Raw genomic sequence first — 46,652 nt, 5'->3', positions numbered from 1 at the left:
TGCACAGTCGTCATCACCGACGGCGACTCCTACCGCATGAAAAACCGCACCAAGCGAGGTGAACGCCCCTGACCTAACACCCCACCCCCTGCAAGAGGGTGGGGACTTCACCCGGCCACCAGCGGCGACCCACAAATGGCCATTGACACGGGCTCGTGGCGTACGGCTCGAGCATCAGTTGCTGCCCAGCTGGCGAGGAGTCTCAGCCGTTCATCGGAGGCGGATCCGGGAACAGCGGTATAGGCGAACATGGTCAATCCCGGATCTGCGGGAAGCTCCATCGCTTCGTAGGCGAGCTCGAGATCGCCCACCACAGGATGATGGAGTCGTTTGCGACCCGTGCGATGGAACCGGACATTGTGCGCGGCCCACTTGGTGCGGAATGTTTCGCTGCGGGTCGCCAGTTCCCCGATGAGGTCGGTGAGGCCTCGGTCGTGCGGGTTACGACCGGCGTAGCTGCGCAAGATCGCGACGATGTCGTTGGCTCCGGTCTCCCAGTCGAGGTAGAACTCGCGTGAGCGTGGATCGAGAAAGACGAACCTGGCGTTGTTCGCCGGTCGGACGGGGTTGGTGAACAGCTCCGAATAGAGGGCGTACCCGAGCTGGTTCGCCGCGAGAAAATCCATCCGCTCGTTGCGCACCCAGGCCGGCGCACCGGTTATCGCGTCGAGCAACCGCTGCAGGCTCGGTCGGACATGTTGTGCGGAGGTGCCGCGCCGTGGACTCGGCTTCGCCTGTGCTGCCCGGGCCAGGTCGAACAGGTGCACGGCCTCTGCCTCGTCGAGCTGCAGGGCGCGGGCCAGCGCATCGAGTACCTCGTCGGAGGCTCCGTTGAGATTGCCGCGTTCGAGGCGGGTGTAATAGTCGACGCTGACACCGGCGAGCATGGCCACCTCTTCGCGGCGCAGACCGGGTACCCGCCGGTTGCGGCCGTAGCTGGCCAGGTTCGCCTGTTCCGGGGTGATCTTGTCCCGCCGAGAACGCAAGAACTCGCGGATCTCCGAGCGTCTGTCCATAGCGTCACGCTACGACGCTCGCCGCGGGAGTGGGAGGTTCTGCCAGTACCTGGCACAGCAGGGTCTCCCACCCCAGATCGTTCCGGGGTTTCCTGGGCGAGACGGCCGAACCAGGCCGCTCGAACCTCGATCCGGATCACCCTTGAAGGGGAACGCAATGGCAGCTTGGACGGCTGACGAATTACACACGATCGGTCATCGCGAAGAGCTGCAAATCGCATCACGGCGAAGCGATGGCACTCTACGTCCCTACATGACCATCTGGGTCGTGTGCACGGGCGACAACCTGTACGTGCGCTCCGCCTACGGCCCCGCCAACCCGTGGTTCCGGCGGGCCCGGTCCAGCGGCGTCGGCCGCATCAGCGCCGACGGCCTGGAGCGCGACGTGACCTTCACCGAGGCCGCATCGGATGCTCACCGCGCCATCGACGCGGCCTACCACGCCAAATATGAGCGCTACGGTCCTGCGATCGTCGGCAGTGTCGTCGTCGAACAAGCAGCGGCCCAAACCATCCGACTGACACCCCGGCCATAACCGTCCTGACAAGAGGAAGAAAATATGCGAGCAACCGTGATGTACGGCGCGGGCGACGTTCGAGTGGAGAACGTCCCCGACCCGAAATTGCACGAGCGAACGGACGCCGTCGTGCGGGTGCTGCGGTCCTGCATCTGCGGCAGCGACCTGTGGCCCTACGGCTCCATGCCCGCCGCGCCGCAGGGCAGGCGAATGGGACACGAGTTCCTCGGTGTAGTCGAGGACATCGGCTCGGAGGTGTCCGGACTGAAGCGCGGGGACGTCGTGGTTGCGCCATTCGTGTGGGCGGACAACACCTGCGATTTCTGCGCCGAGGGCCTACAGACCTCCTGCCGCCACGGCGGCCGGTGGGGTGGGCCGGGCGTGGACGCGGGTCAGGGTGAGGCGGTGCGGGTGCCGCAGGCGCAGGGCACGCTGGTCAAGCTGCCCGTCGGCGAGGACTCGGCACTGCTGCCGTCGCTGCTGACGCTGTCGGACGTGTTCTGTACCGGCCACCACGGCGCTGTGACATCCCGGGTCGCACCGGGCAAGTCGGTGACCGTGATCGGCGACGGCGCGGTCGGACTCTCGGCGGTCTTGGCCGCCAAACGTCTTGGCGCCGAGCGGATCCTGCTGATGGGCCGCCACAAGGACCGGACCGAACTAGGCCGCGAGTTCGGTGCCTCCGACGTGGTGGCCGAGCGTGGCGAGGAAGGCGTCGAGCGAGTGCGGGAGCTGATGAGCGGGGACGGCACCCACGCCGTCATCGAGTGCGTCGGCACACGACAGTCGCTGGAGACAGCGCTCGGCGTCGTCCGCGACGGTGGCGTGGTCAGCAGGCTCGGCGTGTCCCAGTACACCGACGTCCCCATGGGCTTCGACACGCTCATGCGCAACATCACTCTCACCGGCGGTGCGGCACCGGCCCGCGCCTACATCGAAGAACTGCTGCCCGACGTGCTCGACGGCGTGCTCGAGCCCGGCAAGGTGTTCGACCGCACCATCGGCCTCGCCGGCGTACCCGACGGCTACCGAGCCATGGCCGATCGCAGCGCACTGAAAGTCCTCATCCAGCCCTGAATCCGGCGGGCGGCAACTACGGCCACTCGGCCCCGTACCGACGCCGCCCACATCCACGACAAGGAGAAATGAGCGATGAAGCACATCCGACTGAGGGATCTCGACGTCGCGCGCATCGGCTTGGGCGCGATGGGCATGTCGTTCGCCTACACCGGAGCGGGCACCGACGACGCCGAATCGATCCGCACCATCCACCGCGCCCTCGATCTGGGCGTCACCCTCATCGACACTGCCGAGATCTACGGGCCCTTCACCAACGAGGAACTCGTCGGGCGAGCCATCAAAGGCCGCCGCGACGAGGTTGTGCTCGCCACCAAGTTCGGCATGGTCGCACACGCTGGTGGCGGTCCCGGCACCCTCGACAGCAGCCCGGACAACATTCGCACCGCGGTCGAAGGCTCCCTACGGCGGCTGGGCACCGACCACATCGACCTCTACTACCAGCACCGGGTCGACCGTGAAACCCCCATCGAAGACACCGTGGGCACCCTGGCCGACCTGGTCACCGAGGGGAAGATCCGCCATATCGGTCTGTCCGAGGCCGGTGTGAACACGATCCGCCGCGCCCACGCCGTGCACCCGATCACGGCCCTGCAGTCGGAATATTCCCTGTGGACACGGGACCCTGAGCCCGAGGTGTTGCCGCTGTTGCGCGAGCTGCGCATCGGCTTCGTGCCCTACTCGCCGCTGGGCCACGGCTTTCTCACCGGGACGATCCGCTCGACCGAACAGTTCGACCCCACCGACTTCCGCGCCACCAATCCACGTTTCACCGGCGAGAACTTCCAGCAGAACCTGCGCATCGCCGACCAAGTCGCAGCCATCGCCGCCGAAGTGGGCGCCACACCAGCGCAGGTGGCGCTGGCCTGGCTGCTGGCCCAAGGCGACGATATCGCCCCGATTCCCGGCACCAAACGAGTCGCCCGCGTCGAGGAGAACACCGCCGCCGACCGCTTCGAGCTGACCGGCGAACAGATCGAGAAGCTCAACAACCTCACACCGCCTGCGGGCGATCACCACAACGAGCAACAGATGCGGATGATCGACCGCTGATAGTCGAGGTTGTCCGTCTGCGCGACAACGCGGGTGGCGCCGCACCGAAGTGGATCTGCGCGTGCGAGCGCGGACCGGACGCTCGAGTCCCTTCGCCCACAGAGGTAGTCGCAGAAAGCCGCAATCGAGCCGCCGCAGAGCGTACGGTAGGCAACATGTGCCGCCTGTTCGGCTTGCACGCGGGGCGCGCCGTGGTGACGGCGACGTTCTGGCTGCTGGACGCGCCCGACAACCTGTCCGTCCAAAGCACCCGGAATCCGGACGGCACAGGCCTGGGTGTGTTCAACGGTGACGGCAAGCCGGTGGTGAGCAAGCAGCCGATCGCGGCGTGGGAGGACACCGCATTCGCCTGCGAAGCCCATGAGATGACGGGGACGACGTTCATCGCCCACGTCCGGTACGCGTCCACCGGTGCGCTCGATGTACGCAACACACACCCGTTCTTGCAGGACGACCGGATCTTCGCGCACAACGGCGTAGTCAGCGGGCTGGATGTGCTCGACGCACGGCTCGCGGAGCTGCGCGCCGCCGATCTCGTGCTGGGGCAGACCGACAGCGAGCGGGTATTCGCGTTGGTCACTTCGGCGATCAGGGCGAGCGGGGGCGATGTCGAGGCGGGGCTGCTGGACGCAATGAACTGGCTGGCGGCGAACGTGCCGATCTATGCCGTCAACCTGTTGCTGAGCACTGCGACGGACATGTGGGCGCTGCGGTATCCCGAGCCCCACGAGCTGTACTTGCTCGATCGCCGCAAGCCGGTCGAGTCGGCGGACTTCGATCTGCAGTCGTGGCGCATCCACGCGCGGTCGAAGCATCTCGATGGGCAGCCGTCCATCGTGTTCGCGAGCGAGCCGATAGACGATGATCCGGCGTGGCGACTCCTCGTTCCGGGCACACTGGTGCACGTCGACGCGGACCTGACGCTCACCGAGCGTGTGGTGTTGCCCGAGCCGCCACAACACCAGCTCACGCGCGCTGACCTCAGCCCGACCGCTGCGGCGTCCCAGCACCCGGCGTCGACTCGGTAATCGCGGGCTCGAGGCAGGTACACACGCTCGGACCGGGCCCGGCGTCCAGGTCGACTTGCCGGGAGGATCAGCCGAGGCCGATCGGCCGCCATGCCACCGCGGCTGATCAACGTCACGCGGTATGCCTGCGGCCGACCCCGGCAGCCGCCGGCACGAGCTGGGCCGCGGTATTGCGCAGCGCGATGCCGGGCCGGGTACCCGGTAGCAGCATGGCGCGGGCGAAACGAAATCCCTGCCGTTTCGCGTCGACCATCGGCCGGTGGCGGGTCTCATACCGGCCGAAGGCCGTCGCGACGTCGGTCGGGGACTGGCTCAACTCTTCGGCGAGCCGGTAGGCGCCCGCAATGGCCAGAGTGGAGCCGTCCCCGAACAGCGAAACCGCTGCCGCCGCGTCCCCGACCAGCCCGATGCGCCCGGTGGACCAGCGCGGCAGGCGGACCCGGCTGATGGTGTCGAAATACAGATCGTCGGCGGCGTGTACCTGGTCGAGCAGTTCGGGTAGCCGCCACGAGCGGTCGGCGAACGCCTCGTCCACGAGCCGCTTGTGCTGGTCGAGATCGCGATGGTCGTAACCGGGCACGGCGTTATGTCGGAAGATGAATGCCGCGACCGCACGGCCCTTGGTCGGGTGCACCGACACCGCCCGGCCCGGGGTGTTGTAGATGACCACCTCGGTGTCGTCGCCGAACGGCGCGTCGATCGGCAGTGTCGCCACGTACATGCCTGCGTGGCGGAGGAATTCGTGTTCCGGCCCGAAGACCAGTCGCCGCACCGTCGAGTGCAACCCGTCCGCGCCGATCACCACGTCGAACCGTGCGGGCCGCGCCTTGGCGAACGTCACGTCCACGCCCGCCTCGTCCTGGGCCAGGTCGGTAATCGTGTCACCCCACAGGAATTCCGCCTGCTCGCGTCCCGCCTCCAGCAGGATCGACGCGAGATCGGCGCGTGGGACCTCCACCTCCCGCTTCCCTGCCTCGCCCTGGAACATGGTCAGCGGGACACCTGCTGCCCGACGGCCGGTGGCGTCGACGAAGCTCATCCGGTTCACCGGTGAGGCCACCTCCCGCAGCCGCGGCATGATGCCCATCTTCTCGGCTACCTCGATCGCGGGCCGCCTCACATCGATGGGGTTGCCGCTGGAACGCCCGCCCGCGGCCCGCTCGACGACGGTGACGTCGAATCCCGCGTGCGCCAACCAGTATGCGAGCGTCGCCCCACCCACACCCGCGCCGGAGATCAGTGCCTTCTTGCCCATGTCACACCTCTCAATTAAGTGGACGATTTTCGTCCACTTCGAATAAGGTAGCATAAGTGGAAGAATTTCGTCCAGTTACTGCGGAGGAGATGTCAATGGCGGCCGAGACCCTCCGGGCTGACGCTCGTGGCAACCGGGACCAGATCGTCGCGGCAGCCTTGGTTCTGTTCCGGGACAAGGGCATCGACGTATCGATGAAGGAGGTCGCCGACCGCGCCGGTGTGGGCGTCGGCACGCTGTATCGCCGCTTCCCCGACCGCGACGCGTTGATCTCCGCTGCAGCGCACGCCTATCTGACCGGCCTGGCCGACCGGGCCGCGACGGCGGTACGCGAGGAAGCCGACGCCTGGTCGGCGCTGTCCCGCTTCCTGCGCGAATGCGTCCTGGCAGGTGTCGGCGCGTTCGCGTCCTCCGTCGAGCCCGCGCTACACGCACGGATTCAGGCGGATCCCAGCCTGACTCAGGCACGCACGGCGGTCTCCGAACTCATCGCACGTCTCACGGCGCAAGCTCACGCCGATGGCGCACTCCGTCCGGACATCACCCCTGCCGATCTCGCGCGCATGATGACGTTGCAGATCTACACCCGGCCCGACGAGGATCACCCTGCGGCGGTGCATCGCGTCATGGACCTACTCATGGACGGGGTCAGGGTGGTGCGCTATTCCTGAACATGCGGACTCGCCCGTCGGTGACATTCATCCCCTGGTCGTCTCAAAAACATCTCATAATGAGGCGGACCGATCGGTAGCCGGCATCAGATACCGGTATACGGTGGCACGCGATACACCTAGTTCGGTAGCGATCTCTTCGATGGTGTACTTGCCGGAATCCCGCATGCGCCGGGCGGCTTCCACCATCGCCGCCGTCATCGCACCCGGGCGGCCACGGCCCGGGCGGCGGGAGGGGGTGCCGGCTGCCTGTTCGGTACGGGGTGCCCCGCGTCGAGGTCGGGCCGAACCCAGCAGACGTTGCGCGCCATCGAGTATCGCTGCCCGCAACTCCGCTGCAGGTCGATCCGCGAAGATGACCACAGGATCGCTGAGTGACGCATAGATCTGAGCGGCCCGCACGCGGGCGGTGAAGTCGGCATCGGGTCCGGCGAGCAGCCCCTGGGCGGACAAGGCGATGTCACGTAGTCGCGCGTACGTCGCACCGTCGGCGGACAGCGCCTGGTCCTGCATCTGCATCCGGAGCAACTGCCGATGGGTGAGCCACGTATCCACCAACCCTTCCGTCACCGCCCAGCGCCTCGCCTCCGGGTCGGGCGTGTGTCGAGTGGATGCGAGTACTGCCTCCGTATCGACCAGCAGTGGCTCCGTCAAGGCGGCGATGATGTCGCTTTTGCTCGGGAAGTGATAGAGCACAGCGGTTTTCGTCAGACCGACCTGCTCGGCGATCTCTCGTACGGAGACGGCGTAGTACCCGCGCTCGGCAAACAGGTCGAGCGCGGCCTGCAGGATTCGGACGCGCGAGTCATCGGTCACGGTGCATCATCCTACCCCTTGACTGACCGTCGGTCAGTGCATTACGGTTCCGTTTGACCAACGGTCAGTAGTTTTGAGACAAGGGATGTGTCGTGAAGAACGAGCGGATTCTGATCTCGGGGGCGGGTATCGCAGGGCAGGCGCTGGGGTATTGGCTTGCGCGGTACGGGTTCCGGCCGACCGTGATCGAGCGGGCCTCGCGGCTACGGACCGGTGGCCAAGGCGTGGACGTTCGGGACCAGGCGATCGAGGTGGCCGAGCGAATGGGCATCATGTCGCGGGTGCGGGATTCGGCGGCCGACGTCGCCGGCATGCGGTTCGCGCGCGCGGACGGTCATGGTATCGCCCATATCGACATGCAAGGCATCAAGGACAAATACGGCAGCGCCGAGGTGGAGATCATGCGTGGCGATCTCCTTCGGATCCTGCAGGACATCACCACCGACACGGTCGAATACGTCTTCGGGAACGGCATTCAGACCCTCGAGCAGGATGACGACGGTGTCACCGTCTCCTTCGAACACGGACCAGCGCGGCGGTTCGACTTGGTGATCGGTGCCGATGGCCTGCATTCGACGGTCCGGCGGCTGGTCTTCGGCCCAGAGTCCGACTTCGTGCACCACATGGACCACTACTTCGCCTTCGGTAACGCCGACTCGGCCCTGGGCCTCGACCGGTGGGTGACGGTGTTCAATACCCCCGGCCGCATGGCCGGTATCTACCGCTCGGGCAATCACGCACAGGCCAAGGCGTATTTCATGTTCCGTAGCCCGCGAATCGATGTCGATCCGCGCGACCAGGTGGCGGTGCGACAACTGTTGGCCGCTGAGTTCGCCGACGAAAGCGCTTGGCACGTACCGCAACTGCTCGAGGGTGTACTCGCAGACCCGGAACTGTATGTCGATACCCTCGGACAGGTTCGGATGGACTCGTGGTCGGCGGGCAGGGTTGCCCTGGTCGGCGATGCCGCGTACTGCGCGTCCCCGGCCTCGGGCGCCGGTGCCGAACTGGCATTGATCGGTGCCTACCGCCTCGCCGGCGAGCTCGCGGCCGCTGGCGGCGACCACCACATCGGATTCCGCCGCTACGAACAGGCCAACCGCACCCTCGTCGGCCGCAAACAACAGGTCGGCCCCAACCTGCGGCTGATGGTGCCGAAGTCGAGAATCGGCATGGCGGTGCGCAACACGATCACCCGCCTACCACTGCTGGAATCCATGGCGGGAATGGAACGCATGATGGCGCCCAAAACCACGGACAAGCTGCCCGACTATCGGTGATGCGCTGGGAGATGTCGACGACACCGCCGACAAGATGCGGAAGTCGACGGTTCAGGATGCCGAATATTGACTGGTCGATCTGATCCGCGTCAGGGAAGCCGGGACGGCGGAAGGGGCGTATGCCCAAATCGGGGTACGAGCGCTGGTCGGCGCACCCAGCACCGACCGGTTGGATGTTTTACGATCGCGGTACCTGCTAGTAGCTCGGGACGAACTATGCTGTGCACATCCATCGAAACGCGCCAGGTCGAAGCCGTTGACGCGATCAGCGCGATCGAATGGGATGGCCTTGTTCCACCGGGCGATCTGTTCTGCAGCCATGCCTGGCTGCGCCACCTCGATGAGGCGGCAGGCCCGCGTCCGGTGTTGACGATCAGCATCGGTAACCGGATCACTGGCGCGACGGCCCTCTGGGATGGCGAGCAAGTACCCGGGCTGTTCCATCTGCCGGAATTCTTCCCGGAGCTTCCGGGCCCTTGGCAGCGCCCGTTCGTCTGGCTCGGCGCCCGTCGGTCGGTGCGCAACGGCCTGATCTGCACGTCCGGGCCGCAACGGTCGGCGACGTTGTCTCACCTGCTCGCCGGTTCACTCGATTACGCCCGCGACAACGGGCATGCCGGGGTGGTGATGCCGTATCTCCCGGTAAGTGCCGCGAGAGAACTCGGGCGCGCGCATCCCGCTGCTCACGTGCTGCTGCATTCTGCCGAGGCTACGGTCGCGGTGCCCCCACACGGAACCGCGGACTTCGTTGCGCATGCGGGCGGACACAACCGCAAGCGACGACGCCGAGAGCTCCGGGACTTCACCGCAGCCGGCTTCACCCTGGAATGGGTCGATCTCACACTCGAGATCGAGGCCGCGATCGCCCCGCTGATCGCAGCCACCCGTCGCAGATACGGCAATGGCCAAGGTGTCGCGTGGATATTGCGTGTCTTTGCCGCCCAGCGCCGAGTAGGCCTGCTCGACCACGCAAAAGTCTTGCTGTGCCGTCGAAATGGCAGGCTGGCCACCGTTGCCGTATGTTACCGGCATGGCGACAGCCTGCACGGCCGGTATTTCGGCTCGGACGAGGCGGCGAGCAGGGACGGCTACCCGTATTTCGTCACAACCTGTTATGCGCCCATCGATTACGCCGCACACAATGGGTTACCTCGGCTTTTCCTGTCGACGTCGGCACTGGAAGCGAAGATTCGGCGTGGTGCGACGGTGGAACCGCTCGCGGCCGTGGTGCTACTCGACGATGACGAGCTCGACGTCGAACGCGTGCGTACGCACAACAGGGACCTAGCGCGCGGTTATCGTGACCGATTTCCCAAGTACTTGTCCTCGTTGAGCCGTGACTGGCTCGATTTTCTGTCCTGATCCGAACGAAAGGCCCGCCGAATGCTGCACCTGGTCTACCGGTTTCGACCGACCGTCAAGGCCCGAGCAGATCTGGCAGCGTTCTGGCAGTGGATCGCAGACCGCCAGCTCTGGTTCTATGCCGACCTGGATATGGTGCTCGGCACCCGGTGGTACACGGTGACCATCGGTGACGATGTGCACTGCCTCGAGCATCACGTCACTTTCGCCGACGAAGCCGAATGGGGCCGCTATCGTCGCGAAATCAGCGCTCGGTCCCGTGATCCGGAATGGGAGAAACGGCGGACCGGTCAGGACGAGTGGTATGAGATCCTCGACGCCCGAATCCTCACCGACCCGATGATTCCCATCCCGCTACCCACACCTGAGCAACCCGGACCGGGATCGGACGCGGCGGCTCTCGCGCTGCGCAGCCGTGCCCTGCTCGATCGGGCGCGGTTCGTCACTCTCGCCACCAGTGGGCCTGCCGGTCCTTGGTCGTCCACCGTCAACTACGTCGTGCTGCACCAGCCGTTGCGGCTGCTGTGGTATTCGCTGCGTGATGCACGGCATTCGATGAATATCGCCAACTCGCCGCAGGTCGCGGGCTCGATTTTCTTGACCGGGCTGACCGGCTCCGATGCACCGTCGGGAATACCGATCGACGGCGCCCAGTTCACCGGCGAGTGCCGCGAAGTCGCCGCCGACGAAGTGCCCGCCTACTACGACCGCTACTACGAATCGAACTTCCCCGATCCCGCGGTCCGTGCCGAGTGGATGCTGCCGCTCGACGAATTCCGCGCCGACGGCCCCCGCCGGTTTTATCGCCTCGATATCGACCGGTGGTGGCTCTACGACGCACAACGTTGGACCGAGGACAAGCACGACACCAGAATCGAAGTCTCCGTCGCCGCCATCGACCGGTGACGGCTTCGGCAACACGGTGACCGCGCCGGTGGTGAACCACCCGAACCTCACCCCCGCGGCCTTGCCCGGCCGCGCCGCGCGGAACCCATGGTTTGGACAAATCGGGTGAGCTGGACGAAGGTCTGAGCCCGGACTCGGTTCGACACGGAGGAACGCATGTCATTGCCGCGCAAGGCTGCCCTCGGCGTCGTGGTGGCGTCCGCAGCCACCTGCGCAATGGCGGGTGGCGTCGCGGGCGAAGCGTGCGCGGCCGGGAATTACTGTGGCGCTCTTGCTCTTTCGTCAAGCATCGGAGCCGTCGCTGCTGCGGTGGACTATCCGGACGCCGCGGCGGCGGAAACCGCGGCGCGCGCCCAGTGTGGTAGCCGCGACTGCCGGGCGGTCGTGCAATTCTGGAACGCCTGCGGGTCGGTGGCCCGCGGCGCCGACGGCCGCTTCGGCTGGGCCTGGGCCGCTACCCGCGCCGAAGCCGAACGCCGCGCCATCGAGGTCCTCGGTCCCAGCGCCCCGCCCTTCCCGGATCTGGGCAGCGCGGTGCCCAGATCCGCCAGTGTCCGGCTGACGGCCTGTACGGCGACCGCCGGGTAGATCCGAGCATTGCGGAAGTCTATGGCCGGGGCTGCCGCTGCGGCGATGAGCTACCCAGTCATTCAGCGGCGCAATACTTTTCGGGCCAGCCAATTGCCGAAGAACTGGATGCCCTGCACGCCCGCGATGATGATGAGCGTCGCGACGAGCGTGACCTGCCAGTCGAAGCGCTGGTAGCCGTAGACCAGGGCGAAGTCACCGAGTCCGCCGCCGCCCACGGTTCCCGCCATCGCGGACATGTCGACGATCGCGATCACCACGAAGGTGTACCCGAGAACCAACGGCCCGAGCGCTTCGGGAATCAGCAGCGTCAGGATGATCCGCAGCGGGCCGGCGCCTACCGCGCGCGCTGCCTCGATCACGCCGGGGTCGACGGTCACCAAGTTCTGCTCCACGATCCGCGCGATGCCGAACGACGCCGCGACGATCATCACGAACGCCGCCGCCTCGGTGCCGATGGTCGTACCGACCACCTCGAGCGTCACCGGCCCGAGCGCCGCGAGCAGGATGATGAAAGGGATCGGCCGCACCACGTTGACGATCACGTTGAGCAGCAGATTGATCGGCGCGTTCGCCAGCAGCCCGCCCTTGCGGGTGGTGTAGAGCGCGGTGCCGAGCAGCAGCCCGATCAGGCCGCCGACTACGAAGGTGAGCGCCACCAGATAGAACGTAGTGCCGATGGCCTCGTTCAGCACCGGCCGCAGTTTGTCCCAATCCGTATGCATCGGTACTCCTTTCAGGCCGTTCGGCGATCGAGTTCGGCGATCACCTTGTCGACGGCATCGTCGGGGCCGTGCAGCGCCAGCGTGAGACTGCCGAAGGTCTTGTCCTGCAAACTGCTCACCCCGCCGTAGACCACCTCGAACCGGACGTCGGCGAACGCCGCCGCGGACAGCGCCGCGCCGATGCCGCGCCCATCGTCGATGTCGACGGTGACCAGGCGTCCGCCGTGGCGGTCGGCGAGCCTGCGCAGCTCGTCCTCGGACGGGCGGTTGTGCAGTACTGTCTCGACGAACGACCGGGTGGGCAGCGCCTGCGGGGTCGCGAAGACCTCGAAGGTGCCGGCGAGTTCCACGATCCGTCCCTCGGCGAGCACCGCGACCCGATCGGCGACCGCCCGGATGACGTCCATCTCGTGGGTGATGACCACGATGGTCACGCCGAGCTCGCGGTTGATCTTCGTCAGCAGCCGCAGTACTTCTCCGGTGGTCTCCGGGTCCAGCGCCGAGGTCGACTCGTCGGCCAGCAGCAGCGACGGCGAGGTCGCCAGCGCTCGCGCGATGCCGACCCGCTGTTTCTGGCCGCCGGAGAGCTGATCCGGATAGCTGCGCGCCTTGTCCGACAGACCGACGAATTCGAGCAGCTCGGCGACCCGCGCCTTACGCTCGGCACGCTTCCAGCCCGCGACCTTCAGCGGATACTCGATGTTCCCCGCGGCCGTGCGGGATCGAAACAGGTTGAATTGCTGGAACACCATCCCGATGTCGCGGCGCAGTCGGCGCACCTGAGCCTCCGGCACCCCCGTGATGGGCGTGCCGGAGATTTCGATCGTGCCGCTGGTGGGCTTCTCCAGCGCGTTGATCAATCGGACCAGCGTGCTCTTGCCCGCGCCGGAATAGCCGATCACGCCGAAGATCTCGCCGTGCGCGATGCGCAGGTCGATGTCGTCGAGCGCGACTTGACGCTGCGGCCCCGTGCCGAAAATCTTGGTGACCGACCGAAATTCGACCGCGGGAACGGTCGTGTCGCTCACTTGCCGTCGCGGATGGTCTGCTGCACCCGCTGCAGGATCGGCTCCAGTTCGGGGCCGCTGCGCCGGACTTCGACCGCCGTACCCTTGGTCACGTCGCTGAGCGCCTTCTGCACCTCCGGGTCGTGCCAGAGTTCGACCAGTTGCAGATACTTCGGGTTGTTCTTGTCCTCGGCGCGGGCGACCAGGGCGTTGATGTACGGCTCCGCGGCCGGGTTCTTCGGATCATCCTTGTACAGCGCCGAATTCGGGTCGATGCCGGAGCGCTCCAGGAAGGTGTTGTTGATGACCGCTCCGTCCACCGACGCCAGCGACAGCGCGGTCTGGGCGGCGTCCACCGGGGTCACTCGAACCTTCGACGCGCCCTTGTCGATGTCGGCGGGGGAGGGCGCCTTGGTGTCGGACGACAATCTCAGCAGACCGGCGGCTTGCAGGACGAACAGGGCGCGTGCCTGGTTGGTCGGGTCGTTCGGGATCGCGATCTCTGCGTTCGGCGGGATCTCGCCGAGCGACTTGTGCTTCTTCGAGTACAGGCCGAGCGGCACGATATAGGTGGCGCCGATCGGCGTCAGCGTGTCGTTGTTCGCGACGTTGTAGGCGCCGAGGAACTGCAGGTGCTGGAACAGATTCACGTCGATCTGCTTCTGTGACAGCGCGAGATTCGGCTGTTTGTAGTCGGAGAAGTTGGTGATCCGCAGCGTGATGCCCTTGTCCTTGGCCCGCTGCTCGAAGACGTCCCAGCTGTGATCCTTGTCGGTGGTGCCGATTCGCACTACCGTGTCCGAGGAGCCGTCGTCGGTGCCGCAGGCCGTCAGGGTCAGGGCCGCGGCGGTGGCTACCAGGACCGGGATCGCCAGTACCCGATGGAATTTCACTCGTGCTCCCGAATGCTCGTCGCGATATGAACCCGGTAATCCAAGCGACCGAGAAGTTCGAGCGACAACGGTTTCAATTGTGGTGAATGAAATCCTTCACAAAAACTGGACGGTTGTCTAATTTGCTCGAAATGCGCCTGATCCACCGACTTCTGCCGATCCCGCTCCTGTCCGCCCTGGCAATCGCCTCGGTCGCCTGCGGCGGTGCGGATCGCTCCGACGTGATCCGCGTCGGTGTGAACGATCTGTCGCTCCCGCATTGGGCGGTTTACCGGAAGAAGGCCGCCGAGCAGGGCATAACGGTGGAATTCACCAACTTCACTGATTACAACCAGCCCAATCCCGCGCTGGCGCAGGGGCGGATCGATCTCAACAAGTTCCAGCACGTGCGGTACCTGGCCAACTACAACGTCCGCAACAACGACACCCTGGTGCCGATCGGTGCCACCGAGATCTTCCCGCTGACGCTGTACTCGCGGAAGCACACGTCGGTGGCCGACATCCCCAAGGGTGGCCAGATCACGCTGAGCAACAACCCGGCCAACCAGGTGCGGCCGTTGCTGAGCCTCGCCGCGGCCGGGCTCATCGTGCTGAAGAATGGGGCGAGCTGGGACTCGAAGATCGAGGACGTGGACATCGACGCCTCCCGGGTGAAGCTCACAGCCATCGACCCGACGCTCACCGCGCAGTCGCTGGGCAGCGTCGACGCCGCCTTCGTCGACGACACCTTCGCCCGCCCGGCCGGCCTGACGGCCGACGAGGTCATCCACGCCGACGACCCCGAGCGGCCGGAACTGAAGCAGTACATCAACGTGTTCGCAGCCCGCGCCGCCGACAAGGACAATCCGACCCTGCTGAAGCTCGCGCAGCTCTACCACGATCCGGAGGTGGCGGCCGCGATCCGCGCGGAAACCGGCTACCAGGGGATTTTCAAGACCAATCCCCCCGCCGACCTACAAGCGACGCTGGCCGAGCTGGAGGCGCGGTTCCGCGAGTAGCCCCGGCCGACCTCGAGGTCCATTTCACCCGCGGCCGGCCAGGTGGGTCGCAGTTCGGCAGAGGCGAGATAGCGCCGGACTCGTTCGATGGGGCCGGTCTGGCCGTCGCAGAACCGAACAGCCGTCGGAACGCGCCGCTTGTGCTGTCGGCGCCAGGATCGTGAAGTGGACGGATTTCCTGGGCTTCGTGGCGTCTCACGGCGGGATGGCGATTCCCAGGCCCCTTACCCACGGATCCAGGATCTCGATCGCGTGCAGGTCTGGTCGAGTGAGAGGCGTGCCGGAAAGCGCGGTTCCCGCAGCTCTCGGCACAATAGCGTCCAGGCCTCGAACCTCAGTTGACTCGGCGTGCCCTCTCACGCAGACTGTGCTCAAACCGGACAGTATTGTCCGGTTAGGTGGCCCGGACGATGTAACCGGATACCCGAATCGAAGGGATCGCCATGAGCAACTCGGACAGCGACCGTCGGGTCGTAGTGATCACCGGGGCGGGGTCCGGCATCGGCCGCGCGATGGCCTTGGCATTCGCGGCGACCGGAGCGCGCGTGGTGGCCGCCGACATAGCACTGGGCAACGCCGAGAAAACGGCCGCCGAGATCGGCGACGCGGCCATAGCCGTCGGCGTCGACATCTCGGACCAGGCATCCGTCGACGACCTGGTGCAGCGTGCGCTCGACATCTTCGGCCGCATCGACGTACTGTGCAACAACGCGGGTGTGCTCGACACCATGGCGCTGCCTGCCGATACCCCGATCGAGGTGTGGGACCGGGTGTTGCGCATCAATCTGACCGGAACGTTCCTGGTCACCCATGCGGTCGTGCCGCATATGCTCGCCAAGGGCAGCGGCGTGATCGTCAATACCGCCTCCGAGGCCGGTATCCGTGGCGGCGCGGCAGGGATCGCCTACACCGCTTCCAAACATGGCGTCGTCGGCATCACCAAGAATGTGGCGTGGGCCTATGCCAACGACGGCATCCGCTGCAACGCCATCCTGCCCGGCCCCACCCTGACCGGCGTGGCCGCCGAGGCGGCGAATTTCGACCCGACGGGCGTAGCCCGCCTGCAGCCGATCATCTCGCTCAACCAGAGCATCGCCCAGCCCGAACAGATGGCTGCCGTCGCCGTCTTCCTGGCCTCCGACGCCGCGTCCTCTGTGAACGGCGCGATCGTCCCGGTCGACGGCGGCTGGTCGGCGGGCTGAGCCGAGGCCGCGGTCCCTCGGCTGTGGCGATGAGCACGCGGTACACCACTGAATGCCGGTGCCACCTCCTGGCCGCCGGTAGGCACTGGTGACTTCGGCGGTCGACGGCGGCTGGTCGGCGGGCCGACATGAGCGTCGCAGGATTCGATACCGGCTTCGCTCCGTCCAATACAAGTGGCACGACAGTTTCCGAGGGCCGCCCTTGCCCCACGACTGGGGCGGCCGGCTCGACGCCTTGCGTAAGCACACTCGACGATTGGAGATGTGGCTGCTCGGACGTTAGCGGTGCATTCACCAGGCGCGCCATTTCTTGATGCGATCTTGCGGATCATCGCCCGATTCTTTACAGAATCTCTACGGCACGGGGTAGGCCGAATTCCGCGAGTCGACCTTAGGCTGGCTGATCGTGGGTTCACCGGTCGATGTGGTCAAGCGTCTAGTTCTCGGGCGCCCGTTTCGCAGCGATCGGCTCGGTGAGACGTTGCTGCCCAAACGGCTGGCGCTGCCGATCTTCGCCAGTGATCCGCTGTCATCGGTGGCTTATGCGACGCAGGAGATTCTGCTCATCCTTACTTTGGGTGGGCTCGCCTACATACACCTTGCGCCCTGGGTTGCCGGCGCGGTCGTCGTCCTGCTCGCCGTTGTCGTGTTGTCCTACCGCCAGGTCGTGCAGGCATACCCGTCCGGCGGCGGCTCGTACGAGGTGGTCGCGAAGAACCTCGGACCGGTTCCGGGGCTGGTGGTCGCTGCAGCATTGCTCGTCGACTATGTGATGACGGTGGCGGTGTCCGTCGCTGCCGGCGTGGACAACATCATTTCCGCGGTTCCCGATCTGAATGCGCACCGAGTCGCGATCAATATCGGATTCATCGCGTTTCTGACCGCGATGAACCTGCGTGGTGTGCGGGAATCGGGACGGGCGTTCGCCGCGCCGACCTATGCCTTCGTCGCCGGCATCATGGTGATGATTGTGGTCGGCCTGACCGAGTCGCTGTTCGGGCAGGCGCCGGTCGCCGAGAGCGCTCACTATGAGATCCATGCCGAGCACATCGGTCTGAGCGCGGCGGCTCTGGCTTTCCTGGTGTTGCGCGCGTTCTCCTCCGGATGTACCGCATTGACCGGTGCGGAAGCGATCTCGAATGGTGTACCGGCGTTCCGGAAACCCAAGGCGCTCAACGCAGCCCGCACAATGGCGGCAATGGGCATCATCTCCGTCGTGATGTTCTCCGGCGTGACCGTGCTCGCCATGATCTCCAAGACGCGCGTTACCGAGAACACCTGCGACTTGATCGGCTTCCCCGGCGATTGCCGGACCGACCCGCAACGCACCGTGCTCGCCCAGCTTGCGGCGGCCGTGTTCGGAGGCCACAACGTGGCCTTCTACTACCTCATGGTGACGACGGCGCTGATCTTGATCCTCGCGGCGAACACCGCCTACAACGGTTTCCCGCTGCTGAATTCGATTCTGGCGCAGGATCGGTACATGCCGCGCCAACTACACACGCGTGGTGACCGGCTGGCCTTCTCCAACGGGATCATCCTGCTCGCGGTCGTGGCAGGCACACTGATCTACGCTTTCGACGGTTCGGCCACGCGCCTGATCCAGTTGTACATCGTCGGTGTGTTCACGTCCTTCACGCTGTGTCAGGCGGGCATGGTCCGGCACTGGAACCGCGACCTGGCCACGGCCGGCACGCCTGCCGAGCGTATGCGCATCCATCGGGCCAGGGCGATCAACGCGTTCGGCGCCTGCTTCACGGGCGTGGTTCTGGTGGTCGTGATGGTGACCAAGTTCACCCACGGCGCATACCTGGTCGTCTTCGCGATCCCGCTGCTCGTCGTGCTGATGTACCTGATCCACCGCCACTACACGGCGGTTCGCGCCGAACTCGACATCGATGATGGCGAGGGAGAGACACTGCCGAGCCGGGTACACGCGATCGTGTTGGTGTCGGGCTGGACCAAGGCGACCCAGCGCGCGGTACAGTTCGCCCGCGCCACCCGCCCGGACACCCTCACCGCGATCACCGCCAACGTCGACGACACCGAAACCCGCCTACTGAGCCAGGATTGGGAACGGCACAACGTGAGCATCACGCTGAAGGTGGTCGAGTCCCCGTATCGGGAGATCACCCGCCCTGTCCTCGACTACATCAAACGCCTGCGCCAGGCTGGACCCCGGGATGTCATCAGTGTCTTCATCCCGGAATATGTCGTCGGCCGATGGTGGGAGAACCTGCTGCACAACCAGAGCTCGCTGCGGTTGAAGGCGCGCCTGCTGTTCGAACCCAGGGTGATGGTGACCAGCGTTCCGTGGCAGCTGCAGTCGTCGAAGAGGCGCGACCTGTCGCGAGTCGAGCACAGTCCCGGCGAAGTACGCAGAGGAATTACCGGTTCACACCCCGCACCGAAGTAGCGGACGGTCGTAGGACTACCGCGCCGCACGGTGCGCAACATGGCCATCGGTCGCCTCTGGCACTGCCGCCGGAAGGGGCTGAGCTCGCTCCGTTCGGCGCGCTGCGTCCGCGCGACGAGGTGAACACCGTGGCCGCACTGCTGCAGTTCTTCGAGGAGCGCCGGGTCGCGCGGTGGTGGGCTGCGGTGCCGACGGCCCCGATGGACGGCTACCCGGGCGCTGCTGTGGACGTGTCGTGCGCCAAAGCATGCAGATAGTCGGACGTCGATCGGTCCGCAGGAAAATACGCTTCGACGGCGATCTCATCGAGTGTCACGTCGAACGCCGCACCGAATGTTGTGATGGTGTTGAAGAAGCACAGGTGCGCGTCTTCGTGCCGAATGTGGATCGTCAGTGCGATGTCGGCGCGGTCGAGGAAAACGGACTCGGTGGGCGAGTACACGCTCAATTCGTCGTATAGCGCGCTGAGCTCGAGGTCTCCGGTCTGCGCCGCCTGGCGGGCCAGCCGAGGGAGCAGAAAGGCGCGCACCTGGTCGAGATTGCCAAGGCGTGCCGCGAAACCCTTGGGGTGCAGGCCGATCCGCATAAGGTTCACCCGCGGCTCGCACAGTGCGGGATCGACGCCGTCCAGGAAGATCCGGGCGGCCGCGTTGGCAAACAACAAATTCCAGCGGCGGTCGACCGCCAGCGCCGGATACGGCTCATGGCCCGAGAGCACCCGGCGCACGGCCGCGCGCGCGTCGGCGAGATCCGGGTCGTCCAGCGGCGTGTGCCGGTAGGCAGGCGCATGCCCGGCCGCGACCAGCAGCTGATTACGTTCACGCAGCGGAATGTGCAGTTGTTCGGACAGCCGCTCCAGCATCGGCGGACTCGGGATGGTGCGGCCGGTCTCGACGAAGCTGACATGCCGGGCCGAGGTGCCCGCGCGCAACGACAGTTCGAGCTGGCTGAGCCCGCGCCGCCTTCGCCATTCGCGCAACTGTTCGCCGACCGGGCGATGGTGGTTCACTGCGCCAGTATCGCCGCATGGGCGACCGAGCCGCCATTACATGCCTGGTAATCGACAGTGCGCGCCCCGGCTGCGACGGTGACCGCATGACACACGACACCCCCGCCATGCGAAACAAGAACCTCGTCCTGCACGTACTCGCGCAGTTCGCCGAGGGCAACCTCGAGGCCCTGCGCGCCGCGCTGCACGAGGACTTCCGTGAGCACAGCCCCGGAAACCCCTCCGGCCGAGACGCGTTCGTCGAGTTCGTGGCCGGCTCCCCGGTCGCGAAAGCTCGGATCGACGTGAAACGCGTCATCACCGATGACGAGTACGCCGTCGTGCACTACCACATGATTCCGGAGGACGACCCGCGCGGCGTCGCCGTCGTCGACGTCTGGCGACTGGTCGACGGAAAGATAACCGAGCACTGGGACGTGCTGCAGCCGGTGCCGGATCCGGACCTGATCCCGCACGGCATGTTCTGACATAGTGCGCTGGTGGCTGTCGGCCGCGGCGGATCAGCGTGCGCATAGTGCGGCACGAACTCCGCGTCCGGCTCCGGTGTCAACGGGATTCGGCCCGCAAGGTCATGCGCCTTTGCGGGCCGCGGACTTCTTGGCGGTCTTCTTCGCGGGCGCCTTCTTCGCCGTGCTCTTGGCGGCGGTGCTTTTGGACGTGGAGCTTCTGGACGCGGTCTTCTTCGCCGTCTTCTTCGGCTCGCCCTTCTCGGAGGTCTTGTCGCCCGCCGAACGGCGTCCGCTCGCCTCGAGGCTGCGCTGCAACGCGGCGACGAGGTCGACCACCTCGGCGTCCATCGCGCTGGGCGCGGCCTCGGGCTGCTCGGGCACCTTGCCGGTGCCGCTGGCGATCGCCTCGTCGAGCAGGCGCGTCAGCTCGATCTGGTACTCGTCGGTGAACTGGTCCGGGTCGAAGTCGTCGGACATGGTCTCGACCAGCGTCTCGGCCATCTTGATCTCTTGCGGCCGCGGTTCGGCGACGCCGTCCAAGGATTCGAAGTCGACCGCGCGGACCTCGTCCGGCCACAGCAGCGTCTGCAGCACCAGGATGCCGTCACGGACGCGTAACGCCCCGAGCCTGGTCTTCTGGCGGAGCGTGAAGTGCACTAGGGCTGTGCGGTCGATCTGCTCCAACGTCTTGGCCAGCAGCACGTAAGCCTTCGGCGTGCTGGAATCCGGCTCCAGGTAGTAGCTCTTGTCGAACAGGATCGGGTCGATCTGCTCCGACGCCACGAACTGCAGCACCGGGATCTCGTGCTTTTCCGCCGCGGGCAGTTTCGCGAAATCCTCGTCGGTCAGAATGATCTTGGCGCCGTCGGGCGACTCGTAGGCCTTGTCGATATCGGCGTACTGGACGGACTTGCCGCACACGGTGCAGACGCGGTCGTATTTGATCCGACCTCCATCTTCGGAGTGCACCTGATGGAATCGGATGTCGTGGTCCTCGGTGGCCGTGTACACCTTCACGGGGACGTTCACCAGCCCGAATGCGATCGAGCCCTTCCAGATCGATCTCATGCACTCCATCATCGCCGAACCGCTACCACCTGCGCGAGTGAACCGGAATTCCGAGTGTCGCGGCGGCGACGCGCCGTCGCAGCCGCCAGGGCAGAGCCGTGAACAGCGAGCGCATCGCCGCGACGGTGCCGTTCAGGTCGGTGCGACCCGAGAGATAAGCGCGTTGCGCGGCGGGAGACAGCGTGAAGAACGAATCGAAGAACAGCGGGATGTCTTCGGGCGGCAGGGCCAGCAGCGCCCGTAGTCCGGCGGCGCGCAGATGGTGGACCGCTCGCGCGGACGTCGGCCACACGCCCTGACCCGCCGCCACCGCGTCGACCGTGGCCAGCGCGGCGCCGACGCTGTATCCGGTGGCGGGATGCAGGAAGCCACCCGCCGCCCCGAACGCGTCGCGGCTGGGCCGTCCGCCCTGCACCGGGAACCGAACCCGCTCGACCGGCTCGGTGCCGGTGAGCCGGATGCCGCGGGAGCGCAGTCGATGATGCAGGCGCTCACGCAGCTCGGCGCTCGCGAGCGCCGGGCGCCCGGCCAGACAGGTCTCCTCCAGCAGCATCCGACCGCCGCCCAGCGGCACCGCGTAGAGGAACGAGTGCGGCGCGTCGGGCGGTGCGCCGTGGTCGGCGCGCCAGTCCATGAACAGTGGCTCGAGGCCCGCGCAATGTTCCGCGTCCAGGATCAGTCCGTAGGCGGTCTGCTCTGCACGCGCGGGGGACCGGGCGAGGCCGCGCGCGTCGATCACCCGGCCGGCCGTAAGCGGCGTGCCCGACGCGAGGGTCACGCTGTCGCGCGCGATGTCTACCGCCCGGTCCGTGATTACCTGTGCACCGGTCAGACGCAAAGAGTCGTGCAACCGCGCGGTGTCCAGCACGACATATGCGCGGTCGAGGTGGTGCGCGCGAGTTCCCCACGCCATCGGCCGACGAACCGTCGCGGCGACGACCTCCGGGGCAAGCCAGTCCGGCAGCTCGTCGGCCCACGCCGCGTAGGTGGCCGCCCACGCGCGGTACGGCACGGGATCGACGACGGTGACCGTGAGTCCGCGCGCCAAGCCGCGGTGGGCGAGGGCACGACCGGCCGGGCCGAGCCCGCAGACGACGAGGTCCGGTGTCACGCCGTGCCCTGGCACGGTCGCGCCGTGCGGGGCGCGCCTCGGTGCATCGTCTGGTCCGCCCTTTCGCTCGCTCGGTGGTCGGAGCCTAGCCGCCGCGTTCGCTCCGCCGGGCGCTCTTGTCCCGAAGGTATGCCGTTCGCCCGTCGGCATCACGCGGAATGTGTTCTCGCTCACTGGGATTTCGCCCGCGTTGCTAGGATTCCTGGGCGCTGGCGCACGCATCCGGCCCCCGGTGTCGAGGGGTCGGAGGTGTTCGGCGTACCGGTGTGCTGTCGTGGTGTGCCGGACAGGTTGGCCGAACCGGCGACACCGCGGGAGTCCGAGGACGGTGCGGCGGAACGAGTTAGGGGAAACGCAGTGTTCGAGCTGACCAGGCGGCGCAGCCGGTGGATCCTTGGCGCCTTCGCGGTGCTCGCGCTGGTGATGGGCACGCTCAGCGCGACATTGTTCGACAAAGTGCAGGGCGGGGGCTACATCGACTCCGATAGCGAATCCAGCCAGGCGGCAAAGGTCCTCCGCGAAACCTTCGGCCAGGCCACCCCGAACCTCGTGCTGCTGGTGCAGACGCGCGCGTCGGTGGACGACGACGCCTCGGCCGCCGCCGCGACGAAGCTGGTCACCGAGCTGACGTCCGCCGCAGGCGTCGCAGGCGTCACCTCGTACTGGACCGAAAAATCACCCGCGCTGCGCAGCACCGACGGCACCAAGGGCCTGATCATGGCCGGCATCCGCGGCGATGAAGCCGAAGTCGAGAAGCGTGTCGGCGATCTCGCCGACCGTTTCGGCGGCACGCACGGCCCGCTCGAGGTACGGGTCGGCGGCTACGCGATGCTGCTGCACGAGACGGTGCAACAGAGCGAGAAGGACGTGGTCCTGGGCGAATCCATCGCTCTCCCGATCATGCTGGTCGCGTTGCTGCTTGTCTTCGGCGGTCTGGTCGCGGCCAGCCTGCCGCTGGTCGTCGCCATGGTCACCGTGCTGATCACGATGGGCGCGTTGTGGCTGATCGCGAGTGTCACCGACCTCGCGGCGACCGCGACCGACGTCGCCGCCCTGCTCGGGCTCGGCCTCGCGATCGACTACAGCCTCCTGATCATCAGCCGCTACCGCGACGAACTGGTCGCCGGGCAGCAACCCGCGGCCGCAGTGGTCGCGACGATGCGCTCGGCGGGCCGCACCGTCGCGTTCTCGGCCGTCACCGTCGCGGTCGCGCTGTCGGGTCTGCTGTTCTTCCCACCGCTTGCCGTGCGGTCCATGGGGTACGCGGGGCTCGCGGTCGCGGTGATCGCGGCGATAGTCGCGTTGACCGTGCTGCCCGCGATCCTCTTCCTGCTCGGCACCAGAATCGACAGCGGAAGGCTGTGGTGGTTCCTGCGCGCCGCGCGGCCCGCCCCGGGCGAGGGTGCCTGGCATCGCCTCGCCCGGTTCGTGATGATGCGGCCGGTGCCCATCGGCATCGCGATCACCGGGCTGCTGCTCGTGCTCGGCGCGCCGTTCCTCGGCGTGCATCTCGGCTTCCCCGACGAACGTTCGCTGCCGGAGTCGATGAACAGCCGCCAGGTCACCGAGACGATCCAGCGCGATTTCGCCGCCACCGAGCAGAACGGGCTGTTCGCCGTGCTGCCCGAGAGCGCTTACAGTGCAGCAGGGTTGGACGCCTACGCCAGGAAGCTGTCGAAGATCGAGAACGTCCGCCGGGTCGACACCTCCACCGGCAGCTACAGCCACGGTGGCCTGCTCGCCGCACCCACCCCGGCCGATGATCGCTTCCGCGCGGTGAACGCCGCCTACCTCGCGGTGGTTCCGGACACCACCGATCCCGTTGTGCTGGACCGGATCGCGGGCGACGTTCGCGCCGTACCCGCCGCCACGCCGGTCTTGGTCGGCGGCGTGGCCGCGGCGAACGCGGACGCGATCGACTCGGTGATATCGGCGCTGCCGTATGCGCTCGCCTTCGTTGTGCTGATCCTGCTCGTCGTGCTGTTCTTGCTCACCGGAAGTGTGGTGCTGCCGCTGCTCGCGATGCTGCTCAGCGTGCTGAGCTTGACCGCGACCTTCGGCGCGCTGGTCTGGGTCTTCCAGGACGGGCACCTGTCCGGGTTCCTCGGCTTCACCGTCACCGGTGACCTGCCGCCGACGGTGCCGGTCATGTTGTTCGGCGTGGCGTTCGGCCTCGCCATGGACTACCAGGTGTTCTTGCTGGCCCGCATCCGCGAGGAGTATCGGCGCACCGGATCCAACGCGCTGGCCGTCACCTCGGGACTGGAACGGATCGGCCGGATCGTTACGGCGGCGGCGGTGCTGATCTCGCTGGTGTTCCTCGGCTTCCTCGCCTCCGACATCACCTTCATGAAGGCGTTCGGCATCGGCTTGCCGCTCGCGGTGCTGATGGACGCGACCCTGGTGTGCGGATTCCTGTTGCCCGCGGCCATGGAGTTGCTGGGCGACTGGAACTGGTACGTGCCGGAACCGTTCCGCAAGCTGTATCGACGATTCGGGATCGAGGAGGGGCCGTCCGCGCTCGTGCCGCCCGATCGAGCGGAGTGGCGCCAGCCCGTCCGGCTCTGATCTGCGGTCTCCGGTCGGGTAAGGCCGGGCGCGGAGCCTGCGGAGCCCGCACGGGTGGGTCGACCGCCCGGGAGCGACAGCGATGAAGGAGGTTGTGGTGGTGACACGGTAACCGCCACCGACGAGGTCGACGCGAAGGCGGTGGAGAAATAGCTGCCCTACCGGCACGCCGACACGTTCGGCGCGCCGGCGTGTCGATAGGGCGGTTTGCCTGCGTGCGGGCGGATCGTCACAGTCCGCCGGTGGACAGCAGCCCGCCGTCCACCCGCACCGTCTCGCCGGTGATCCACGCGGCCTCGTCCGAAACCAGGAACCCGATCAGCCGCGCCACGTCCTCCGGCGATCCGAGCCGCTTCATCGGGTAGACGCTCGCGGCCTGCTCCTCGTCGGCCGAGTACAGCGCGTCGGCGAACTTCGTCTTGATCACACCCGGAGCGACCGCGTTCACCCGGATTTTCGGCCCGAGCTGCCAGGCGAGTTCGTCGGTAAGTCGGATCAGTGCGGCTTTGGACGCGCCGTAGGCCGCGATCACGCCGGTGGAGCGGATGCCAGCCACGCTGGCCACGTTGACCACGGCGCCGCCGTGGTCGCGCATCCACGCCTGGTATGCCTCCTGGATATAACCGAGTGCCGCGACCACATTGACGTCGAAGATCTTGCGCACCGCGTCCAAGTCGGCCTCCATCAGGGAGCCGAACACGGGGTTGATGCCGGTGTTGTTGATCAGGACGTCCAGCGAACCGAACTCCGCGACCGCGCGCTCGACCGCGGTCGAGCGATCCTCTGCGACGCCTGAGTTGCCTACCAGCGCGATGACCTGGCCTTGGTAGCCCAAACCGCGCAACTCGGTGGCCGCCTCCTCCAGCGGTTCCTTCTTGCGTGCGGTGATCAACACGTTTGCGCCGCGGCTCAGCAGCTCCGCCGCAACCGCCTTGCCGATGCCCCGGCTGGCCGCCGTGACCAGAGCGCTCTTGCCCAATAGATCGGTACTCATGCCATGGCACGCTAGCGCAGCCGTCGGTCCATTCCGTTACCGCAGTCACATGCGCGAGGCTGGATGGCGGGGCGGCCGTTCGTCCCGGGTAAAATCGGTGGTTCTTGTGCGCGTCGGGTCGCACAATCGAGCAGCAACCGTCCAGCACCACCAATCCGCGAGGAGAAGTTTGTGATCACCGCGACCGACCTGGAGGTCCGGGCCGGCGTCCGTACCCTGCTGTCGTCCCCAGGACCGGCGCTGCGGGTGCAGGCAGGCGACCGGATCGGACTGGTCGGGCGCAACGGTGCGGGCAAGACCACCACGCTGCGTATTTTGGCGGGTGAGGGCGAGCCGTACGCGGGAAAGATCCTGCGTTCCAGCGATATCGGCTATCTGCCGCAGGACCCGCGTGAGGGCAACCTCGACGTGCTGGCCCGTGACCGGGTGCTGTCCGCGCGCGGCCTGGACACGCTGATCCGCGACATGGAGAAGCAACAGGCGCTGATGGCCGAGGTCGCCGACGAGAAGGAGCGGGAGAAGGCGGTCCGCAAGTACGGCAGGCTGGAGGAGCGGTTCTCCGCGCTCGGCGGCTACGTCGCCGAGAGCGAGGCGGCGCGAATCTGCCACAGCCTCGGTCTACCCGACCGGGTGCTCGGCCAGGCGTTGCGCACTCTGTCCGGCGGTCAGCGCCGCCGAATCGAATTGGCGCGCATCCTGTTCGCGGCCTCCGACGGTAGTGGCGGTCGCTCGGACACCATCCTGCTGCTGGACGAACCCACCAACCATCTGGACGCCGACTCGATCACGTGGCTGCGCGGATTCCTGCAGAACCACGACGGCGGGCTGATCGTGATCAGCCACGACGTCGAGCTGCTCGCCGACGTGGTGAACAAGGTGTGGTTCTTGGACGCGGTGCGCGGCGAGGCCGATGTCTACAACATGGGCTGGAAGAAGTACCTGGACGCCCGTGCCACCGACGAACAGCGCCGTCGGCGCGAACGCGTGAACGCCGAGAAGAAGGCGAGCGCGTTGCGCGCGCAGGCGGCCAAGCTCGGCGCGAAGGCCACTAAAGCTACTGCGGCACAGAACATGGCCAAGCGCGCCGACCGCCTGATGGCCGAACTCGACGATGTGCGCGTCGCGGACAAGGTCGCCAGGATCAAGTTCCCCGAACCCGCGCCCTGCGGCAAGACACCGCTGATGGCCGAGAACCTGACCAAGGTCTACGGCTCGCTGGAGATCTTCACCGGTGTCGACTTGGCGATCGACCGGGGTAGCCGGGTCGTGGTGCTCGGGCTCAACGGCGCGGGCAAGACCACGCTGCTTCGCCTGCTCGCCGGGGCGGAGCAGCCGACCGCAGGCGCATTGCTGCCCGGGCACGGCCTGAAGGTGGGGTACTTCGCCCAGGAGCACGACACCCTGGACGACAACGCCACCGTGTGGGAGAACATCCGCCACGCCGCCCCGGACGCTGGTGAGCAGGATCTGCGCGGACTGCTCGGTGCTTTCATGTTCTCCGGTCCGCAGCTGGAGCAGCCTGCGGGCACTTTGTCGGGCGGTGAGAAGACCCGTCTTGCGCTGGCCGGTCTGGTCTCCTCGGCGGCGAACGTGCTGCTGCTGGACGAGCCGACGAACAACCTCGATCCGGTGTCGCGGGAGCAGGTGCTGGACGCGCTGCGCACCTACGCGGGCGCGGTCGTGCTGGTGACGCACGACCCGGGCGCAGCGGAGGCGCTGTCTCCGGAACGGGTGATTCTGCTTCCGGACGGGACGGAAGACCATTGGTCGGCTGAATACCTGGAACTTATTCAGCTCGCGTGAGTTTCATCACACGAACCCGTTGATCATGGCCTGCTGAGTGCTTAGCCTGGAAAGACGCTGCTCGGCGACTCGGAGGAAGCCATGAGCGACAGGCCCACGCAAGGCAAGGCCACATTGGGAAAGGGCACACGTGTCACCGGGAAGTCACGCGACCGCCTACAGACCCAGCTGAAGAAGCAATACGAGGCGGGTGCGAGCATCCGGTCACTGGCGCGGTCCACCGGCCGTTCCTATGGCTTCGTCCATAACGTGCTGGTGGAATCGCATGTGCAGCTCCGCAGTCGTGGCGGAGCCAATCGCCGCAAGAGACAGTAGGTGTCCCAGTAGATGCCGAACCGGCGTCGGTGGTGAGGATTTTCGCCGGTCCTGCGACGAATTCGCGTCCGGCGGGCCGGCCCGACCCGACCTGCCGAGACAGCCCACCCGCCGGATCGGCGCCGATCTGCCCGGCGAGGTCGCGGACCTGAAGAACAGCCCAGGCAAGCCGGTGGTGGTGTTTGCCAGTGTGCGCACGGCACGGGGTTTCCTGCGCCTCGACGCGGCGGATGAGCTTCGGCTGCTGGTTTTTCCGATACTGCTCCGCGCGGGCCGTCGGGTGTTCGATGAGGTCGCGCCGCGGCAACTGCGGCTCGTGGCTGCCGTTTCGTTCCCGAAGTCGGGTGTGGTGCGGCAGAGCTATCGCCGGGATCAGTAGCCCGCCACCATGCCGTCGCCGTCGACCAGGAGGTTGGCCAGGCTGCGGAAGATCGGCAGGCCGGTCTTGATCTCCAGGTAGGCGAACTGGCCCTGCGGGTTGACCTCGAGGAAGTAGTACTCGCCGTCGCGGCCGAGGCGAATGTCGAGGACGCCGAAGGACAGTCCGAGTGCGCCCATCAGCGTCGCGAGCGACTTGCTCACCGCGGCGGGCAGGTGGTCGGGCACGAAATCGACCGAGGTGTCCAGGCGGGAGTCGACCTTGCCGACACCGGCTTGCGAGTCGATGCGCACAGTCCATTCGACGCCGTCCACCCAGACCACACGCAGGTCGCAGGAGGCATCGACATAGTCCTGGAAGGTGGTCGGCGCCGAACGGATCGCGGCGAGCCTGCCGAAATCGTCTCTGGTGATGATCCTGGTCTCGGCGAACTCGGCCCGGCTGGTGCCGGTTCGCTTGTAAACCACCGGGCCCGGCCGGGATTCGATGAAGGCACGAGCCTCCTCCGGGTCGTTGGTGATCAGCGTCTCCGGCACGGTGAACCCAGCCCGCAGCGCCGTCTCCAGCTGTACGATCTTGCGGCCCGCGGTACGGTCGGCGCCGGGATCGTTGACCCAGTAGGCCGGGATCGACCAGAGCAGACCCTGAATGAACCCGTCGCATTCGGACTGGCGAAAGTCGTTGTCCGAGGCGCGTACCCCGGCGGGCACCCGAGTGGGATGCGGGCGCCGCCACCACACCGATTGGACGTCGTCGAGTCCCATCAGGTGTGAAAGCGAGCGCGCGGTACCGAGCCGGTCCAGCCGGAAACTGCCGGCCTCGCGCGGAAAATCGCGTAGATCGAGCTGAATCGGGCTGAGCCCGTGGTGTTCTCGTAACGTCGCCGCCATCGCGGAGCCGTGCAGATCATCGGATTCGGACACGATCAGGACCGAACCCTTCCGGCGTGCCGCCATGTGCCGGCCGTTCAGTCGAGGCTGTCGCAGTTGATGCCGTCGTCGCTGCCGTCGAACGATTTGGTCTGGCAGTAGGTGAACGTCGTGCCATTCGACCCGGGGCAGTCGACGAGTTGCATACGGTCGGCCCAGATTTCGGTGAGCTGGCGGAGTTGGTCGTCGCCCAGCGCCTCGGACGGCGACTCCGGGATGGTCATCGGCCGATCCACCAGGTCGATGCGCAGTCGCCGGGTGAAGTCGGCGGTGGCGCCGGCGCGGATGTCCACAAGCACCGGACGGCCGTCTTGATCGGGGTGTGGCGCCGCGGAATCCACCACCCGCAGCACGTCGGACCGACAGAACGTCCACGTTCCCTCGGCGACGCGCACGGTGATCTCGCGTTCCGATTCCGCGACCAGCAGACCCTGGAGCGGAGGAACGCGATCACCCTTCGGCGCGCTCCCGGGAAGGCGAATTCCGTCGGTCATAGCCGTTTCTCCGATCTGCTCACGATTTGCCACGACCCCCTGGCCTGTGCGCGATCATATCGCGGGAAGAGCGACGATCGGTTGGGATCGAGAGATTTCACGGCCGGTGGCGAACCGAATTCCGGTGTGAGAGGCGCTAGAGCCGAAAGTTTTTCGGCAGGCCCGGAATTGTTTCGGAGCAATCTTATAGCTATCTCAATGTGGTGCGAGATCGGTGCTCATAGCGCGGGATTGGCCGCCGCGCTTCCGTGCGTACCGTCGTCGGACGCCGAGTGGGTCCGGGCGATCGGCGAGTTCGGTGCGCCGTTCGTCCGGTGACGCCAGAAGTTTGCGGGCGGACGGATCGAGCGGTCCGAGGGCGATGGCATCCGGGTTGTGAATATCCGCCCGCGGCGCCGTTGTTCCGAGTGGCTCCGGCGGATCTGTCATCGTTGCGGTGGCCGGCCGCTCAGCGTCGGTTCGCGTTTCGTTCGGCCCACCAAGCTGGGGCGTCGACGAAGTGGTTGTCGAACTCTTCCTGGGACGCCGCGAGATCGGCGAGCGTGGATTCGCCCTTGGCAATCCGGTCCAGTAGCCGGAAGTACTCGAAGCGCTGTACGCCGGGCGTGAGCGCGATCATGATGCGCGCCGAGCTGTCCGGCGTGGCGCCGAAGGCGTGCGGCATGAACTTCGGCACGACGATCGAGCCGCCTGCCTCGACCGTCACGATCCGATCGCCCGCCAGTAGCTGCAGTTCACCGTCGGCGACGTAGAACAGCTCGTCGGACTGAGTGTGGTAGTGCGGCGTCGCGCCGTCGGCGCCGCGGGCCATGGTGACTTCGAGGGTGCTCAGCGCGCCTCCTGCCTCCTCGGCGTCGATCAGCAGGCGCATGGTGACCGACTCGGTGCCCAGTGTCTCGGCGTCCTGTGCCTGGCGGATCGCGACGTCTTTACGCGGGGTGGTGATCATCTCGGACTCCAGTTGGTTCGGTGATTAATAATTCGCTATCGAACTATATACCGGCGAATAGAATCTTGTCCATGACCGAGCAGATATCAGATCCGATCGACGAGATCGTGGCGCAGTGGCGATGCGAACGACCGGATCTCAACCTGGAGGCCATGGCCGTGATCGGCCGTCTCGGAAGGCTGATGGTGGTGGCGCAGCGCGAGATCGAGGCGGTGTTCGGCAAGCACGGTCTGCAGCGTGGCGAGTTCGATGTGCTTGCGGCCCTGCGCCGTTCGGGCGAGCCGTTCGAACTGAACCCATCGGTGCTCGCCGCTACGCTCATGCTCTCGCGCGCGGGCATGACCGGGCGGCTGGACCGCCTGGAGGCGGCCGGTTTGGTGCGTCGCATCGCGGACGCCGCAGACCGCCGCGCGATCCGGGTCGCCCTCACCAGCGCCGGGCGGGAATTGGTCGACATCGTCGTCACCGAGCACACCGCGAACGAAACCAGGTTGCTGTCCGTGCTCCCCCCGGGGGATCGGCGCGAACTGGACCGGATCGTGCGGGTGCTGCTCGGCAACATGGAGTCGGGCGAGTAGCCACCCGGGCGTTCTCCCGTCGGATCTCGCTTCCGCGTGGCGAAACGCGTGTCGCGATGAGGTTGCCCGTTACTCGGGACGCGCTGTGCCGCAGGGATCTACCTTGGAATTCCGTACCGAAGGTCGGTGCGGTGCGCGAGGAGGTCACGATGATCGACATCATCACGTTCCGTGGCACCGGTGAGCCTCGGAACCCTGACGGCGCGCCTGCGGGCATGTTGCACTACGTCACCACATTGCTCGACACCGACCGGTTCAGCTCTTTCGAACCGGACTGGCCCGCCTCGGTGGGCCCTGTGCCGAACGGAGGGGGCCCCTCGCTGGACACTTCGGTGCGGCTGGGCATCGCCGCGGGGGTGCGGGCGATCCAGGAGTCACCGAATGTCTGTGGTCTGCTGAGCTATTCGCTCGGCGGGATCTGCGCGAGCCGGATCCTGGAAGGCGTCCGATCGGGAAAGTACAAGAACACCGATGGCACGCCGCTGGAAATCGCGTTCGTGGTGAACATCGCCAACCCGCTGCGCCGTGCGGGAGAGTCGGTCGGAAACCTCTGTGCACCATCGACTTTCGGCTTGCATGGTCAGCATGGCTCCTGGCCCGCTTCCGTGGCGGTCCGCGAGTACGCGAACCCTGGCGACATCATCACCGCGTCTCCGGCGGACTCGCCCCTGCGCATCATCGACGCGGGTGTCTCGCCGTTCTCCTTCGTCGAGGGCGCCCGCATCGGCGACGTCGCGCCGTTGATCTTCGCCGAACTGCTCGAAGTGCTGATGCGGGACCCGATCGCCAACCTCGACCGCTACGCCACCGCGGTCCGCGGCGTCGTCGGCTACCTGACCCCGCCGCCCGACGGCCAGCATGTGCTCTACGCGGCGCACACCATGCCAGGCACGAGTGCTCTCTGGACCACGCACGCCGCGGAGTACATCAACACGACGTACTGAAGACTCCCTCCGCTACCACTGACGCTCCCCGCTTCTCGCCCAGATCTACAACGGGACGACTGATTTCGCACGCACATGGGTAACTCCATGTACTCGCATCGAACTAGTGGGTCGCTTCCGAAGTAGTTGGGCGATGGTTTCTGGTTGAATGCGGTGTGCGAGCTGCTCGTCTGGTGTTGCGTGACGGTGATCGGGAGATCCTGCAGGGCTGGATTCGGTCGAGGTCGATGAAGTCCGGGCTGGTGTTGCGGGCCCGGATCATCGTGCTGGCTGCTGATGGGGTGGCTCATGCCGAGATCGCGCGACGGTTTTCGATCTCGCGGCAGACGGTGATCAATTGGCGGACTCGTTACCAGGCGCATGGCTTGGTCGGATTGAACGACGAGGACCGTTCGGGCCGGCCGCGGACGTTGGATCGGGACAAGCTGATCACGACCACGCTGACGCCGCCGCCGCGTAAATATGGTGTGACGCATTGGAGTTCGCGTCTGCTGGCCGATCACCTGGGTATCGCTCACGGCACGGTGTCGAAGGTGTGGCGTGAGTACGGGGTGCAGCCGTGGCGGGCCGAAACGTTCAAGTTCTCCACCGACCCGCAACTGGCGGGCAAGGTCACCGACATCGTCGGGCTGTACATGAACCCACCCGAGAACGCGATCGTGTTGTGCGTGGACGAGAAGTCCCAGATCCAGGCGTTGGACCGGACGGCGCCGATGCTACCGATGCAGATCGGGATGCCTGAACGCCGAACCCATGACTACGTCCGTCACGGCACCACCACCTTGTTCGCCGCTCTCGAGATCGCGACCGGCAAGGTCACCGGTGTCTGCAAACCGCGCCACCGCCACCAAGAATTCCTGGCCTTCCTCAAACATGTCGCCCGCGCCTACCCGAGCCGCGAGCTGCATCTGGTGATGGACAACTACGCCGCCCAYAAGAAGGCCGAGGTCCGTGACTGGCTGGCCGAAAACCCACGCATACGAGTGCATTTCACACCGACCTCGGCGTCCTGGATGAACTTGGTGGAGGTGTGGTTCGGCATCATCGAACGCCAAGCCATCCACCGCGGCACCTTCCGCAACGTCCGCGAACTGACCATCAAGATCCGCGCGTTCATCAACGGCTGGAACCCCCGCGCTCACCCCTTCGTGTGGACCAAGACCGCCGAGCAGATCCTCACCAAGGCCCACCGTCCAGCAACTTCAAATACGGCCCACTAGGGAGCGATGGGTGTCGTTGTCAAGAGTTGGCAGCGTTGGGTGTCGCTGGTTCAGAGAGCTTCTGAGCTGCGGATACATTCAAATCCTGCCCCGTTCTGGCTGTGATGTCGATTACGAGCGTTGGCGTGCGTGGGTGTCGTTGGTTGACGTCAGCCATTAAATGGCGGGTTTGATGACAAGCCACGACGGCTGGCCAGCAACCATGCCGGACATGAGCGATCGGACGAGAGTGCAGTTTTGCCATCGCATGGGCGTCGATCGCCTGCAGTTGGCCCCTGTCGTAGGTTCGTGCCCTGGGCACGGCACGCAAAACATGGGCAACTGAAAAGCGCCTGGTCATCGTGGGTACGTATCCCGTCTGAGAGATCGTGATGCCCTGCGTGGTGGTCCCAACTGGTCCTGCGGGCCTGCTTGATTCGCGTAGGAGCGTGACGAGTCCGGGTGTTCGCTGCGGGTTCTCAAAGGCCGCAGCGGTATTCGGTACATCTCCCGGGCATCTGGAATGAGGCGTTTTGGAGTGGACCAATTCGATGCTCAAATGAATGAACATTGACCCCTCTACCACTGGGATGCAACCGTCGGCGGTCACGGTATTTCGGCGTTGCTGGATATCAGGCGAATGCACCCGTCGCGTGACGGCTGGCCGGCGACAACTCCGGCAGCATCCCGAGACTCCATGTCTATTCTTCGGGCTGCTGGACTCGGTGATGCGGTGACCTTTGTCTCTGCTCAGTGACGGCGCGGAGCGAGATGTTCGAACCAGGAGTCGACCACGAGTTCACCAAGGTGGCGACGCGGTCGAGAAGAGGTGGTCTGGGTGTCGGAGCGCCCGTCGCGGTCCGTGTGTTGCGGGCGCGACCGTGGGCTACGAACCTGCTGATGCGCGTGTCGGACCGGTTCGAGGGCTGGTGCGGATGGCTATGTCAACCTGAAGTGGCCCCGCCGTGACGGGTTGAACTGGCCCCGGCTCGGGTGGTGTGGGTGAGATTCAGCTGAGAGCTATGGCATCGCCGACAGGGGGAAGTCGGCCTGTCCTGTGAGATGGCGCTGGGCGATAGTGTTGGTGATCGTGATGTCAGGACGAACAGACTGGGATCGGCCACACGCGTTCGCGGCGACGAGCACGGCGGACGGCCGAGATCGCGCAACGCCTATCGTCCTTGCCGCTATCTACGTCGTGGTCTCGGTCTTCTTCGGGCCGCTCCTGTTCGCGGGCGGTGGTGACTTATGTGATGGTTCCTATGGACTATTCGATTCCGGCACACCTGGGGCACAACTCACCCCAGAGGTCAGGCATGTTCTGATCTTTCAAGTCGCTGGCGCGACCGCCATGCTCACCACAGGGTGCTTCCTGCTGGCGTATCTCTGGATGCGCCGCCACCACATGAGCCGACTCGCGCTCACGCTGAGCAGCCTCGGAATTGTCGCGATGATGATCGGGTTCAGCGTGATATTCACGTCCCTGGCCCCAGGGGGCCAGGTGTGCCAACTGCCCAATTAGTGCTACGTTCCTCAAACGTAATCGATGACGACCGCTTCATCGCCCGCGGCTCCGGCAATCCTCCCGACCAACCCCGCCCGATAGTCATTTCCCCTTTCCAGCGTTTTCGGTGCTCACCCCACCTCGTGAGCGACGGGTCGTGGTCGAGGAGCTCTGGCCCGGTCGTGTTGCGGCGTGTTGTGTTTTGGAGTGGGCGAGTCGGTAGCTGTCGGTGCCGGTGTGGATGATGGTTCCGCCGTAGGTGAGTCTGTCGACGATTGCGGCGCAGAGGCGTGGATCGGTGAAGGTTTTCGTCCATCCGGAAAAGGCTTCGTTTGATGCGATAGCGACGCTGTTCTTTTCCTCACCTTCGGTCAATACTTGGAAAAAGAGTTCGGCTCCGCGTTTATCCAGTTCCATGTAGCCGAGTTCATCGATGCATTAAAGGTCCACTCGCCCCTAACGGTTGATGGTTTTGGCGAGTTGTTTCTCGTCGGCGGCTTCGACGAGTTCGTTGACCAGTTTCGTGGCGAGGGTGTAGCGGACCCGGTAGCCTTTTTCGGCTGCGGCGGTGCCCAGGGCGGGGACTGTCTGAGATCTGGCTCTGTCGCATTTTCGGTGGTGATTCGTTGATCTTGACGGCACGATGTTGCGGTGTTCGAGGTGAATGTTCCTGCTGCCGTGGTGTTTTCGGGGTTGTCGCCGATGGTGGTGGAGGATGCGGTCGACGATGGGCATCGGGTCGTGGTGTGGGCGCGGACGCCCGATGCTCCGGCGGCGTGTCCAAGGTGCGGTGCCGGGTCCACACGGGTGCACGGCTATCATTGGCGCAGGCTCACCGATGTGCCGCTCGACGGGCGTCCGGTGATCGTGAACGTACAGGTCCGCCGACTGGTCTGTCCGACAACGTACTGCTGCAACACCTTTCGTGAACAGGTGGCCGGTGTTCTGGAACGCTACCAGCGCCGCACGACACGCCTGACCTGGCAGGTGCAGTCGGTGGTGCGGGAACTCGCCGGACGAGCCGGCGCCCGATTGCTGGAGCGGTTGTCGGTCCGGTTGTCCCGACATACCGCGGTGCGGGTGCTGCTGGGAATCCGCTTGCCGCAGCGGTCGATCCCGGAGGTAGTGAGTGTCGATGATTTCGCGTTGCTGCGCCGACACCGGTATGCCACCGTCGTGATCGACCCGGTGTCCCACGACCGCATTGATGTCCTGTCCGACCGCAAGTCCGACACGCTCGCCGCCTGGCTGAGCGACCATCCCGAGGTCACGACCGTGGTGCGGGACGGTTCCACCACCTACGCCGAGGCGGTGCGCCGCGCACGCCCCGGTGCGACCCAAGTGTCGGACCGCTGGCAGTGCGCCATGAGGCGCCTGTGCGCCGTGAGGCGCTGGATATCGAGGGAGGTGAGAGACCTTCTCGCCGGGTTGTCGCAGCAGCCCGGTTGGAGCGGAGCGCAGTCCGACCCGGGAGGTGCCGGGTAGGGCGGGAAGCAGCGCTGACAAAGCCGGGACTGTCCGGGACTACCAGACGGGCAGGGTCCGGCAAGCGAGATCGGACGGCATACGAACAGGAACCAGTAGAACGCTTCGTAAGCGAGGCACCGGCTCAAATCTGGTGGATATGGGCCGGGATGCAGTGCACGACAACCCGTGTGGGTGGTCGACTCCGAAGCCGGCTTGGCGTGCCGGTGGGGAGGCCACGGTGAAAGTCTGCGGCGTAACCGTGGCGATACTGCCGGAGCAAGGCTGGGTGCCAACCCGATCGATCGATGTCCAGTGAACACGGGAACTGCCCGGAAACCGTTCCCGCGGTGCGGAACCCATCCGCAGTGTGGGATAGGCCCGTCGTCGGCTGAGGGTGCCGGGCAGGGCGGAGGCTCCGTAGTAGTCCGAGCGCGCGAGAGGCGCGTACATGGCAAAGGGAGCCAGCAAGTCGGCAGGGAGGAAATTGGAATGTCAGGAGGCCGTTGGTGAATACCGACGAGCTGGCGTTCGAGCTCGCCAGAGCCGAGCGCCGGGTACTGGAGATCCAGACCAAGCTGCACCGTTGGGCCGGTGATGACCCTCGCGAGGCCGGACTACCCGAGCTCGAGCCGTTCCTACGGGGTCTGGACCAGGACCACGACGCTGCGGTCGCCGGCCTGACCCTGCCCTACAGCAACGGGCCTTGCGAGGGCGTCAACACGAAAACGAAGCTGCTCGAGAGGCAAATGTACGGCCGGGCCGGGTTCCGACTCCTTCGACATCGAATCCTGCTGGGATAGAACCGGATCCGTTACCACCGAAAATGCGACAGAGCCAAAATTCCGACACTCCCTGCGGATGCTGGCGACTGTCGCGATGCTGGTTGCGCTGGATCGCGGGGGTGGCGGGCTATAGCGTGGCGGCGGCGCGGATCAGCGCGGACAATGCGTCGAAAATCGTTGTCACGCGTACCGCCGAACGGGTGATCTGCACGGTCTGAAGGCCACCTCTTCTGCCATGGCAGGTCTCGAGATCCCACTCCGCCCGCGATGCCTGTGATATTCGTTACGGCCACAGGGACGCGATTCGACGACCGAGGGGCTCGATGAAACCGCATTACGTGTATCGGTGGGTGAACAATCACGGGTTGATTCGCCTGTTCAAGAAGATACCGCTCCGCCGTGGTGATCTGTTCGCTCAGTTGATCGGCAGCGCGAAGGGTATCGAGAATCCGTACGCTCTGATCGAATGATGGGCGCTCACCCGATACCCGGCGGACTGTGCTGCGGCCGTGTTTTCCTCGGTGGTTCGCAGCGGGTAGGAGTTGGCCCAGAAGGCTCGTGTAGGTGCTGCTGGAGTGCCGGTGGATCACTCGATCTCGGTGACGACCAAAACACCGTCGGGGATCAGCAGTCGACGCCATGCCCGCAGGGCGATGTCGAAGCCGATGTTGTAGACCGCGCCCTCGGCCCAGATCATGTCGAAGCTGTGGTCGGGGAACGGGAGCTGGTCCATCGAGCAGTTGACCGTCGAGATTCGTTCGCTCAGGTCCTGCTTGTGCTGCGGTGCCTGCGAGCTCGTCAAGGAACGGCTGATGCAGGTCCACGGCAACGACGTGCGCATCGGCTTCGCCGGCGAGTAGCAGCGCGGCCCGCCCTGGCCCGCAACCCACGTCGAGCACCCGCGGGCGGGACCCGCCGCGCCCGGCCAGGCGAAGCAGATGGCGGGTGGTCTCGTCGGATCCGGGACCTTGCCGGGGCAGGTTGTGGTGCAGGGCGAAGAAGGCGTCGGTGACGGGGTTGGAGGGAGGTGTATGGTGCGGGATCCTTCAGGGATATCGGCGCGTCCTGGGCTGGCTGCCTGTATGTCTGCAGGCCGGCCCAGGACAACGGGATAGGGCGGAGCGGAGTGTTTCGGCTCGGTTAGATGCCGAAGGGTGGTGCGTAGCGGACGGTGCCGCTGGGCAGCTGTTCGGAGTCGAGGCTCAGTGCCATCAATGCCCCGTCGGGGACATCGATACTGAGCCGGATGCGGTACTCCGATGCGCGGGTGAACCCGAACAGCGCGGGAGGGGCTGCCCGGTGCTGATCGCGACGCTCAACTGCGATTGCCGGCTGGGTGTGGTTACTCGAACCGCCTGGCACACCCCGCCCGTGCCCGCTGGTAGCAGCGCCCCCAGCGGCCGGTCGAGGGTCAAGCCGTCGAGCGTAATCTGCGCCAGCACCGCGTCCCATCGGTGGGCCTGGGCCTGATCGATCACAGCGGAGGATTCCGAGCCGATATGGCAGGACTCGGGCGGGCTCGGCGTTCCGGGTGGAACAGGCGCGCTGACGCGGAGTCCGGGGGCGGTGACGAGCACGACGAGATCATCGTTGGTCAAGGGGACGGCGCGGGCGCGGCCGGTTCCGTCGGTGGCATCATCGGTGGCGTTCGCGTGGGCGACGGATCCGTCGGGCAGATAACCGGTGGCGGTGCGCGAAAGGTACGAACCCCATTCGTCTCGTACCAGGTGTCATCGGTATCGACGATCGTGCCGTCGGGGAAGTGTCGCCTTTCGTCGAGGTTGCCTGCGACGCACGGCGGGATCGGCGTGGTGGACTTCCGAACGGTCACCGACAAGAAGACCGAGGAACGCCCACAGCAGAGGTGAGCACGGCTCGCCGCGCTCGACCCAAGTGCAGGCGATTTACCGTGTGAGAGCGCTGTTCGGTGGTGGACTTTTAAATTTAATAAATATCTGGTATCGGAAGAACTTTAGGAGTGAGATCAGCAGCGGGTTGCAGGTGGTGGAGAACTGGAACTCCGCCAACGGCGGCGTCTTCTACGGCAAGGACTCGCAGCAGGAGTGCTTGCTCGCCCTGAATCCTGCGGGCCGCGTCGTGGAAGAAAAGGTCGGCCGCCCGGGCCGCAGCAGACCCGGACTTGACGGCTAACGCTGTTAGCCCTACGGTGAGCTAACAGCGTTAGCCGCGAGTTCCCGAGGAGTTGTCATGAGCAGCACGCTCGCCCCGAAGGTTCCCTCCGCCCGCACCGGCGTCCGGCGCCGCGCCGTCGTCCGCCGAGCCGGCTGGGGTGTGTGGACCGTGTTCCTCCTCGGGTTCGCCGTCCTGGAGGGCATCAACCACGGCGCCGGCTCCTGGGGCGCCCTCGTCGCCGGCCTCATCGCCCCCGACCTGACGTTCTTCGCCGCGGCCGGCAATCGGGAGCCCGTCCGGCAGGGGCAGCTGCCGTCCTGCGCTGTCCCCTGGTACAACACCGCGCACCGGACGTGGATCCCGCTCGCACTGGCTGTCGCCTACTCCGTTGGCCCGCTGAACGCCCCCGCTCTCTTCACCTTCCTGCTGGCCTGGATGCTGCACATCGCGGGCGACCGGCTGGCCGGCTACAACCTCCGCACTAAGGAAGGGTTCGTCCGTGCCTGACACCCCCACGCGCCGCGAGCAGATCACCCGCGAGGCCCGCCGCCTCCTCGAGGAGGAGGGCCTCGAGGCCCTGACGATGCGCCGGGTCGCGGACGCGGTCGGCATCCGCGCCCCGTCCCTCTACAAGCACGTGCCCGACAAGACCGCCCTCGAGGCGCTGGTCGTGGCGGACGGCTTCGCCGAGCTGGCGGAGGCGCTGGAGAAGGCCGCATCCGGTGCGGCGGCCTCCCGGGGCGCGGCGCTGGCCGCGATCTGCGCCGCCTACCGCCGCTGGGCCCCCCGCCACCCGCACCTCTACCGGCTCATGAACTACCGTCCGCTCCGCCGCGACCTGCTCCCCGACGGTTTGGAGGACCGCCCGGCCCGCCCACTGCTGGAGGCGGTTGGCGGCGACGCCTCCCGCGCCCGGGCGCTGTGGGCGTTCACCCACGGAATGGTCTCGCTGGAGATCGACGAGCGGTTTCCCGAGGGCGCCGAGCTGGACGGCGCCTGGCGCGCCGGTCTCGCCGCGTTCGCGTGACACGGTAACGTCCGACGGGTGATCATTGGTGCGCATGTGGTGCTGTAATCTGCCGATGCGGACGCGAACGGGATCTTGGGGTAGGGGCCCGTCGTCGTCAGCCTGATCCGGGCCCGCCGACGTGGTGTCGACGGGGGAACGTCCGGCCGCCTAGCCGCCTCCAATGAGGGTTCCGGTAGTAATCGCTGTAGAGCCTGCGCGGCGCAGTTTCCTCACGTGGGTTCCAGTGGCGCGAACGACCGCGCCCGACACGGACCCGGAATCCGGCCATTCCGACGTGAGTCTGCCGCTGGCTGCGGCGTCTTCCCGGCATTCCCGACACCAGCGGACCCGTACCATCGGGCTCGACACCATGACCTGCAGGCAGGGTAAGGAAGAGAGTAAGGATCGGCGATGAGTGCGGCAACCGATGTTGATGCCCTGCTGCGGCGGATGCCGCCCCCGCACGACGGCGGCACGGCCGTCGACTGGGAAGCGATGGCTCGGTCGTGGGATCGCCCATTCCCGCCCGACTACCAGCGGTTCATCCAGGAGTACGCCGGCGGAACCATCGAAGACTTCCTGGTCATCGTCGCGCCGCAGCTCAACGTATCGCTGGAAGAAGCCGGATGGGACGGGATGGTTCAGGAGACGCTTACCGCCGAGATTACGTGGGACAGCGCGGACAAGTCTGCCGAGCTGGAAGGGACTTCCCCGCGCCTGATCACCTGGGGAGTCGACTCCTCCGCCGACCTGATGTGCTGGGACGCCTCCGGGAGGATCCGGCAGCGTGGCCGGTGCTCGTGTTCAATCGCGGTTTATCTCGACACCTGGAACCAGGTGATGATGCGGACCTGCTCGGGTCAGATTGGAGTGCTGGTTTGGCGAGGCAGGTCAGCGCATCGAATCACCTTCGTGCGCAACTGCCGACCCTCTCAGGCCTGTTGGCCTTCGTCACTTCAGGCTAGCGGTTTCGTCACCGGCTAGTACCCTGCTCCGATGGGGTGGTCGGGCACTACAACCCCCGCGCTGTTGAAACAGAACCAATACCAGTCGCCGCTGAGGTGATGGGATGCGCCTTTCGCGGGCCGGTGGCCAGAAAGATTGGCAAAGCCACTTCCCATCGAGCAATAGGACCCCATAGGGCCAGTCCTGAAGTAGATGCCGTCGCTGAGGCGTTGCACACCGCGAATGCGATAAAAGCCGAGGCGGTCACCTTCGAACGTCCGTGGATCGACCCCGGCACTCACCTGCTGTGCCGCATCGTCGAAGGCATGCGCCGAGAGGTGCCAGCGCACAGCCATTGGCAGGTCTGCGCTCCATAAAATGGGCGTGAGCGCGATTATCAGTGCGGGAGCAGCCAGGGGTCCGAGCTCAGGTACCCGAAGCCGCCGGGATCGGACTGCCAGGATGGGGTAGACGATGACCACGGTCCACACCACAACCACCACGAATGTTCCCCAGAGGATCAACAACGGTGACAACGACTTCAGCTCGGCGCTGGCCGGCGTGCTCGCCGAGACGAGTATCCCAAGGCAGGCCACGATGGTGCAGACGAGCAGAAGATGTCTGCGAAGCAGTGACCGGTATCGTCTGTTGCCCGGTCAGCTGTTCTCGGTTTGGGCCGTGCTCATGCCGGGAGCCTAGACTCCAGCCTGGGATCGTGGGTGTCGGTGTGTCGCCGCCGGTGAAAGGCTGGCACCGCGCCGGTCTCGCTTATCCAGTCACCGCGGCGGTCCCGGACCGCCCGAACGAACTCCACCGCCTCGGCCACGCTGCGCTCAGTGGTGACCGGCTCCAGCTCGATCGAGTCGACCAGGGTGAACAGCGCCTTGCGGTGCGAGCGGTAGAACCGCTCCAGCAACGGCAGATAATTGTTGCCGTGATGCGCCGCCACCGCCTCGTGCGCCGCGGTCAACTGCTCGACCCCGCCACCGGCCTCGAGCGCAACATCAACTGCCCCGCCCGCTCGAACACACCAGCGCCCGAGGAGGCCGGCGGACCGGCACCGTCATCCGGCACGTCGGCGGGGCCGACGACCTCACGGGCGGCCCCCAGCACGTCACCGAACACCCCGAGCAGCCGCTCGGACTCGGCGCGGTGGACCTCCCGCAGTTCCTCGAGGCGTTCGCGTCCGCGCTTGTGGATCGCCGAGATCCGTTTGCAGAACATGTCACACACCTCGTCGCGGGCCTCGGTCCGCAACACGTGAATCATGCTCACCAGCAACGTCGACCGCTTGTCCTCGCCATACTTGCGCAGATCAGCGACATCGGTCACCCGCGCCTCACCGGCGAAATGCCCGGCCTTTCCCGGCGGCACCCCCTCCAACCACACCTGGGTCGCGCCGAGCGCGTCCAGGGCGGCCAGATGATCCAGACGCTGTCGGAACTTGCCCAGCGACGCCGCCTTCGCCGGTGTCTTCAACCGGTCGAATTCGCTGCGCCGCGCCACCGGATCCACCATCAACAGCCGCGCCAGCCGAGCCCGGTCCGGCACCGGAATCCGGCCTGCGATCGTCGAAAAAAGCCGGAGTTCACCTCCGTCCGGATGCTGGTGGTCATCGCGTCCAGGGTGGTGTAGCCGGGCAGTTCGCACGACTGCCGGACCAACTCCTCCAACGCCACGTTGATCAGATCCGCCGGGTTGTCCTTCGTCAGCGCCGCCGACCGGATCGCCTTCTCCGCCACCGCCCGCACCCGCGCCGGCTCGTACACCACCCCCAGCCGGGTGCGGACGAACTCGCGGTGCCGCCACACCGCCCGCTCCGACTCGTGGCCAGCCACAACCGATTCCGCCACCCCGACAGTGCTGCGCACATAACTCACCACGGCGTCCGGCACCTCGGCCAGCTTCGGGAAATACCCCAACCGCTGATAACACTTCAGCAGCACGACCAACGCCAGCAGATGACCGTCCGACGTGGTCTTCGACCGCGCCCACCCGGTCTCGTCCTCGGACGCAGTGAACGACTCCGCGATCTCCCGCGCCGACACCACACGCTTGAACCGCGGATACGCGGTGCGATCGATCGAAGCCACGAACCCACCCGGAACAAGAACATCAGCAGAGCACCCGAACCCTAATCGGCACCACCCGCCACACCGACACCGGGTCTCCCACCGGCCACTACAGCCTCAACGGCAGGTTTCTGCCGTATTCCGGCCGAACCTCCGATCCGGACGTCGCGCCCAGACACCGCGACGCGACGTCCGAGCTGCGGGCCTGCGTGGCCTAGCATCCCGGCGTCGAGTCCGCGGGCGCGAATCTGCTCGTCGGACCATTCGCAGCGATGATGGACCGCGCCAAAGACGCCATCAGCATACCCACACACTGCTGCCCGGCGCCTGTGCCGGGCGCTCAGTACGGTTGAGCGTTCAGGTCTCGAGGGCTTCGCTGGGGTCTGGCCGGGTCGCGAAGCGGGTGATGGCCACGAGTCCGGGTTGGTAGCCGTGCGTGGTGTCCATGGTCAGCGTGGGCAGTTCACCGACGGCAGGGTCGAATACTGCTTCGGATGTGCTGTCGGTGTCGACCGACCCCAGGAGCTCGTCGCTTCGGGCGCGCCGGTTCGGATTGGTTTCTATACGCTGTTTGATCCGCTCTCGGATGATCGAAGTCGGTGCCGTGCAGCGCAATACGCGAACCTCGGCGACCTCCATGATCGCCTCGAGGCGGGGGTGCCACAGCTCGCCCGGCAGCACCGCCTCGGCCACGGCGGTGACTTCAGCTTGCGCTAAGACGGTGATGATGTCGAAAAAGTGGTCAATGCGGGCCGTTCGAAGGCTGAGCCGAGGCCTGCGGTCCGGGTGGGCGAGTCGGCAAGGGCCATGCCCTGGGTGACTTCGTCGTGGATGATCGCCGGGCAGCCGAGCTCGCGTGCGAGGCTGTGCGCCAGGGTCGTTTTCCCGGTGCCCGGTCGACCGGTCACGACAGTCACGACTGGCGGGGCCATTCCTCAATTGTCCCCCTAGGGCGCGGAAGCATACCCCACCAATGGAACGTCGGGCGGCAGGTCGCGAACTGCGCACCTACCCGTTCGGCCACTTCGACGCCCATATCGGGAAGGGGTTCGAGGCCATAGCCGACGACGAGATCGCCCTCCTCCGGAAGCACCTCGTAGCGATTTGCGCCGGTGACCGGGGATCGAATTGTCCGCGGTGACCGCGAAGGGCGATGCGAGTACATGGCGGCCTCCTGAATTCCAGGCCCGCCTGCAGATTCTTCCGAACCAATTCTACTCGCGTTGCACTCCCAGCATGTCCACGTCGAACCTGTGCCTGGGACTCTGCAACTGCTACTCCCTCGCGACGGCCTCGATTTCGCGCTGTCGCGGTTCACAGAGCCTGGGTCGCGAGCAGTTCGCGGGCCAGGGCAGCGCTCCACCAGCGCTCGATTCGATCCGGTCCCCAGCCGCGCTCCTCGGTCAGCACGGTGAACACGTCGATATTGCACAGCGCGGCATAGATATCCACGGCCTCCTGCGCCGATAGTCCCGGGCGGAGCACGCCGTCTGCCCACCCGGTGAACACCGCGATCCGGGTATCGTCGGCGCGCCGACGGCCGGCCCGGTACTCGGCGGCCAATTCGGGTTCGGTACGACCTGCCTCGCGCAGCAACGCGATCACGTCACCGGCCCGTTCGAACAACCGCCGGTCGTATCCGGCCATGGCCGCCAGTTGACCGGCCGGGCCCTCAGCGGCGTCCAGTTCGGTGATCATCCGCGGCAGATCACCGGAGAGGTCCGCGGCATCGGTGAGCGCCCGGGTCAGCCCGGTCTTGTTGCCATAGGCCGCGTACACCGTCGGCACCGAGACCCCGGCGGCCCGGGCAACCTCGCGCACGGTGGTGCTCGCCCAGCCCCGCTTGACGAAGAGTTCGCGGGCGCAGCGGGCGATCTGTGCACTCGTTTCTTGGGCTTGTGCGGTTCTGCGTAGCGATTCGTATCGGCGCCGTTCCGGTTCACCGTTCATTCTTCCCCTTTTGATTAACGAGACTTATATTCAATATATGCCCAGTAAACCGCTCGACGCCACCTCGCTCCGGATCGCCGGAGCGGCGGGGATCGGCTTCGCACTCCTCATCGTTTCCGCCAATCTGGTCCTCGTACCCGCCGGAATGCCCTCGCCTGGTTCACCACCGGACGAGGCGATCGAATTCTTCCTGTCCCCGAACCAGCCCACCGGTGCGGTTTCGATACTCCTGCCCGCAGTCTGGGCGCTGGCGACCCTGTTCGCTGCGGGCGCCCTCGCCGCGGTGCTGCGCGCCGGCGGGCAGGCCGCATGGGCCTACGCAGGTTTCGCTGGAGTCCTCCTGCAGAACGCCACATTCACAGCAGTGGTCGCAGTGCGCCTGGCCATGTCGACGGTCGACGAAGCGGCGAGCGTGCGCACGCTCTGGGCGTTGCACGAGACGCTGTTCGGGTTCAACGGCACTTTCCTGGCGCTGGCGATGGCCGGTCTGGGCATGGCCGGCTTCGCCGCCGGTCTGCTCCCGCGATGGCTGTTCGCACTCGGATCGGTCGCGGCCCTTCTCCAGTTCGCCGCGGCCTCGTTCACTCCCTTGGTAGTCACCGGACATGACGGCCTCGCCCTGCTCGGCCTCACGGGTTGGTTGCTGTGGGCGGTCTGGCTGTGCGGGTATGGGGTCTGCCTAATCCGCCACTCCCGGAAGACCAACGACAGCACCGGAGCCTGACCTGTCGGTCGCGACGCCTGGCTTTGGGCAAGCGGATTGGCTGGGCGGCTTGCCTGCGTTGGGCCGCCGCCCGCCCTCGCTTGTTCGAGGCGGCGATGCGCGCGGCCCTGGACAGCGAACTCGGGAATGTCCGCACCACCGGTCGAGTACGAAGCCGACTACTGTGCGCATCACACCGAACAACCGGTGAGTGACAGATAACCGGGTGCACGGAACCTGGGGGATTCACACCAACCCAGCCCATTCGTCTGGCGCAAGACAGCCGAGGAAATCCTCGACTCCCTCGCACGATATCTGCAACGCATTTCAGGCGCGGACACTAGTGTGTCGGTCCCGAAATTGCAGCTCTAATTATCTATGGTGTTGGGGTGGCGGGTTTCGGGCGTAGTGATGTCGAGTTCGTACTGGCCGGTGACGAGCGGGACCAGCTTGTCGCATGGTCGCGGGCGGAGTCGTCGCGGTTGGCG

Annotated in this window: 51 protein-coding genes and 2 pseudogenes; 30 read left to right on the top strand and 23 right to left on the bottom strand. The window is 66.2% G+C overall.

The window, feature by feature from the left end:
* Window positions 1-107 precede the first annotated feature (107 nt).
* On the bottom strand, window positions 108-1,016 hold the full coding sequence (locus tag AB4Z47_RS26465; protein WP_441954661.1) for a helix-turn-helix domain-containing protein: 909 nt from the start codon (window positions 1,014-1,016) through the stop codon (window positions 108-110).
* Window positions 1,017-1,173: 157 nt separating this feature from the next.
* Between AB4Z47_RS26465 and AB4Z47_RS26460 the strand changes: the two genes are divergently transcribed.
* From AB4Z47_RS26460 to AB4Z47_RS26445, 4 genes are all read left to right on the top strand, one after another.
* Window positions 1,174-1,551 carry a DUF2255 family protein gene (locus AB4Z47_RS26460; RefSeq protein ID WP_441954659.1) on the top strand — a complete coding sequence of 126 codons (378 nt, stop codon included), beginning with the start codon at window positions 1,174-1,176 and terminating at the stop codon, window positions 1,549-1,551.
* A 24-nt stretch (window positions 1,552-1,575) separates the two neighbouring features.
* Window positions 1,576-2,610 carry a zinc-binding dehydrogenase gene (locus tag AB4Z47_RS26455; protein WP_441954657.1) on the top strand — a complete coding sequence of 345 codons (1,035 nt, stop codon included), beginning with the start codon at window positions 1,576-1,578 and terminating at the stop codon, window positions 2,608-2,610.
* A 75-nt stretch (window positions 2,611-2,685) separates the two neighbouring features.
* Entirely contained in the window at window positions 2,686-3,663 is a 978-nt protein-coding gene (locus tag AB4Z47_RS26450; protein WP_441954655.1) for an aldo/keto reductase, read from the top strand.
* Window positions 3,664-3,818: 155 nt separating this feature from the next.
* Window positions 3,819-4,691 carry a class II glutamine amidotransferase gene (locus tag AB4Z47_RS26445; RefSeq protein WP_441954653.1) on the top strand — a complete coding sequence of 291 codons (873 nt, stop codon included), beginning with the start codon at window positions 3,819-3,821 and terminating at the stop codon, window positions 4,689-4,691.
* 112 nt (window positions 4,692-4,803) lie between these two features.
* On the opposite strand, the gene AB4Z47_RS26440 is transcribed toward AB4Z47_RS26445, so the two are convergent.
* Window positions 4,804-5,946 (bottom strand): FAD-dependent monooxygenase, encoded by a 1,143-nt coding sequence (locus AB4Z47_RS26440; protein WP_441954651.1) that lies wholly within the window; start codon window positions 5,944-5,946, stop codon window positions 4,804-4,806.
* Between the two features lie 95 nt (window positions 5,947-6,041).
* On the opposite strand from AB4Z47_RS26440, the gene AB4Z47_RS26435 reads away from it, so the two are divergent.
* Window positions 6,042-6,617, top strand: coding sequence for a TetR/AcrR family transcriptional regulator (locus AB4Z47_RS26435; protein WP_441954649.1), 576 nt, complete (start codon window positions 6,042-6,044; stop codon window positions 6,615-6,617).
* A gap of 54 nt (window positions 6,618-6,671) precedes the next feature.
* On the opposite strand, the gene AB4Z47_RS26430 is transcribed toward AB4Z47_RS26435, so the two are convergent.
* Window positions 6,672-7,433: a TetR family transcriptional regulator gene (locus AB4Z47_RS26430; RefSeq protein WP_441954647.1), complete on the bottom strand. Its 762-nt coding sequence runs from the start codon at window positions 7,431-7,433 to the stop codon at window positions 6,672-6,674.
* A 92-nt stretch (window positions 7,434-7,525) separates the two neighbouring features.
* Here AB4Z47_RS26430 and AB4Z47_RS26425 point away from each other — a divergent pair, with 92 nt between their 5' ends.
* From AB4Z47_RS26425 to AB4Z47_RS26410, 4 genes are all read left to right on the top strand, one after another.
* Window positions 7,526-8,713, top strand: coding sequence for an FAD-dependent monooxygenase (locus AB4Z47_RS26425; protein ID WP_441954645.1), 1,188 nt, complete (start codon window positions 7,526-7,528; stop codon window positions 8,711-8,713).
* A 216-nt stretch (window positions 8,714-8,929) separates the two neighbouring features.
* Window positions 8,930-10,075, top strand: coding sequence for a peptidogalycan biosysnthesis protein (locus AB4Z47_RS26420; protein ID WP_441954643.1), 1,146 nt, complete (start codon window positions 8,930-8,932; stop codon window positions 10,073-10,075).
* A gap of 21 nt (window positions 10,076-10,096) precedes the next feature.
* The gene (locus tag AB4Z47_RS26415; RefSeq protein ID WP_441954641.1) at window positions 10,097-10,981 is read left to right on the top strand and encodes a pyridoxamine 5'-phosphate oxidase family protein; all 885 of its coding nucleotides are present in this window, start codon (window positions 10,097-10,099) and stop codon (window positions 10,979-10,981) included.
* A gap of 156 nt (window positions 10,982-11,137) precedes the next feature.
* Complete coding sequence (locus AB4Z47_RS26410; protein ID WP_441954639.1) at window positions 11,138-11,569, top strand: DUF4189 domain-containing protein; 432 nt, start codon at window positions 11,138-11,140, stop codon at window positions 11,567-11,569.
* Window positions 11,570-11,631: 62 nt separating this feature from the next.
* Here the strand turns inward: AB4Z47_RS26410 and AB4Z47_RS26405 are convergent, their stop codons facing one another.
* The 3 genes from AB4Z47_RS26405 to AB4Z47_RS26395 are packed head-to-tail and all read right to left on the bottom strand — an operon-like array spanning window position 11,632 to window position 14,194.
* Window positions 11,632-12,294 (bottom strand): methionine ABC transporter permease, encoded by a 663-nt coding sequence (locus tag AB4Z47_RS26405; RefSeq protein ID WP_441954637.1) that lies wholly within the window; start codon window positions 12,292-12,294, stop codon window positions 11,632-11,634.
* Between the two features lie 11 nt (window positions 12,295-12,305).
* Window positions 12,306-13,322 (bottom strand): methionine ABC transporter ATP-binding protein, encoded by a 1,017-nt coding sequence (locus tag AB4Z47_RS26400; RefSeq protein ID WP_441954635.1) that lies wholly within the window; start codon window positions 13,320-13,322, stop codon window positions 12,306-12,308.
* The gene (locus AB4Z47_RS26395; RefSeq protein ID WP_441954633.1) at window positions 13,319-14,194 is read right to left on the bottom strand and encodes a MetQ/NlpA family ABC transporter substrate-binding protein; all 876 of its coding nucleotides are present in this window, start codon (window positions 14,192-14,194) and stop codon (window positions 13,319-13,321) included. The genes AB4Z47_RS26400 and AB4Z47_RS26395 overlap by 4 nt, the downstream gene beginning before the upstream one ends.
* Window positions 14,195-14,307: 113 nt before the next feature.
* On the opposite strand from AB4Z47_RS26395, the gene AB4Z47_RS26390 reads away from it, so the two are divergent.
* The 3 genes from AB4Z47_RS26390 to AB4Z47_RS26380 all read left to right on the top strand — a co-directional run bounded on the left by AB4Z47_RS26390 (window position 14,308) and on the right by AB4Z47_RS26380 (window position 18,810).
* Window positions 14,308-15,192, top strand: a complete 885-nt coding sequence (locus AB4Z47_RS26390; RefSeq protein WP_441954631.1) for a MetQ/NlpA family ABC transporter substrate-binding protein — start codon at window positions 14,308-14,310, stop codon at window positions 15,190-15,192.
* 443 nt (window positions 15,193-15,635) lie between these two features.
* Window positions 15,636-16,394 (top strand): SDR family NAD(P)-dependent oxidoreductase, encoded by a 759-nt coding sequence (locus AB4Z47_RS26385; RefSeq protein WP_441954629.1) that lies wholly within the window; start codon window positions 15,636-15,638, stop codon window positions 16,392-16,394.
* Window positions 16,395-16,800: 406 nt separating this feature from the next.
* Window positions 16,801-18,810: an APC family permease gene (locus AB4Z47_RS26380; RefSeq protein WP_441954627.1), complete on the top strand. Its 2,010-nt coding sequence runs from the start codon at window positions 16,801-16,803 to the stop codon at window positions 18,808-18,810.
* 208 nt (window positions 18,811-19,018) lie between these two features.
* Here AB4Z47_RS26380 and AB4Z47_RS26375 read toward each other — a convergent pair whose 3' ends face one another.
* On the bottom strand, window positions 19,019-19,819 hold the full coding sequence (locus tag AB4Z47_RS26375) for a helix-turn-helix domain-containing protein (RefSeq protein ID WP_441954625.1): 801 nt from the start codon (window positions 19,817-19,819) through the stop codon (window positions 19,019-19,021).
* 86 nt (window positions 19,820-19,905) lie between these two features.
* Between AB4Z47_RS26375 and AB4Z47_RS26370 the strand changes: the two genes are divergently transcribed.
* On the top strand, window positions 19,906-20,286 hold the full coding sequence (locus tag AB4Z47_RS26370) for a nuclear transport factor 2 family protein (protein WP_441954623.1): 381 nt from the start codon (window positions 19,906-19,908) through the stop codon (window positions 20,284-20,286).
* Between the two features lie 102 nt (window positions 20,287-20,388).
* On the opposite strand, the gene ku is transcribed toward AB4Z47_RS26370, so the two are convergent.
* Both ku and AB4Z47_RS26360 read right to left on the bottom strand, forming a co-directional pair.
* Window positions 20,389-21,336: a non-homologous end joining protein Ku gene (gene ku, locus AB4Z47_RS26365; RefSeq protein WP_441954621.1), complete on the bottom strand. Its 948-nt coding sequence runs from the start codon at window positions 21,334-21,336 to the stop codon at window positions 20,389-20,391.
* A gap of 22 nt (window positions 21,337-21,358) precedes the next feature.
* Entirely contained in the window at window positions 21,359-22,462 is a 1,104-nt protein-coding gene (locus AB4Z47_RS26360; RefSeq protein ID WP_441954619.1) for a lycopene cyclase family protein, read from the bottom strand.
* 264 nt (window positions 22,463-22,726) lie between these two features.
* Here AB4Z47_RS26360 and AB4Z47_RS26355 point away from each other — a divergent pair, with 264 nt between their 5' ends.
* Window positions 22,727-25,015, top strand: a complete 2,289-nt coding sequence (locus AB4Z47_RS26355; protein WP_441954617.1) for an MMPL family transporter — start codon at window positions 22,727-22,729, stop codon at window positions 25,013-25,015.
* A gap of 229 nt (window positions 25,016-25,244) precedes the next feature.
* Here the strand turns inward: AB4Z47_RS26355 and AB4Z47_RS26350 are convergent, their stop codons facing one another.
* Complete coding sequence (locus tag AB4Z47_RS26350) at window positions 25,245-26,009, bottom strand: SDR family oxidoreductase (protein WP_441954615.1); 765 nt, start codon at window positions 26,007-26,009, stop codon at window positions 25,245-25,247.
* A gap of 171 nt (window positions 26,010-26,180) precedes the next feature.
* On the opposite strand from AB4Z47_RS26350, the gene AB4Z47_RS26345 reads away from it, so the two are divergent.
* From AB4Z47_RS26345 to AB4Z47_RS26335, 3 genes are all read left to right on the top strand, one after another.
* On the top strand, window positions 26,181-27,812 hold the full coding sequence (locus tag AB4Z47_RS26345; protein ID WP_441954613.1) for an ABC-F family ATP-binding cassette domain-containing protein: 1,632 nt from the start codon (window positions 26,181-26,183) through the stop codon (window positions 27,810-27,812).
* 81 nt (window positions 27,813-27,893) lie between these two features.
* Window positions 27,894-28,127 carry a helix-turn-helix domain-containing protein gene (locus AB4Z47_RS26340; protein ID WP_357261623.1) on the top strand — a complete coding sequence of 78 codons (234 nt, stop codon included), beginning with the start codon at window positions 27,894-27,896 and terminating at the stop codon, window positions 28,125-28,127.
* Entirely contained in the window at window positions 28,096-28,506 is a 411-nt protein-coding gene (locus AB4Z47_RS26335; RefSeq protein WP_441954611.1) for a dihydrofolate reductase family protein, read from the top strand. The genes AB4Z47_RS26340 and AB4Z47_RS26335 overlap by 32 nt, the downstream gene beginning before the upstream one ends.
* Here AB4Z47_RS26335 and AB4Z47_RS26330 read toward each other — a convergent pair.
* From AB4Z47_RS26330 to AB4Z47_RS26320, 3 genes are all read right to left on the bottom strand, one after another.
* The gene (locus AB4Z47_RS26330; protein ID WP_441954609.1) at window positions 28,500-29,429 is read right to left on the bottom strand and encodes a hypothetical protein; all 930 of its coding nucleotides are present in this window, start codon (window positions 29,427-29,429) and stop codon (window positions 28,500-28,502) included. The genes AB4Z47_RS26335 and AB4Z47_RS26330 overlap by 7 nt on opposite strands.
* Window positions 29,430-29,473: 44 nt before the next feature.
* Window positions 29,474-29,929, bottom strand: coding sequence for a hypothetical protein (locus tag AB4Z47_RS26325; protein ID WP_441954607.1), 456 nt, complete (start codon window positions 29,927-29,929; stop codon window positions 29,474-29,476).
* Between the two features lie 448 nt (window positions 29,930-30,377).
* On the bottom strand, window positions 30,378-30,791 hold the full coding sequence (locus AB4Z47_RS26320) for a cupin domain-containing protein (RefSeq protein WP_441954663.1): 414 nt from the start codon (window positions 30,789-30,791) through the stop codon (window positions 30,378-30,380).
* Window positions 30,792-30,949: 158 nt separating this feature from the next.
* Between AB4Z47_RS26320 and AB4Z47_RS26315 the strand changes: the two genes are divergently transcribed.
* From AB4Z47_RS26315 to AB4Z47_RS26300, 4 genes are all read left to right on the top strand, one after another.
* On the top strand, window positions 30,950-31,456 hold the full coding sequence (locus tag AB4Z47_RS26315; RefSeq protein WP_441954605.1) for a MarR family winged helix-turn-helix transcriptional regulator: 507 nt from the start codon (window positions 30,950-30,952) through the stop codon (window positions 31,454-31,456).
* 149 nt (window positions 31,457-31,605) lie between these two features.
* The gene (locus tag AB4Z47_RS26310; protein ID WP_441954603.1) at window positions 31,606-32,400 is read left to right on the top strand and encodes a hypothetical protein; all 795 of its coding nucleotides are present in this window, start codon (window positions 31,606-31,608) and stop codon (window positions 32,398-32,400) included.
* A 155-nt stretch (window positions 32,401-32,555) separates the two neighbouring features.
* Window positions 32,556-33,620, top strand: a complete 1,065-nt coding sequence (locus tag AB4Z47_RS26305; protein WP_441954601.1) for an IS630 family transposase — start codon at window positions 32,556-32,558, stop codon at window positions 33,618-33,620.
* Between the two features lie 1,072 nt (window positions 33,621-34,692).
* A complete protein-coding gene (locus AB4Z47_RS26300) occupies window positions 34,693-35,121 on the top strand; it encodes a hypothetical protein (protein ID WP_441954599.1) in 429 nt (142 codons plus the stop codon).
* A gap of 84 nt (window positions 35,122-35,205) precedes the next feature.
* On the opposite strand, the pseudogene AB4Z47_RS26295 reads toward AB4Z47_RS26300, so the two are convergent.
* Window positions 35,206-35,682, bottom strand: a pseudogene (locus tag AB4Z47_RS26295) (ATP-binding protein); the annotation flags it as partial.
* Between the two features lie 123 nt (window positions 35,683-35,805).
* On the opposite strand from AB4Z47_RS26295, the gene AB4Z47_RS26290 reads away from it, so the two are divergent.
* The 3 genes from AB4Z47_RS26290 (at window position 35,806) to AB4Z47_RS26280 (ending at window position 37,822) form a co-directional block, all read left to right on the top strand.
* Window positions 35,806-36,588 carry an ISL3 family transposase gene (locus AB4Z47_RS26290; protein WP_441954597.1) on the top strand — a complete coding sequence of 261 codons (783 nt, stop codon included), beginning with the start codon at window positions 35,806-35,808 and terminating at the stop codon, window positions 36,586-36,588.
* Between the two features lie 488 nt (window positions 36,589-37,076).
* Window positions 37,077-37,370, top strand: a complete 294-nt coding sequence (locus tag AB4Z47_RS26285) for a transposase (RefSeq protein ID WP_441954595.1) — start codon at window positions 37,077-37,079, stop codon at window positions 37,368-37,370.
* A 305-nt stretch (window positions 37,371-37,675) separates the two neighbouring features.
* Window positions 37,676-37,822 carry a hypothetical protein gene (locus AB4Z47_RS26280; RefSeq protein ID WP_441954593.1) on the top strand — a complete coding sequence of 49 codons (147 nt, stop codon included), beginning with the start codon at window positions 37,676-37,678 and terminating at the stop codon, window positions 37,820-37,822.
* Between the two features lie 116 nt (window positions 37,823-37,938).
* Here AB4Z47_RS26280 and AB4Z47_RS26275 read toward each other — a convergent pair whose 3' ends face one another.
* Window positions 37,939-38,154: a class I SAM-dependent methyltransferase gene (locus AB4Z47_RS26275; protein ID WP_441954591.1), complete on the bottom strand. Its 216-nt coding sequence runs from the start codon at window positions 38,152-38,154 to the stop codon at window positions 37,939-37,941.
* Between the two features lie 7 nt (window positions 38,155-38,161).
* Window positions 38,162-38,242 (bottom strand): annotated as a pseudogene (locus AB4Z47_RS26270) (hypothetical protein); the annotation flags it as partial.
* A gap of 609 nt (window positions 38,243-38,851) precedes the next feature.
* On the opposite strand from AB4Z47_RS26270, the gene AB4Z47_RS26265 reads away from it, so the two are divergent.
* The 5 genes from AB4Z47_RS26265 to AB4Z47_RS26245 all read left to right on the top strand — a co-directional run bounded on the left by AB4Z47_RS26265 (window position 38,852) and on the right by AB4Z47_RS26245 (window position 41,478).
* Window positions 38,852-39,220 (top strand): hypothetical protein, encoded by a 369-nt coding sequence (locus AB4Z47_RS26265; RefSeq protein WP_441954589.1) that lies wholly within the window; start codon window positions 38,852-38,854, stop codon window positions 39,218-39,220.
* 133 nt (window positions 39,221-39,353) lie between these two features.
* A complete protein-coding gene (locus AB4Z47_RS26260) occupies window positions 39,354-39,503 on the top strand; it encodes a hypothetical protein (protein ID WP_441954587.1) in 150 nt (49 codons plus the stop codon).
* 57 nt (window positions 39,504-39,560) lie between these two features.
* Complete coding sequence (locus tag AB4Z47_RS26255) at window positions 39,561-39,992, top strand: DUF4260 family protein (protein WP_441954585.1); 432 nt, start codon at window positions 39,561-39,563, stop codon at window positions 39,990-39,992.
* Window positions 39,985-40,512: a TetR/AcrR family transcriptional regulator gene (locus AB4Z47_RS26250; protein WP_441954583.1), complete on the top strand. Its 528-nt coding sequence runs from the start codon at window positions 39,985-39,987 to the stop codon at window positions 40,510-40,512. Before AB4Z47_RS26255 ends, AB4Z47_RS26250 begins: the two co-directional genes overlap by 8 nt.
* A 393-nt stretch (window positions 40,513-40,905) precedes the next feature.
* On the top strand, window positions 40,906-41,478 hold the full coding sequence (locus tag AB4Z47_RS26245; protein WP_441954581.1) for a hypothetical protein: 573 nt from the start codon (window positions 40,906-40,908) through the stop codon (window positions 41,476-41,478).
* On the opposite strand, the gene AB4Z47_RS26240 is transcribed toward AB4Z47_RS26245, so the two are convergent.
* The 7 genes from AB4Z47_RS26240 to AB4Z47_RS26210 all read right to left on the bottom strand — a co-directional run bounded on the left by AB4Z47_RS26240 (window position 41,475) and on the right by AB4Z47_RS26210 (window position 45,461).
* Window positions 41,475-42,035, bottom strand: coding sequence for a hypothetical protein (locus AB4Z47_RS26240; protein WP_441954579.1), 561 nt, complete (start codon window positions 42,033-42,035; stop codon window positions 41,475-41,477). The genes AB4Z47_RS26245 and AB4Z47_RS26240 overlap by 4 nt on opposite strands.
* An 86-nt stretch (window positions 42,036-42,121) precedes the next feature.
* On the bottom strand, window positions 42,122-42,409 hold the full coding sequence (locus tag AB4Z47_RS26235; protein WP_441954577.1) for a hypothetical protein: 288 nt from the start codon (window positions 42,407-42,409) through the stop codon (window positions 42,122-42,124).
* Window positions 42,406-42,990, bottom strand: coding sequence for a hypothetical protein (locus tag AB4Z47_RS26230; RefSeq protein ID WP_441954575.1), 585 nt, complete (start codon window positions 42,988-42,990; stop codon window positions 42,406-42,408). The genes AB4Z47_RS26235 and AB4Z47_RS26230 overlap by 4 nt, the downstream gene beginning before the upstream one ends.
* Window positions 42,957-43,532 carry a DUF4158 domain-containing protein gene (locus AB4Z47_RS26225; protein ID WP_441954573.1) on the bottom strand — a complete coding sequence of 192 codons (576 nt, stop codon included), beginning with the start codon at window positions 43,530-43,532 and terminating at the stop codon, window positions 42,957-42,959. Before AB4Z47_RS26225 ends, AB4Z47_RS26230 begins: the two co-directional genes overlap by 34 nt.
* Before the next feature lie 336 nt (window positions 43,533-43,868).
* On the bottom strand, window positions 43,869-44,204 hold the full coding sequence (locus AB4Z47_RS26220) for a hypothetical protein (RefSeq protein WP_441954571.1): 336 nt from the start codon (window positions 44,202-44,204) through the stop codon (window positions 43,869-43,871).
* Window positions 44,205-44,224: 20 nt separating this feature from the next.
* On the bottom strand, window positions 44,225-44,443 hold the full coding sequence (locus AB4Z47_RS26215) for an AAA family ATPase (protein ID WP_441954569.1): 219 nt from the start codon (window positions 44,441-44,443) through the stop codon (window positions 44,225-44,227).
* Between the two features lie 382 nt (window positions 44,444-44,825).
* Complete coding sequence (locus AB4Z47_RS26210; protein WP_441954567.1) at window positions 44,826-45,461, bottom strand: TetR/AcrR family transcriptional regulator; 636 nt, start codon at window positions 45,459-45,461, stop codon at window positions 44,826-44,828.
* A 37-nt stretch (window positions 45,462-45,498) separates the two neighbouring features.
* Between AB4Z47_RS26210 and AB4Z47_RS26205 the strand changes: the two genes are divergently transcribed.
* Window positions 45,499-46,185 (top strand): 2-oxoglutarate/malate transporter, encoded by a 687-nt coding sequence (locus tag AB4Z47_RS26205; protein ID WP_441954565.1) that lies wholly within the window; start codon window positions 45,499-45,501, stop codon window positions 46,183-46,185.
* The last annotated feature ends 467 nt before the right edge of the window (window positions 46,186-46,652 follow it).

This window comes from Nocardia sp. 2TAF39, from assembly GCF_052114905.1.
Lineage (GTDB): Bacteria > Actinomycetota > Actinomycetes > Mycobacteriales > Mycobacteriaceae > Nocardia.
The sequence above is the reverse complement of the archived record's forward strand: the minus strand, read 5'-3'. Positions and strand labels throughout refer to the sequence as shown.

Bases quoted from the DNA above. Each gene is read 5' to 3' on its own strand.
- AB4Z47_RS26465 (WP_441954661.1), bottom strand. From the start codon at position 1,016: ATGGACAGACGCTCGGAGATCCGCGAGTTCTTGCGTTCTCGGCGGGAC.
- AB4Z47_RS26460 (WP_441954659.1), top strand. From the start codon at position 1,174: ATGGCAGCTTGGACGGCTGACGAATTACACACGATCGGTCATCGCGAA.
- AB4Z47_RS26455 (WP_441954657.1), top strand. From the start codon at position 1,576: ATGCGAGCAACCGTGATGTACGGCGCGGGCGACGTTCGAGTGGAGAAC.
- AB4Z47_RS26450 (WP_441954655.1), top strand. From the start codon at position 2,686: ATGAAGCACATCCGACTGAGGGATCTCGACGTCGCGCGCATCGGCTTG.
- AB4Z47_RS26445 (WP_441954653.1), top strand. From the start codon at position 3,819: ATGTGCCGCCTGTTCGGCTTGCACGCGGGGCGCGCCGTGGTGACGGCG.
- AB4Z47_RS26440 (WP_441954651.1), bottom strand. From the start codon at position 5,946: ATGGGCAAGAAGGCACTGATCTCCGGCGCGGGTGTGGGTGGGGCGACG.
- AB4Z47_RS26435 (WP_441954649.1), top strand. From the start codon at position 6,042: ATGGCGGCCGAGACCCTCCGGGCTGACGCTCGTGGCAACCGGGACCAG.
- AB4Z47_RS26420 (WP_441954643.1), top strand. From the start codon at position 8,930: ATGCTGTGCACATCCATCGAAACGCGCCAGGTCGAAGCCGTTGACGCG.
- AB4Z47_RS26415 (WP_441954641.1), top strand. From the start codon at position 10,097: ATGCTGCACCTGGTCTACCGGTTTCGACCGACCGTCAAGGCCCGAGCA.
- AB4Z47_RS26410 (WP_441954639.1), top strand. From the start codon at position 11,138: ATGTCATTGCCGCGCAAGGCTGCCCTCGGCGTCGTGGTGGCGTCCGCA.
- AB4Z47_RS26405 (WP_441954637.1), bottom strand. From the start codon at position 12,294: ATGCATACGGATTGGGACAAACTGCGGCCGGTGCTGAACGAGGCCATC.
- AB4Z47_RS26385 (WP_441954629.1), top strand. From the start codon at position 15,636: ATGAGCAACTCGGACAGCGACCGTCGGGTCGTAGTGATCACCGGGGCG.
- AB4Z47_RS26370 (WP_441954623.1), top strand. From the start codon at position 19,906: ATGACACACGACACCCCCGCCATGCGAAACAAGAACCTCGTCCTGCAC.
- ku (WP_441954621.1), bottom strand. From the start codon at position 21,336: ATGAGATCGATCTGGAAGGGCTCGATCGCATTCGGGCTGGTGAACGTC.
- AB4Z47_RS26350 (WP_441954615.1), bottom strand. From the start codon at position 26,009: ATGAGTACCGATCTATTGGGCAAGAGCGCTCTGGTCACGGCGGCCAGC.
- AB4Z47_RS26340 (WP_357261623.1), top strand. From the start codon at position 27,894: ATGAGCGACAGGCCCACGCAAGGCAAGGCCACATTGGGAAAGGGCACA.
- AB4Z47_RS26325 (WP_441954607.1), bottom strand. From the start codon at position 29,929: ATGACCGACGGAATTCGCCTTCCCGGGAGCGCGCCGAAGGGTGATCGC.
- AB4Z47_RS26315 (WP_441954605.1), top strand. From the start codon at position 30,950: ATGACCGAGCAGATATCAGATCCGATCGACGAGATCGTGGCGCAGTGG.
- AB4Z47_RS26310 (WP_441954603.1), top strand. From the start codon at position 31,606: ATGATCGACATCATCACGTTCCGTGGCACCGGTGAGCCTCGGAACCCT.
- AB4Z47_RS26300 (WP_441954599.1), top strand. From the start codon at position 34,693: ATGTCAGGACGAACAGACTGGGATCGGCCACACGCGTTCGCGGCGACG.
- AB4Z47_RS26290 (WP_441954597.1), top strand. From the start codon at position 35,806: ATGGTGGTGGAGGATGCGGTCGACGATGGGCATCGGGTCGTGGTGTGG.
- AB4Z47_RS26280 (WP_441954593.1), top strand. From the start codon at position 37,676: ATGAAACCGCATTACGTGTATCGGTGGGTGAACAATCACGGGTTGATT.
- AB4Z47_RS26265 (WP_441954589.1), top strand. From the start codon at position 38,852: ATGGCAGGACTCGGGCGGGCTCGGCGTTCCGGGTGGAACAGGCGCGCT.
- AB4Z47_RS26255 (WP_441954585.1), top strand. From the start codon at position 39,561: ATGAGCAGCACGCTCGCCCCGAAGGTTCCCTCCGCCCGCACCGGCGTC.
- AB4Z47_RS26245 (WP_441954581.1), top strand. From the start codon at position 40,906: ATGAGTGCGGCAACCGATGTTGATGCCCTGCTGCGGCGGATGCCGCCC.
- AB4Z47_RS26215 (WP_441954569.1), bottom strand. From the start codon at position 44,443: ATGGCCCCGCCAGTCGTGACTGTCGTGACCGGTCGACCGGGCACCGGG.
- AB4Z47_RS26210 (WP_441954567.1), bottom strand. From the start codon at position 45,461: ATGAACGGTGAACCGGAACGGCGCCGATACGAATCGCTACGCAGAACC.
- AB4Z47_RS26205 (WP_441954565.1), top strand. From the start codon at position 45,499: ATGCCCAGTAAACCGCTCGACGCCACCTCGCTCCGGATCGCCGGAGCG.